Origin of the sequence: Pseudarthrobacter raffinosi (assembly GCF_023913835.1) — a bacterium.
Taxonomy (GTDB): domain Bacteria; phylum Actinomycetota; class Actinomycetes; order Actinomycetales; family Micrococcaceae; genus Arthrobacter; species Arthrobacter raffinosi.
The window spans coordinates 56,094-112,870 of the sequence record NZ_JAMXBG010000013.1 but is presented as its reverse complement, the minus strand read 5'-3'; the positions used below and the strand labels follow the sequence as shown (position 1 = coordinate 112,870).

The following is a 56,777-nucleotide window of genomic DNA, read 5'->3' as shown; positions in this document are numbered from 1 at the left end:
TCAGCGCCACCGCAGATCCGGAAAAGTCCAGCCATATGGTGTCCTTCGAGCGCAGCATCGCAGGCGGCGGTTGGACTGCTGTGGGCTCTGACGACTCATCACCGGTGTACTCGGCGACCGATGACCTGGCAGGCCTGGAACTCGCCGACGGCACCGTGGTCCGATACCGCGCCGCCATGACCGGTCCCGGCTTCAGCGTGGTCAGCGAACCGCGGACGGTGACGTTGGGTGAGGCACCGCAGCCGGACTCAGTGACTGTTGCGGGGTCGTTTAACGCCGGGATGGGCTGTCCAAAGGATTGGGACGAGGCCTGCCCAGCGGCCTTCATGACCTTGGACCCGGCGGATAACATCTGGCGGCTGACCGTGGACCTGCCAGCCGGGCAGTACGAATACAAGGCCGCGCTCAACGGCACGTGGGGTGTCAGCTACGGCGCGGACGGGCTCCTTAACGGGAGCAACATCGTCCTTGACCACCCCGGCGGAGCGGTCACTTTCCGCTACGACAACCGCACGCACGTCACCACTGCCGTCTACGCATCCCAGCAGCCGCAGGCGGTTTCAGCGGTGGGAAGCATGGGGTTGGAGCTCGGCTGCGAGGATGACTGGCTGCCGGCCTGCGACCAGGCCCAGCTGACGCTGGACCCGGCAACGCAGGTGTGGAAGCTGGCCGTCGCGGACCTCCCGGCCGGCGACTACGAGTTCAAGGCCGCACTGAACCGGGGCTGGGACGAGAACTACGGTGCCAACGGCGTACGCAACGGCGGCAACATCTCCTACACGCACGACGGCGGCGCGGTCACCTTCCGGTACGACCACGCCACCCACCTGCTCACGGCGGGTTAGGGCCCAGCGCTGTTTTTCGCCGCGCCGCCTAGCACCGCGATGCGGGGCACCGTCGGTCCGTTCCGGAGTTTCGGAGCACCGACCGGTGACCCCGCATTGCTGTGTGCCGGCTACTCCGGCACCAGCCCTGACGGGTACTCAGCCTCTGGGCCAGCGGTTCCCCCCATAGCGGCGACCAGCCGTTCACGCGCCCGCCCAAGGTGTTCGTCCAGCAGTTCGGCCGCGGCCTCGCCCTGGCCGCCCTCGATCAGCTCAAGGATCTTCTGGTGTTCGGCCAGTATCAGCTCCGTGTCCAGGAGGTGCAGTGACTGGACCCGGACCATGCACAGCCGCACCTCACCCACAAGCGAGCGGTACATCCGGCTGATGCGCTCATTTGCCACTGCGTCGATCAGGCTTGTATGGAAGCGCATGTCAGGTTCCACAACGTCCAGCGGCGTACCCGACTTCGATGCCGCGATATCGCGGTTGGCCTGGACGGCCTCCTGCGGTATCTCCCTGGTGCGCGCCAGCCGGCGTAGTACTTCGCTTTCCAGATAGGCGCGTGCCAGGTAGATGTCCCGCACGGATTCCGGTCCCAGGTCCACGACCCGTGCGGTCTTGTGCGTGCCCCGGTCCAGCAGCCCCTCCGCCACGAGCTTCTCAATCGAGGCTTTGGCGGTTGGGCGTGCCACTTCATAGGACGTGGCGATGTCTGTCTCAGTGAGCGCCTCGCCGGAACCCAGGTCACCAGAGAAAACGCGGCTCCGCAGATCCGCAGCGATCGCGTCGACGATTGAGACTGCAGCAATGCGGCCGGCCATGTGCGCTTCTCCTGTAAAGTCTTTTCCCATTTCCCCCAATCTTGCCAGACAAGTCAACACATGCACTTGACCAACATGTGTACTTGTTAGACAATCGTTGGGCGCCACAGTGTTGTGACGCCTAACACAATCTGGAGACACATGTTTCAGCAGATCCTCGACCCCATTTCCGGGTCCCTAGTGATTTCAGCCCTTTGCGCTGCGCTTCCCCTCGTCCTGCTTTTCGTTCTGCTGGGCGTTTTCAAAGTCAAGGCACCCAAAGCTGCCCTGGCCAGCCTCGCCCTGTCCCTCGTACTGGCCATCGTTGGCTGGCAGATGCCGGTCAACCAGGCCCTGAGCGCCACCGCGGCAGGCATCTTCTACGGCCTGTTCCCTATCCTGTGGATCCTTGTTAACGCGCTGTGGATCTACCGGCTCACCGTGGCCACTCCTTGGTTCGAAGTGCTGGGGCGCACCATCCGTTCGATCTCGAACGACCTCAGGATCCTGTCCATCCTGATCGCCTTCTGCTTCGGCGCCCTGCTGGAATCCCTGGCCGGATTCGGCGCGCCCGTGGCCATCTCTGCAGCCATGCTTATGGCTGCAGGAATGAAGCCCTTGAAGTCGGCCATTGTCTCGCTGCTTGCCAACACTGCCCCGGTTGCCTTCGGCGCGATGGCCGCGCCGATCATCGCCCTGAACGGTGTCACGGGCCTGCCGCTGAATGAGCTTTCCTCAATGGCCGGACGCCAGACGCCGTTCATCGCCCTGATCGTTCCGCTGCTGCTGGTGTTCATCGTGGACGGCCGTCGTGGCGTGAAACAGACCTGGCCCGTGGCCCTCGTCGCAGGCGTCGCGTTCGGTGCGGCGCAGTTTGTAACCTCCAACTACTTCGCCGTGGAACTCACTGATGTTGTGGCCGCCGTCGTAACAGTGGCCGCCGTGCTGCTGATGCTGAAGGTGTGGCAGCCGAAGGAAACCGTCGGGATGGGAGGCGCCGTCCAGGCTGCACTGGAACCAGCCGAGGCAGCCGCCGTCGCTGCACGCGCAGGTGCCGGTTCGGTGAGCGGAGCCAGCTCAAGACACTTTGCCGAACGGCCCGCCTCGGGCAGCGCGGTGCCAACTGACAGTGCGGTACCCACCGATAACTCGCGGCCCGAGCCGCGGAAGATCTGGATGGCGATCGCCCCTTACCTGATCATCATCGCGGTGTTCTCGGTGGCGCAGATTCCGTTCGTCAAGGCCTGGCTGAGCCAGGTTGGCAGCGTCACGTTCGCCTGGCCCGGCCTGGACATCACCGACTCGGCCGGCAAGCCTGTCGCGGCCACGAAGTTCAAGCTGGACCACCTCAAGGCGACCGGCACCCTGCTGCTGTTCTCCGGCCTGCTCACCATGCTGCTGTACAAGATCATCGCATCACAGGGCCTTCGCATCTACCGGGACACCCTGGTACAGCTGCGCTGGACCATCGTTACCGTCACGGCCGTGCTGGGCCTCTCCTTCGTGATGAACCTTTCCGGCCAGACCACTACGCTCGGCTTCGCGCTGGCCTCCGCGGGCGGTTTCTTCGCCGTCCTCTCACCATTGATTGGCTGGATTGGTGTGGCACTCACCGGCTCCGATACTTCCTCCAACTCGCTGTTCGGCCAGATGCAGGCCACCGCAGCGGAGCAGACCGGCCTTTCTCCGGTGCTGATGGCCGCCTCCAACTCCTCCGCAGGGGTGATGGGCAAGATGCTGTCGCTGCAGAACCTGGCGGTGGCCTCGGCCGCGGTGGGCCTTGACGGTGCAGAGGGCACCCTCTTCCGGAAGCTCCTCGGCTGGAGCCTCGGCCTGCTGGCGCTCATCACCGTGCTGATCTTCCTGCAGTCCACCCCCGTACTGGGCTGGATGGTCCCCTGATGGCACCCCTGGACATAGCTGGCCTACGCGCGGCGGTGAAGGATCCCACCCAGGTGAAGACCCGGGCCATCGACCTGCACGCGAACGCCCACGATGCCTCGCACTTCCTCCTGATCCCGCAGGCTGTGGTCACGGCGGGGAGCGCCGCCGAGGTGGGCGGGCTGCTGCGTGCGAGCGCTGCCCAGGGTGTGCCGCTGACGTTCCGCTCCGGCGGAACGAGCCTGAGCGGCCAAGCGGTTACCGACGGCGTGCTGGTGGACGTGCGCCGCAACTTCCGGGACATCGAAGTGCTTGACGACGGCGCGCGGGTCCGGGTACAGCCCGGCGTCACCGTACGGGCGCTCAACGCGAGGCTCGCCCGCTACGGCCGCAAGTTCGGCCCGGATCCGGCCAGCGAGGCGGCGTGCACCATCGGCGGCGTGGTGGCCAACAACTCCTCCGGCATGAATTGCGGGACCGTGGACAACACCTACCGGACGCTGGAGTCGTTGACCGTAGTGCTGCCTTCCGGCACCGTGATCGACACCGGGGCGGTCGACGCCGACCAAAAGCTCCGCGCCCTCGAACCGGAACTCTACGAAGGTTTAGCCCGGTTGGCGGAGCGCGTCCGGAACAACCCCGACTCCGTCGACCGGATCCGGCAGCAGTTTTCCATGAAGAACACTATGGGCTACGGCCTGAACTCCCTGCTGGACTTCAAGAGCCCGGTGGACATCATGGCCCACCTGATTGTCGGCAGCGAAGGCACCCTAGGTTTCGTGGCAGAGACGATTTTCCGCACCATCCCGCGGCTCCAGCACGCCGCCGCGGGCCTGCTGGTATTTCCGGACCTCGAGGCGGCCAACGCGGCCCTGCCTGCCCTCGTAGAAACAGGGGCCGCAACCATTGAGCTGATGGACGCGCTGTCACTGAAGGTGGGCCAGACGCTCAAGGGAACGCCCGCCGTCGTGCAGGACCTGGCGGTCCGGGACCATGCCGCCCTGCTCGTGGAATACTCCGCCGGCAGCGCCGGACATTTGGCGGAGCTCCAAGTCAACGGCGAGGGCATCCTCATGGGCCTGGGGCTCTCCACCCCCGCCCGGTTCACCGGTGACGCCCGGGAACGGGGCCAGCTCTGGCAGTTGCGCAAGGGCCTCTACGCCTCCGTCGCCGGTGCGCGCCCCCAGGGCACCACCGCGCTGCTGGAAGACATTGTGGTCCCCGTCCCGGTGCTGGGCCGCACCTGCCGGGAACTGATCCGGCTTTTCGACAAGTACAGCTACGGCAACAGCGTGATCTTCGGCCACGCCAAGGACGGCAACGTCCACTTCATGCTCACCGACGGTTTCGCCACCGCCGCAGAACTGGACCGTTACAGCGCCTTCACCGAAGACATGGTGGACCTGGTCCTGGCCGAGGGCGGATCGCTGAAGGCCGAGCACGGCACCGGGCGCGTGATGGCCCCGTACGTCCGCCGGCAATACGGCGATGAGCTCTACGACGTGATGCGCAGCATCAAGCGGCTTTTCGACCCTGCCGCGATGCTCAACCCGGGCGTCCTCATGGACGAGGACCCGCTGGCGCACCTGCGGCACATCAAGACGGCGCCTCCGGTCGCCGAGGAGGTGGACCGCTGTGTCTCCTGCGGCTACTGCGAGCCGGTGTGCCCCAGCAAGGACATCACCCTCACGCCGCGGCAGCGGATCGTCACGCTGCGCGCCATCGAATCCGCGCGGCTGGCCGGAGACACTGCGCTGGTCACGGAACTGGAAAAGGACTACGAGTACGAATCTGTGGACACCTGCGCCGTGGACGGAATGTGCCAGACCGCCTGCCCGGTGGACATCAACACCGGATCGCTGGTAAAGAAGCTGCGGAAGGCCGACGCCGGCCCGCTCGCCAACGGGGCGTGGAATGCCGCCGCCAAGCACTGGGAAGGCGTCACCCGGGGTGCTTCGCTGGCCCTGACTGTGGTGAACAAGCTCCCGGCCGCCGCCATCGCCCCGCCCAATAAGGCCGCGCGGGCAGTGCTTGGGGAAGACACAGTCCCGCTGTATTCGGCCGAACTGCCGGGCGGCGGTTCGGTGCGGAAGCGTCCGACGCCGGCGGGCGAAGTGGACGCTGTCTACTTCCCTGCGTGCGTGGGGACCATGTTCGGGCCCGCGGGTACGGCTCAGGACGGCCAAGGGCACGGCGTCCAGTACAGCTTTGAACAGCTTTGTGCCAGGGCAGGGATTACGCTCCTTGTCCCGGAAGGGATCGATGGCCTCTGCTGCGGCACGCCCTGGTCCTCCAAGGGTATGGCCGCAGGCCAAAAAACGATGCGGGAGAAGACCCTGGCAGCCCTCCGGGAGGCAACCAAGGACGGCGAACTGCCCATCGTCTGCGACGCGTCCTCCTGCACCGAGGGCCTGCGCCAGGCCGTCGAATCGGACACGCCGGCAGCAGGGCAGCGTCCACTGCGCATGGTGGACGCCGTGGACTTCGCCGCGGACCGGATCCTTCCTGGGCTGCCCGATCACGGGAAGCTGGAGTCCCTGGCCCTGCACCCCACCTGCTCCTCCACCCGGATGGGCCTCAACGATGCCCTCGGTGCCGTGGCCGGCGCCGTCGCCGACCGCGTGGAGGTGCCGGAAAACTGGGGCTGCTGCGCATTCGCCGGGGACCGTGGGATGCTGCACCCGGAGCTGACGGCATCAGCTACCGCGAAGCAGGCCGCGGAGGTAGCGGACATGGGCGCTGCGGCGCACGCGTCCTGCAACCGGACCTGCGAACTGGGTATGACGCGGGCAACCGGCGCGCAGTACCGCCACGTGCTGGAACTCCTGGAGGAGGTTACCCGCTGACCCACGGCTAAGCGGGTTACCGATCGAGGTCAGCTGCGGCATGGGTCAGCCGCGCAGCGCCTCCGAAACCGCGGCCAGCAGGGAGTTGAACCGGGCGTTGTTGGGGAGGTCGTCAATGAGCATCGCGCGGCCGTCCGGATCACCGAGCGGGACCTGCCAGTTCGGATACAGCGCCTCGGTGGTGCCGGGCTGGTTCTGCACGCGCCGTTCCCCCACCGCATCCACCAGGGCCACGCCGAGAAGGACCGACGGCGTCTGGGCCAGCAGGCGGTGCAGCGCCTCGATGGTGCGTTCCTCGCTGCCGGTGCTGCCGTAGCCACCCTCAGGCAGCAGGCCGCGTTCCCGCAGCAGCCCCATCATCTTTTCGAGCGTGGCCGTGTGCTCCGCCCGCTCTTCCGCCTCGGGGCGTGCCAGGAGGCCCAGCCTGCTGCGAAGAGCCACGTGGTCGCCCGCCAGGTAGCCGGCGGTGGGCGGCAGGTCGTGGGTGTTGACGCTGGCGAGGGCCTGCGTGCGGTACAGCTCCGGCGGCAGGGGTGAATCGCCGTCGTTCTCGAACCAGAGGATGGAGGTGCCCAGGATGCCGCGGGCAGCGAGGTAGTCGCGCACCCACGGCTCGAAGGTTCCCAGGTCCTCGCCGATCACCACGGCGCCGGCACGCTGGGCCTCCAGTGCCAGGATACCGATCAGTGCTTCGTGGTCGTACGTGACATAGGCGCCGTCGCGCGGGGAGTTGCCGGCCGGCACCCACCAAAGGCGGAACAGGCCCAGCACGTGGTCCACCCGAATGCCGCCGGCATGCCGGAGTACGGTGGAGAGCATGTTGCGGAACGGCGCGTAGCCGGCCTCCGCCAGGCGGGCTGGATGCCACGGCGGCTGGTTCCAGTCCTGGCCGAGCTGGTTGTACATGTCCGGCGGCGCCCCCACGCTGATCCCGGGCGCCAGGACACCGCGGAGGGTCCAGGCGTCGGCGCTGCTGAGGTCCACGCCCACGGCAAGATCGTGCACCACGCCCAGCCGCATCCCCGCCCGGCGCGCCGCCTGCTGCGCGTTCTCAAGCTGCTCATCACAGATCCACTGCAGCCAGCGGTGGAACCCGATCCGGTCCGCAAGCTTCCGGCGCAGTGACTCCGCTTCAGGGGATCCCAGCGCGCAGTCCGGGTCGGCCCACAGCGGATGGTCCGGTGCCAGGTCTTCCCGGATGGCGGACCACAGCGCAAAGTCATCCAGCCCGGAGCCGGAGATCCGGCAGAATTCGTCGAACGCTGCCTGCCGCGCCGGCGAGCGCCGGGCGTGATACAGGAGTTCCAGGGCCTGGAGCTTGGCGGCGTACACGGCGTTCCGGTCCAGCCGTTCCCCGTCCTTGTTCAGGACCTGGACCTGCTCCTGCAGGCTGTCCACCGCTGCGCGCTTACGCAGCTTCAGGTAGGCGATTTCCGGGATGGCCTCCACCCGGATGTACAGCGGGCTGAAGAAGCGCCGCGTGGACGGCGAGTAGGGCGAGGGCTGGACCGGCGGCACGGGTTCCGCGGCGTGCAGTGGGTTGACCAGCACGTAGTCCGCGCCACGGGCGCCGCTGAGTGTGGCCAGGTCCGCGAGGTCGGCGAAGTCGCCGATCCCCCAGGACCGCTTGGACCGCACGGAATAGAGCTGGGTTGCCAGGCCCCACCCCCGCCGCTCCACCAAGGAATCGGCGGTGGTAAGCCGCGCCGGAACCACCACCAGCGCGCCCTCGGCTGTGACGCCGTCGGACTCTGCCTGCAGTGTGTGCCAGCCCAACGGCAACCCCTCCGGCACGGCAAACGTGGCCCGGCCGGTGGCCACACCATCCACCTCCTGGGGCGGCACCCAGACGTCCTGCTGGACAGCTTCCACGGGCTCGCCCGTACCGGCCTCGAGCACAACTGTCAGACGCGCTGTCGAACCGTCCCGGACGTGGACGGGAACCAGTGCGGTTTGGCCCTGCTGGACCACGACGGCGGGCGGCAGCATCCGCCGCCACGGCGCCACTTCCGCCTCGGCCAAGGCAGTTTCGATCAGTTGGTTCGTGTGGGCGGGGACGCCCAGCGCCGCCAGAACCTTGGTCAGGGTCTCCGGGGCGACGCTGTGCGGCAGCCCGTCCCAGCCGTGGAACGAGGTGCCCACGCCGTGAACGTCGGCGAGGCGTTGGAGCAGGTGCCGGTCCACGGGCTCATGACCGGCGGCATCACCATAGCCCGGTGGAACCGGTGTGCCGAAAATTTGAGCGTGCTGCTGGTCTGGAGCCTTCATGGATGTCCGCCTCGTCTGGTGTGATGGGCCCGAACTTACATTGCTTGCTGACGCACGGGAGCAACACGCCCCCGCGCACGACTGTTGCAGCCAACGATAGTCCGGCGGCAGCCCTCAGGGCGCCGAATCCCGGACTATCAGGTCAAAGCCCGCCTCCGCGTGGACCCCGTCTGCCCTCGCTTCCAGCCCGTCAATCCGGTCGATCAGCAACCCGACGGACCGTTCCGCAATCTCATCCATGCCGGGCGACACGGTGGTGAGCGACGGCGAGGCGAACCGTGCCTCGTCGATGTCGTCAAAGCCCGCCACGGCAACGTCCTGGGGCACCTTCACGCCACGGACGAGCAGTTCGTGCATGGCGCCCAGGGCGAGGGCGTCGTTGAGCCCGAAGACGGCGTCGAACGGAATGCCGTGTTCCAGGAGGCCGGCGACGGCGGCTGCTCCCCCGTCGCGGCGCCATTCCCCGGGTGCCACCAGGGCCGGGTCAAACGGGACACCGGAGTCCTCCAGTGCGCTCCGATAACCGTTGAGTCGCAGGCCGGCCGAGCCCGCTGATTCGCCAGGATGGGCGCCGAGCACGGCAATACGACGGCGGCCTCCGGCCAGCAGGTGGGCGGTGAGGGCCTGGGCGGCGTCCTGGTTTCTCATGGTGACCAGATCCAGCCGGGGAACCTGAATGTGCTCGCCGAGCAGCACCACCGGCTTGCTGCCGCGGTGGGAGGCGACGGCATCGGCCCTCATGACGAGTGGCGTGAACAGGAGTCCGTCGGTCAGCTGCCGCAGCGGACCCTGCAGGGCACCGAGTTCGTTGGCTTCCAGGGCGCCGGACTTCCACCAGCACGCGGTAGCCGCGCCGCTCCGCCGCCGCCATCACCCTTGAGGCCAGCTCTGCGTAGTACGGCGCCGCGAGGTCGGACAGCACCAGGCCCAGCATGTGGGTCTTCCCGGAGCGCAGGCTGCGAGCTGTCAGGTTCGCCTCGTAGCCCAGTGCGGCAATGGCATCCTGGACCCGTTGCCTGGTGGCCGGCCGGATGAACTCGTAGTCGTTGAGCACGTTCGACACGGTCTTCAACGACACCCCGGCGACGCGCGCCACATCGTTCATGGTCACTGCCATGAGCGGTCAGCCTTTGGCAGCCTTGGCCGCCGCCTTTGCTGCCTGCTTGCTGGCCCGCACCTTGGCGAGCGATTCGGGACTCACGATGTCGGCAACCGAAAGGAAGGCATCCTCCTCGCCGTAGTGGCCGGCGGCCTCGCGCCAGCCGGGTGCGTTCAGCCCGCGCTGCTTCCCCAGGAGCGCAAGGAATATCTTTGCCTTCTGCTCCCCGAATCCTGGCAGTGCCTGCAGGCGGCGCAGCACCTCCGGGCCGTCCGGGTCGCCCTTGGTCCAGATCAGCGTCGCGTCGCCGTCCCAGTCATGCTGCACCGTCTCGGCGAGCGCCTGGACACGTCCCGCCATCGAGCCGGGGAACCGGTGCACCGCCGGCCGTTCCTTGAACACGTCGACGAAAGCCTGAGGTTCGTACGCGGCCACCGCGGCCGGGGCGATGGACCCGATCCGGGCCCGGATCTTCTCCGGCCCGGCAAAGGCGGATTCCATGGTTACCTGCTGGTCCAGCAGCATGCCTGTCAGCAGCGCAAACGCGTCATCGGTCAGCAGTTGGTCGGCGGCCGGGTCACCGGTGATATGCAGTTCCATGGCCCTCATCTTTCCACCTCCCGCGGCCTGCGTCATGACCTGGAGTTTTTGTCCATGTAATGGGACTTCGCCAGTCGTTTTGCGCATTACGTGGACAAAAACTCGGTATCCGGACACGAAGTTGCCGCCCGGTACCGGACCGTGAAAACACCGAGTTCGCGGGTCAGTTCCAGGTGTTCGACGAGGGCGCCGAAACTCCGTCGCCGGAGGGGTCCGACGCTGAACGCCGGCTCATGGTGATCGTGCCGGCGGAGGAGAACTCATCAGCGCGGAGTTGAATAGTTCTTCCGAAAAACCAAGTACTACCTAATTTGAAAAACAAGTACCGATTACGCGGTTGCCGGGGGCCCTGCCAGAACTAAGTTCGACTAATGAGTTAAGACTCGCAAACCGCACTGGTTTGGATGTCTCACTAGGGGGTTGTGGGAAGGATGAATACACGACTCGGCAGCCGCGTTTTCCCGCTCCAAGGGGTCCGGGAAATAAGCGGGGCCGGCGACGAGGAGGTCTTAGAGACCAAGGCCTCTCCCCCAGCCGTCGCCGGCCCTTTGTCCTCCACGCTTCACATTCATCAAACGCTTCCAATCAGTTCCTGGTGTGCCGGCGGGAGGCGAAGGTGAAGTATTCCCGATCCGAGGCTTCCCAGGCACACGCGTCGGCGGGCAGGAGGCCAGCGCCCGCTCATCCGGCCCAACACACCACCCAGCATGCAGCCCCGCATCCGGGGCCGGCGGCAATCCCGGACCGCAGGCCCATCCCGGCACCGGGCGATCGTCCTGGCGCGGAACCGGCAGCCAAGGCGTTCACCATCGGGATGGTCGGCGCCGACGGGCTTATCCCTGACTTGGTCACCGGCTCGAAGGACCTGTCTGACTCCCTGGAGATCCTGGCCCACCTGGGAGCCGCCACGCTGAGCCGGCTCGCCGGCGTTCCCATCGAATGCGCCCTGGTCATGAGCCGGGCCAAACGCTCCAGAACCACCGCTGGAACGGGCACGCGGACCGCGACGTTGGCCCGGTTGGAAAAGGAAGTCGGCGAAGGCCCCCTGACCGAAGCCCTCACCGGCACAGGGACCGCGGCCATGAACCACGTGGCCTCCGACTTCCGCTGGGGACGCTACCGGCCGCACTTGCAGGACGCCGGGTTCGACAGCGTCCTGGGCCTGCGGCTTTCCCTGGATGAGGGCACCGAGGCCGCCCTCGCCTTCTTCGCAGCCAGCCCCCAGGCGTTCCCGCTGCACGTCACCGCCGAGGCCCGCAGTTTCGCTGACCTCGCGTCCCGCGGCCTCAGGCTGGCCCTTGAGTTGGAGTCGGCCAGCACCAGGGCGTCGGACCTGCAGTCAGCTTTGGAAAGCCGGACGTCCATCGACATTGCCTGCGGCGTCATCATGGCGCAGAACAGGTGCTCCTACAACGACGCAATTGCCATCATCGCCAAGGCATCCAGCCACCGGAACATCAAGCTCCGCAAGGTGGCTGAGGGCATCCTGGCGAACCTGCCAGGCGGAGCACCGGACACGCATTTCGAGCATTAGGCTTCCTCAGGTCATCCACGTTGGCCACCGCCAATGCCCATGCCCGTGCCCGTGCCCGTGCTGGGGTGTACACGAAAGAAGACCAGAGACGAAGTGTCTCTGGTCTTCCGCGTGGGTGGGCCCTGTGGGGATCGAACCCACGACCCACGGATTAAAAGTCCGATGCTCTACCAACTGAGCTAAAGGCCCCAGCCGACGGTCAAACGACCGATCAGCCCAGTCCATTTCTGGACGTAAAATACTTTACCCCACACACGGGGCGGCTTTGGCACGCAGGTTGTCCGCCGCCGTCGTATGTTCCGAATTCCACACAGCGTCACCGGCGCTGGCAAGGTCCATCCTGGCTGCAAACAGTACTCGATTTCCCGCGCGGCACAGGAGTAGCGTGGGGGGCATGAGCGAACAAGCAGGACCCAGTCACTACGGCGGAGCCAACCGGCATCACAAGCCCAAGCCGTTCGCCCCCATCGACTTTGAGCCGTTCGCAGGCGGCCCCGATCCTGCGCGCGTCTCCGAGGCCGCCCACCTCGCCGCCCAGGCACTGGTGCGCCACGGACGCGACAGCGACGATCCCGTCATCACCGAACGCCTGGTCAAGCTGACCGACGAGCAGGGCCTGGAGGCCATCGCGGAGATGTGGGCGGAAAGCCCGGCGCGTTCGCTGCCCGGCGCCCTCTGGCGGCTGTACGCCCTGCGCGCCGCCACCGTCCAGGACCCCGAACGGATCTCCGTGTACTTCCGAGCAGGCAAGGACACCGCGCAGGTTTCCAACGTGGTGGCCGGCGCCGCTGAACCGCCGGGAGCCGAGGAAATGCGGACCATGGCTGACGCCATTCTCTCCGGAGCGTTCGACGGCGAGTTCGACGTCGCGCTGGAACGTTCCGCCGCGTTCTGCCGCGTGGTGGCGCTGGGCCAGGCGACGATCGCCGACGGTGCCGAGCTCGGCAACGAGGCCCACGCAAGCAAGCTCACGCGGAACTCGCACCAGCTCGTGAAGACGGCCGAGGACCTTGAACATGCGGCAAACGCCTGGCGGCTGGGCGAGCTCGACTGAACCACCGGCGCAGGTCTGTCAATGTTGACTTGGGCCAAGCAACGTAGAACACTGAAACTGGTGTCGAGCCGCGAAACCCCCGGGCTTCAACAATTAGCCGCCTAGAGCGGCCTACCGCCGAGAGGCGTATCCGGTTCGGCACCATTTTTCTGCCTGTTTACAGGCCGCGGGCACTGGGCCGGTAGAATCAACATCAGCTGCTGGCCTGCGTCAAGTCACAAGTGGGCGGCCCCCGACCCCTGTACATCCCCGGAGACCGGTATCCCAACGTGAAGCTGCGCCTTTTTCCCCAGGAGCCCGCAGGGCTGACCCTGCTGTCCCAGATGGCCCAGCAAATTGTGCACGCCAGCGCCACCATGGCAGAGATCCTTGGCGTCCCCGCGTCCGAGCACGCAAAACTCGTGGACGACATGCACAACCACGAGGCCACGTCCGCCGAGCTTCACTTCGCCCTGCTCACCCACATGCGCACCAGCTTCGTAAACCCGCTACCCCGCGAAGACATGTACGCACTGTCCCGCTACCTCAACGAGGCCATCGAGAAACTGGATGCCGCCGCCGAGCTGGTGGCCCTGTACAAGCTGGAGCGGTTGCCAAAACGGGCGGCGGACCAGGTGGATGTCATCAGCCGGCAGGCCGAACTCACGGTGGACGCCATGCGCCGGCTGAACAACCTCGATGACCTGGAGGACTACTGGATCGAGATCCTGCGGCTGGCCAAGCGCGCCGAACGGTCGCACCGGGTCTGGGTGGCGGACATGATCCACGAAATGAAGTGGGCGCAGTATTCCCGCCACCGCGACATCGCCAACCAGCTGGTGGAAGTCACCAAGGACATGCGGCGCATTGCCACCCAGGTGGGCAGCATCATCGTCAAGGAATCCTGAGGTGACCGCAGTCATCTTTGCTGCGGTGGTTGTGCTGGCCGCGGGATTTGCCTTCCTGAACGGCTTCAGGGACGCCTCCACGTCCGTTGCGCTGGCTGTCCGCACCCGGGCGCTCACGCCAAGCGTGGCCGTGCTGCTTGCGGCCTTCTTCAACTTCCTGGGCGCCCTGCTCAGCGCCAGCCTGGCGGTAACCATCAGCCAGACCTGGATCAGCCTTCCAGACGGCACCAACGGCCTTAGCATGCTGGTTGCAGGGCTCGCGAGCGCCTGCGTCTGGGGTGTCCTGCTGTGGTGGCGCGGCATCCCGGCGTCCTCCACCCATGCCCTGGTGGGAGGGCTGGGCGGCGCCGGTCTGGCCAGCCTGGCCGTGGGCGGCGCAGGTGTGGGCGCGGTGAACGAGTCGCTGCTGTTCCAGGTGGTCCTGCCGCTGCTCCTGTCGCCACTGGTTGCTTACAGCGGCGCGTTCCTGCTGGTTTTCCCAGTCACGTGGGCGGCACGCTACACCCAGCCCAACGTTGTCAACCAACGCTTCCGCCGCAGCCAGTCCATCGCCGCCGGCGCCGTGGCATTCGGGCACGGCCTGCAGGACGGCCAGCGGATCAGTGCCGTGCTGCTGCTGGCCCTGCTGGCGGCTGGATATTCCGACGGCGGCACTATCCCCATGTGGGTGGCGCTGCTCTCCGCGGTGATGATAACGGTGGGAACGCTTTTCGGCGGCTGGCGGATCTCTCAAACCATCGGCTACAAAATCACCCGGATTGACCCGTTGCGGGGCTCTGTGGCCCAGATCTTCAGCGCGGTGATCCTGTTCGTGGGCGCCATCGGACTGCACTGGCCCGTGTCCACCACCCACATCGTGACGTCCGCCGTGCTGGGCGCAGGCGAGAACCAGAACTTCTCCGTGACCAACCGGAAGCTGGTGATCCGCATTCTGGGGCTGTGGGTCCTGACCCCCGCGGCAACCGCTGCCGGGGCGTTCGTGCTGGCCTTGGCGATGTCACCTTTGGCGGGCTGAGCGCAAGCTTTAAACGCCGCATCGACTGTCCCCACCGGCTCCCTGGCCGAGCTTGCGAGGTTAGGGAGCCGGTGGGGCTTATCCGAAGCGGCCGGAGACGTAGTCCTCGGTGGCTTTCACGTTGGGGTTGTTGAAGATGGTCTGAGTGTTCCCGTATTCGATCAGCTTGCCCGGTTTGCCGGTACCGGCGATGTTGAAGAACGCCGTCTTTTCCGAAACGCGGGCGGCCTGCTGCATGTTGTGGGTCACGATCACCACGGTGTACTGGTCCTTGAGATCGTTGATAAGGTCCTCGATGGCCAGCGTGGAGATCGGGTCCAGCGCGGAGCACGGCTCGTCCATGAGGATCACCTGCGGTTCCACCGCAATGGCACGGGCGATGCAGAGGCGCTGCTGCTGGCCGCCTGACAGGCCGGATCCTGGCTTCTCCAGGCGGTCCTTGACCTCGTTCCAGAGGTTGGCGCTCTGGAGGGACCTCTCTACGAGGACGTCGGCCTCGCCCTTGGAGATCTTCTTGTTGTTCAGCTTTACGCCGGCCAGCACGTTGTCGCGGATGGACATCGTGGGGAACGGGTTGGGCCGCTGGAAGACCATGCCGATCTGCGAACGCACCGTCACGGGGTCCACGCCGGGGCCGTAGAGGTTGTCGCCGTCCATCAGGACTTCGCCTTCGACGCGGGCGCCGGGCAGAACCTCGTGCATGCGGTTCAGGGTGCGCAGGAACGTGGACTTGCCACAGCCTGAGGGACCGATGAAGGCCGTTACGGACTTGGCCTCGATGTTGATGCTGACATCCTCCACGGCCAGAAAATCGCCGTAGTACACGTTCAGGTCTTTGACGTCGATGCGCTTAGACATGGTGTTCCTTCACTTGCTGGGGTACGGATTGAAGTCTAGGGTTTGGCCGCGAGGACCGGAATGGCCTGCTGTAAAAATTTCACCGGCCGGTCTTGGGAGCAAAGGTCCTGGCGACCAGCCGGGCGCCAAGGTTCAGCACCATTACCAGGATGATCAGCACCAGGGCGGCGCCCCAGGCCCGCTGCGAGGACGGGTCCGGGTTCGCCGGCGAGGTGGGGTTCAGGATCTGGGTGTAGATGAACGTGGGTAGCGAGGCCATCCAGCCGCCGAACACGTTGGTGTTGATGCTGGTGGCAAACCCGGCGGTGACCAGGATGGGCGCAGTCTCACCGATAACGCGGGCGATCGCCAAGGTGACGCCGGACGCGATGCCGGAGATCGCCGTCGGGATAACCACCTTGAGGATGGTGCGCCACTTACGCACACCCAACGCGTAGGCCGCTTCGCGCAGTTCGTTGGGGACGATCTTGAGCATTTCCTCGCTGGAACGCACCACTACGGGAATCATCAGGACCGAAAGCGCGACGGCGGCGACGGCACCCGTTTTGGTGCCGGGCCCCACCACGGCGAAGAAGAACGCTGCGGCGAACAGGCCGGCCACGATGGACGGGATGCCCGTCATAACGTCCACAAAGAACGTGATGGCACGGGCCAAACGGCCGTCGTGGCCGTACTCCACCAGGTAAATGGCGCTCAACAGTCCGACGGGCACGGAGATCAAGGTGGCTACCAGCGTGATCTGGATGGTGCCCAACAGGGCGTGGTAGATGCCACCAATAACGGGGGCACCCTCTTCAACGGCCTTATTGTCGTAGACGCCCGTGACGCCGTTCATGGAGCTGGTGAGGAAGCCCGGGGCGATGAGGCCGGGGACTCCGTTGACCAGCACCGTCCAGATCACGGAGATCAGTGGGAGCAGCGCGATCAGGAACGAGCCCACCACTAGGCAGGTGGCCAGCTTGTCCTTGGCTTTGCGTGAGCCTTCCACCGCCGCACTCCAGCCCACCAGGCCGGCAGCGAAGAGGATGGCCGAGACGATGCCCCAGCCAAAGGCATTGAACCCGATCAGTGCCAGGATTGCCGCGCCCACGATGAGCGCGAGTCCCAGGACAACGTACGGCGCGTACTTGGGTAGCTGGCCTTTGGTGAGGGCTGAACGCTTACTGCGCACGGGGGTAAGAGTGGAGGACATTTAGTTGGCTCCCGAGAATTCTTTGTGCCGGGTGATGATCCAGCGGGCAATCATGTTCACGCCTAGGGTGATCACAAACAGGACCAGGCCTGCGGCGATGAGCGTGCTGACCTTCAGGCCGCTCGCTTCGGGAAAGTTCAGGGCGATCTCCGCGGCGATGGTCTGGTTGCCGGACGTGATCAGGCTGGCTGTCAGGGCACCGGAAGAGAGGACCAGGGCAACTGCCATGGTCTCGCCCAGCGCACGGCCCAGGCCCAGCATGACGGCGCTGATGATGCCCGGACGGGCGAACGGCAGGACCGACATTTTGATCATTTCCCAGCGCGTGGCGCCGAGGGCCAGGGCGGCTTCCTCATGTAGCTTGGGCGTCTGCAGGAAGATTTCGCGGCTCAGGGACGTGATGATCGGCAGGACCATCACCGAGAGCACAATGCCCGCGGTCAGGATGGTTTTGCCCGTGGCAGAGGCGGGACCCTGGAAGATGGGCAACCAGCCCATGTTCTCGGCCAGCCAGTTGTAGGCGGGGGAGATTTCCTTGGCAAGGAACGCCGCGCCCCAGGCACCGTAAATCACCGACGGGATGGCGGCCAGGAGGTCCACCACATAGCCAAGGCCGGACGCCAGTCCGCGCGGGGCGAAGTGAGAGATGAACAGGGCCACGCCGATGGCGATGGGTGTCGCGATCACCAGGGCAATGGTGGCCGCAATGAGGGTGCCAATAACGATCGGCCAGATGTAGGCGAAGAAGCCTTCGCCGCCCTGGATCTCGGCGGCCGGGGCGGTGAGCGCCGGAATGGCCTGGACAACAAGGAAGAGTGCCACGCCGAACAAGACGGCGAGGATGAGGCACCCGGCGGTCAGGGCGGCGCCGGAAAAGATCTTATCCCCGGCGCGGCCTGCGCCCTGGGAACTAGTCAGGGGGGTGGCGGTCATTCCAGACCCTTCGGTTGTGGGCGGTGCCTAAATCGAGCTTACAAGCCAAAGTTCCCCGCCCCGCCTTTCGGCGTGGCGGGGAACATGGTTCAGGGACAGGTACTAGGACTTGACCTTGATGGATTCGATGGCCTTGACGGCCTTCTCGGCCAGGGCCGAGGACAGCGGCGCGGACTTGGCAGAATCGGCGGCGGCCTGCTGGCCTTCCTTGGAAACTACATAGTTCTCGAAGGCCTTGACCAGGTCAACGGTCTCCTGCTTGTCATAGGTGGCGCAGACAACGTGGAAGGAGACCAGGACGATCGGGTATGCGCCTTCAATTGTGGTCTTGCGGTCCAGCTTGATGGACAGGTCGTTGGCGGTGCGGCCTTCAACGGGCTTGCCTGCATCAACAGCCTTTGCGGCTGCGTCAGCGGAGATCTTGGTGAAGGACTCGCCAACCTTGATCTGAGCAACGCCGAGCTTGCCGCTGACTGCGGAATCATCTGCGTAAGTCACTGCGCCGGGGGTATCGGTGACGGTCTTGACAACACCGGAGGTTCCCTTGGCGTTCTCGCCCTGCAGGCTTGCAGGCCAAACGCCGGAAGCCTTGTCGGTCCAAACATCCGCAGCAGCAGCCGCAAGGTACTCGGTGAAGTTGGTGGTGGTACCGGAATCGTCAGAGCGGTTCACGGGAGTGACCTTCAGGTCCGGGAGGGAGACTCCCGGGTTCAGGGCGGCGATCGCCGGATCGTTCCAGTTGGCGACCTGGCCACGGAAGATCTTGGCAACGGTAGCTGCGTCAAGCTTCAGCTCGGTGATGCCCGGGAGGTTGAAGGCAACCGCGATCGGGGAAATGTAGACCGGGATGTTGATGGCGCCGTCAGGGCCACAGACGGTCTTGGAGGATGCGAACTCTTCGTCCTTCAGGTAGGCATCCGAGCCGCCGAACTGGGCTGACCCGTCCACGAGCGCCTTGCGGCCAGCGCCGGAGCCATCCGGGGAGTACTGCACGGTGGCGCCGGGGTTGGCGGCGGCGAAGCTGGTCTTCCAGGCGTCCATCGCTGCGCCCTGCGCGGAAGAGCCGATGCCCGTCAGCGTGCCGGTGACCTTGGGGCCGGCGGAAGTCTGGTTGCCTGCAGGCGTGTTGCCCGTGGCGTTATCTGAACCGCAGGCGGTGAGCGCGAGTGCGCCGACTGCGATTACAGCGATAGCCGCGTGGCGGCCGAAACGGAGTGCCTTCACTAGATGTACCCCTTCCAGGGATATTCAGCGGCGGCAGGACCGGAGACGCCCTGCAGCGCGATGCGTACGTTTTGTACCTTCAACGAAGGTATGGGCCGCAGGTAACGGGATGGGCGGCCGCAGATGAACAGGAGATTAACGACGGCAGCATATTGGCTTACAACTGCAGCGTCACCATTGCGCAGGTCACACTTTCGGGCGTAGGTGCCGGGCCGGCAAATAGACTGGAGGGCATGGCCGCAGCAGCAGGATTCTCAGCAAGCAGGCGTTTCCTGCGCGGACGCATCCGGACCGGCCTGGTCCGGAGCCGGAATTCCCTGGTTCCCGCCGTCCAGATGACCGCGTGCGCGGTGGGGGCGTATGCCTTCGCCGAGTACGTCCTGGGGCACTCCGGACCCCTCTTTGCGGCCACATCGTCACTGATCGCGTTGGGCTTCTCGCGTGACCCGCGGCTGCGCCGGGTGATGGAGGTGGGCCTCGGCTGCACCATCGGGATCGCCGTCGGTGATCTGCTGCAGCACTGGCTGGGCAGCGGAATCTGGCAGGCCGCCGTCGTACTTCTGTTCTCCATCCTGCTGGCCCGTTTCCTGGACAGCGGCAACATCTTCACCACGCAGCTGGGCCTGCAATCCTTGCTTGTGGTGCTGTTGCCGGCGCCGGACGGCGGGCCTTTCACGCGCAGCCTGGACGCCGTGGTGGGTGGCCTTTTCGCCCTCCTGGTGACCATCCTGATTCCGAAGGATCCGCGCCGGGAGCCCCGCAAGGATGTCCGGAAGCTGCTCCACGAACTGGCCGAAGTGCTTCGGGAATGCGCCACCGCCCTGACCGAAAGCGACTCCACGCAGGCCTGGCACGCGCTGATCCGCGGCCGGAACTGCCAGCCGCTCGTGGACGCGATGCGCCATTCCCTGCGCGCTTCCGGTGAAGTGGCCACCCTCGCACCGGCCCACCGCCGGCACCGCGACGAGCTGGACCGGCTTGAGAATTCCCTTGACTTCATCGACCTTGCGCTCAGGAACAGCCGCGTCTTCGCACGCCGGCTGACCAGCGCCATCAACCACGCCGCGCTTTCAGACAACGCCACCGCGAACATCGCCGACGTGCTCCAGGAAACCGCGGCCGCGATTGATGAACTGTCGCTCGGCCTGGCGGAAACGCAGGACGGCGTGCGCCGCGCCCATCTTCGGACGGCCCGGCAGGACTTCAGCGAGATCGCGATGAGGCTGCACCCCAAATTGCTGGAGGTCGAGCGGCTTGAGGGTGAGACTGTGGTAATGCTGTTCCGGCCACTCATGGTGGACCTCCTGGAGGCCACCGGCATGGATGCGCGCGAGGCCCGGGACGTGCTGCCGGGGTTGTAGCGCTGTCGCCCAGATGGCACTTCGCGCCAGTCCCGAGGCCTGCCATCGGCATGTGCTGTCATCTCGCGGGTCTTGAGCGTTCCTGTGCGTTCCCCGGCATCACCAGTGGTGCCTGCCCTCCAAATAGGTCAACCCCCCGCGCTGCATGCTGCCCTCTCTCGGGCCAATACTGTCGGTGCCCGCCAGTAGGGTGGAACCCATGGCAACAAAGACTTCCCGGGCGTCCAAAGCGCCGGCTTATAAGTGCGCCGAATGCGGCTGGACCACGGTCAAGTGGGTGGGGCGCTGCGGCGAGTGCCAGGCGTGGGGCACGGTTGAGGAAACCGGCGCCGCCGTAGCGCGTACGACGGCGGCAACCACAGTTCTGGAGCCGGCTCGCCGGATTGCCGAGGTGGATGCCACTACGGCGGCTTTCCTGCCCACCGGCGTGGACGAGCTGGACCGCGTGCTGGGCGGCGGCCTGGTCCCGGGTGCGGTCATCCTGCTGGCCGGTGAACCTGGTGTGGGCAAGTCAACCCTCCTGCTGGATGTCGCGGCCAAGTTCGCCCGCACGGCGCAGGATGTCCTGTATGTCACGGGCGAGGAATCCGCGGCGCAGGTGAAGCTGCGAGCCGAACGGATCGACGCCGTCGCGGATTCCCTGTACCTGTCCGCCGAAACGGACCTGGGGCAGGCACTGGGGCAGGTGGAGAAGATCGAGCCGCGGCTGCTGATTGTGGACTCGGTCCAGACCCTCAGCAGCGCAGACGTGGATGGCAGCGCCGGCGGCGTCTCGCAGGTACGTGAGGTTGCGGCGTCCATCATCGCGGCGGCCAAGCGCCGGAACATGACCACGTTGCTGGTGGGGCACGTGACGAAGGACGGGTCCATCGCGGGGCCGCGGCTGCTCGAACACCTGGTGGATGTGGTGTGCCAGTTCGAAGGCGAGCGTCATTCCCGGCTCCGGATGCTGCGTGCGGTAAAGAACCGGTACGGGCCCACGGACGACGTCGGCTGTTTTGACCTGAATGAGAACGGCATCGAAGGTCTGACGGACCCCAGTGGGCTGTTCGTCAGCCGCACCAAGGAACCTGTTTCAGGCACCTGCATCACGGTGACCATGGAAGGGCGGCGGCCGCTGCTGGCCGAGGTGCAGTCGCTGCTTGCCGAGAGCGCCAACTCGCAGCCCCGCCGGGCCACCAGCGGCCTGGACAGTTCACGGGTGTCCATGCTCCTGGCGGTGCTGCAGCAGCGTGCCGGCTGCCTGCTGCACAAGGACGATTCCTACGTGGCTACCGTGGGCGGTGTGAAGCTCAGTGAACCGGCCACTGACCTCGCTGTTGCCCTTGCCGTCGCGTCCGCGAAGGCCCGCAAACCCCTGCCCATCCGGCTGATCGCTTTCGGCGAAGTAGGCCTGGCCGGCGAGGTCCGTCCCGTGCCCGGCATAAACCAGCGCATCCAGGAAGCACACCGTCTGGGCTTCACCCACGCAGTGGTCCCGGCCAGCCACAACGGACCCGGACCCGTGCCACCAGGCTTCTCCGTCCGGGAAGTGGAGCACCTTACGGAGGCGTTGAGCCTGCTGATCGGGTAGGGCAGCCAGGCTTTCACAACGACCTTCAGGCAGCCGGAGGTCATCACGGCTGTGTCTGGGGGACAGACTGATGCATCAAACGCAAGGAAATGGCTCGACGCCGGGCCAGGAACCGCCAAACGACGGTCTTCTCGCAGGGAGGATCGACGCGCTATTCGGGGGCCTTGGCGCCCGCGGGCGCGTGGTGTTGAGCCACCTGCCGCTGACGGTGACGGTGGTCCTCATCGTGGCGGCCGCTGCGTTGTTCAGCCCTGAAACCCTCGTGGATGAGCGTTTCAGGCTGGCGCTGCTGGGCCATTCGGTCATCTTCGTTGCGTGTGCGGCTATCCCATGGGGCAGGCTGCCGGCCGGCGTGTTGAGTGTGATTCCGGTCCTGGATTGCCTTGCCATTGGCTTTACGAGGGAAGCCGGCGGGCCAGGCTTCAATGTCTTGAGCCTGATGCTCGTCTTCCCCGTGATCTGGCTGTCCGTGGGCCGCCAGCGCAGCAGGGTGCTCCTCGCTGTTCTGGGGGTCGTGCTCAGTACCGTCGTCCCGGCCGCGGCCCTCGACTCCCCGCCCACCCAGGGGTCGATGATCCGGACCATCTTCCTGCCGTTGGTGATGGCTGCAATCGCCGTCTCCGCGCATATCGTCTCAGGAACACTCCACCGGCAGCGCAAAGCGCTGCTGCGGAAAGACCAGGCCCTGGCGGAAACGCTTGCTGAGAGTGTGGACCGCCAGCGGCTCCTGGACGCCGTGCTGGCGGCGGTGGGAGTGGGCGTCTGGGTGGTGGACAAGGACGGAAACAATGTCCTGATCAACCGGGCCATGCGCGATGATCCGACGTTGGCCCGACTGACCGAAGCGGAGAGCACTACCACCCTGCTGCTCAGCGACCGGGCGACGCCGGTGCCTTCCGGCGGGCTCCCCGCTGCCCGCGTTGCCCGGGGCGATATGTTCACGGACGAGCTGATCTGGGCAGGCGATGAAAAGGACCAGCGCGCCTTTTCCGTCAGCGCGCACGCCATTTGCTCCAGGGACGGAGCGCGCAGCGGCGGTGTCATAACGTTGGTGGACGTGACAGCCCTGATCACAGCGCTCGCCGCGAAGGACGACTTCGTTGGCACCGTCTCCCACGAGCTGCGAACGCCCCTGACGTCCATTCTCGGCTACCTCGAACTCGTTCTGGAGGAACCCGGGCATGAAGGGATCGAAGCCGAACTGCAGGTGGTACACCGGAACGCGACGCAGCTGTTGGGCCTGGTGAACGATCTGATTGCGGTGGCCTCTGAACATGTGGACCTTTCGCTGCAGGAGGCCGACCTCGCCCGGCTCCTCGCCGACGTCGTCGATTTCACGCTCCCCCAGGCCGCCAACAGGGGCCTTGAACTGGTCCTGGAGGTGGAGCCGTCGCTCACCGCCCGGATGGACATCCCGCGGATCCGCCAGGTGGTCAGCAACCTGCTCTCCAACGCGATCAAATACTCTCCCGACGGCGGCCGCATCACCGCCCGGGCGCACCGCACCGGCACGGACCTCGTCTGCTCGATCACCGATCCCGGCGTCGGCATGAGCCCGGAAGACCAGGAGCAGGCGTTCACCAAATTCTTCCGCTCCGCGCGGTCCCGCGAAACGGCCATCCCCGGGGCGGGCCTGGGGCTCCCCATCAGCAAGACCATCGTCGAGGGCCACGGCGGTTCCATGAGCCTGACCAGCGCTCCGGGCGCAGGGACCACGGCGACATTCGTCCTGCCGGCGTCCTGAACGACAGTTCTCAGGGCTGGAGCACTGCGCCTGCCGGTTGGAAGTTGAGGAGTACTTTTCCTGATGTGGCGGAGTTCCTGGCTGTTTCGAAGGCTTCCAGGCCTTGGCTGAGGGGGTATTCGTGGGTGATGACGGGGCCGATGTTCAGGGTGCCGTCGGCGAGGGCTGTGATGACGTCGTCGATTTCGTTGTTGAAGCGGAAGGATCCGCGCAGGTCCAGTTCCCGGGTGATGGCCAGGGAGATCAGGACCGGCTGGGGTCCGGTGGGCAGCAGCCCGACCATGACCACGGTACCGCCGCGCCCCGCGCCCTGAATGGCTGAGGCCAGGCCGTGGTGGCTGCCCGAGGACTCGATGACCACATCGGCCTGCACCGCGGCGATCGCGTCCGTATCCCCGGCCTGCAGGGTGTGATCCGCGCCGACGGCGGCGGCGATCTCCAGCGGTTTGGCATGGACGTCGACGGCGGTGATCCGAACCGCGCCGGCACGTCTGAGGACCGTGACGGCCAGGGCGCCGATCGGGCCGCAGCCGATCACCAGCACACTCTTGCCGGCCACGTCCCCGGCACGTCCGACGGCGTGCCAGGCCACCGACGCGGGTTCGATCAGCGCCGCGGTCCGCAGATCAAGACCGGCCGGGAGCGCCCGCAACATCCGGGACGGCAGGTTCACGTACCGGGCGAACGCCCCGTCGGTGTGCGGGAACCGTGCCGCGCTGCCCAGATACGTACAGCCCGGGGACAGGTTGGGCCGGTCCGCCGGCCACCGCACCTCCCCCGCACCCGGACCCGGGGTGGCCGGATGGACCGCAACCGGGGTGCCCGCGGCCGGGCCGGTCCCGTCCGCCGCGGCCCGGACCACGGTCCCGGAAATCTCATGCCCCAGCACCAGCGGCGCCCTCAGGACGGACTCCCCCGCCGCCCCGTGCAGCCAGTAATGCAGGTCCGACCCGCAGATCCCGCCATAGGCAACCTCCACCACGGCCTCGTCCGCGGCCGGTGCACCCAGCGGGACCTCCTCGATCCGCAGATCCCCCGCCGCATGCGCCACCACCGCCAAACCCGACACCGGCACCCCGGAACCAGGCAGGGCTGTTGCTTCGGTCCCCTGAGCCACTGCTGAAGCGCCCATCAGACCACCACCGTCATTCCGCCGTCGATAAAGATCGTCTGCCCGTTCACAAAATCCGATCCGTCCGAAGCCAGCCACACCGCCGGGCCGGCCAGGTCCTGGACCGTGCCCCACCGGTGCGCCGGGGTCCGGCCCAGGATCCAGGCATTGAACTGCTCATCATCCACCAGGTTCTGCGTCATCTCCGTGTGGATGTAGCCCGGGGCGATCCCGTTGATCTGCAGCCCGGAGCCCGCCCACTCCGCCGTCATCGCCCGGGTCAGGTTCCGCAGCCCGCCCTTGGCCGCCACATACGGGGCGATCGTGGGCCGGGCCAGATCCGTCTGCACCGAACAGATATTGATGATCTTGCCCCTGCCCCGCGGGATCATATGCCGTGCCGCCTCACGCCCCACCAGGAACGCGCCCGTCAGATCCGTCCTGATCACCCGCTCCCAATCCGCCACATCGAGCTCCAGCATCGGCACCCGGTGCTGGATCCCGGCATTGTTCACCAGGATCTGCAACGGACCCACCTGCTCCTCCACCCACGAAACACCCCGGGCAGCCTCGGCATCACTCGTGACATCAAACGCGACACCATGCACCCGCCCCGGCGCGAAGTCCGCGGCCATCGCCGCCTCCGCCGCCTTCAACCGCTCCGCATTAATCCCGTTCAGCACCACCGTCGCCCCGGCATCAGCCAACGCCCGCGCCAACGCGTTGCCAATCCCCCGGCTCGAACCCGTCACCAGGGCAACCCGCCCCGTCAAATCAAAAAGTGTATTCATAGTTGAGCAGCTCCTTCGCCGCGGTTTGTGCTGTTTGGCGCCGATCGCTGGGGCGCGGTGGTTGTTCCTGGCCGTCCACGTTGGGACGGCCGTTCTTTTCGCGCGAACGGACACTTGGGCCCTGCGGTGAGGGCCCCAACTGTCCGTTCGCGCTTCTCAGAGGGCCCCAACTGTCCGTTCGCGCTGCTCCCTAGAAGGGGCCGTTCTGCACGAGGTTGGCCGGAAGGCGGCCAGCTGCCAGCGCTTCCAGCTGCTGCGACAGGAGCTTGACCATCCGTGGTTCGAAGGCGGACGCGTTACCCCCAATATGGGGCGTGATCAGGGCGTTCGGCGAACGCCACAGCGGGTGGTCAGCCGGGAGCGGTTCCGGATCCACCACGTCGATGGCGCACTGCAGCCGGCCGGACGCTACTTCCTTGGTCAGCGCGGCCGTGTCCACCACGGCTCCCCTGCCCACGTTGACCACCAGCGCGCCGTCGGGCAATGCTGAGAGGACCTTCTCCCCGATCAGGTGGTGCGTCTGGTCACTCAGGGGCAGGACTGAAATAAGGATGTCGTGGCTGGCGGCGAGTTCTGCCAGTTCGGAGGAAGCGTGCACGTGCCCGTGGTCGTCGTCGCGCGCGGCGCTCCCCACCCGCGTGACTGTCACCTCGAACGGTTCCAGGCGCTTTGCTATCTCCTGCCCGATGCCGCCGACGCCGGCCAAAAGCACCCGGCGGTCTGCGAGGGACTGGCGGCGCTCGGGCCGCCAGGCAGCCTGCAGCTGATCCCTCACCGCCTGGTCAATCCCCCTCAGCTTGGCAAGGATGAGTCCCACCGCCAGTTCCGCTGTGGCCGCAGCGTGCACACCGGCGGCACTGGACACACCGGCCGCCGGACCGGCTGCTTCCCGGACACCGTCAAAACCCGTGGACTGGGTCTGGACGAACTTGAGCCCTGGCACGTTGGCCAGCGCCGGCAGCACCGCCCCGGCGTCGATGTAGGGCAGGATCACGGCATCGATCTCAGCCAGGGTTCCGCCCTGGGGATCGGACCGGAGGTCCCAGACGACGCCCCGGAGCCCGCCCGGAAGCGGCTCCAGATCGGCGAGCAGCTGCTGGTCGGGGAAACTGACCGTACGGATGTTGTGCATCAGGGGACCTATCGGTTTCTGCTGTTGGCGGTGCGGGGGCTGTTGCCCGTCACGGGCTGTGATCAGGGGCAGTCAGATCAGCGGCGGTCGAAGGTAAGTCCGCCGGGGACCTGGAAGGTGGGCATGAGTTCCAGCATGCCGACGTTCACGTGCTGGGGTGTTTCGACGGCATAATCCAGCGCATTGACGATGTCGTCAGTCGTGAGGGACTCATAACCCTCGTAGTAGGTCTTCCATGCTTCCTCCATGGCTTCGGGTGTGCCGCCCATGTTCCGGCCGAAGATTTCGGTCTCCACCCGGCCTGGGCAGATCTCCGTGACTCTGATGCGTTTGCCCACGGTATCGTTGCGCAGCTGCCGGGAGACCTGGTGCACTGCTGCCTTGGTGGCGTGATAAACGGTGTGGCCATAGAAGTTGTAGACGCCGGCGATGGAGCTGATGTTGACGATGTGGCCCTTGTCCCGCTCCACCATGCCGGGAAGCACCAGGCGGGTCAGCTGAAGAAGGGAGCGCAGGTTGACGTCCACCAGCTCGTCGATGTCGTTTTCGGTGGAGTCCAGGATGTTTCCGGGGCGGGAGACGCCGGCGCAGTTGACGAGCACGTCCACGTTCAGGCCCTCCACCGCTGCGGTCAGCGCCGCAGTGTCCGTGAGGTCAACGGTGTGCGGGATGGCTCCGGTGCGGTCCGCCAGTTCCTGCAGGCGTTCTTCATTGCGGGCGAAGGCATGTACTTGGAGTCCGCGCTTGGCCAGGCGTTCAGCGATGGCGGCGCCCATGCCGGTGGAGGCGCCGGTCACGAGGGCAGTTGAATAGTCTGAAAATGACATGGAAGTCTCCAATGAGTGGGGTTGGCAAAAGAATGGATGGCTTGGACGCGGGGGCCAAAGCCTCAGTCTCGGCGAGTGGTTCAGGCGTCCCGGAGCGGCTGGTGCGCCCGGTCTTTGACCGTGCTGACGGCGGCAAGGGTGCCAAGGGCGGTGATCACGGCGTAGAACGCCGGCATGTAGATGTTTCCGGTGGAGGAGATCAGCCAGGTCATCAGCAACGGCGCCGTGCCGCCGAAGAGAGCCGAGGAGACGTTATACCCGAGGCCGTAGGCCGAGTACCGCACCCGGGTGGGGAACAGTTCGACGATCAGGATGTGGATGACGGCGGTGTGGCCGGCGAAGACCACTGCCATGATGCAGGCACCCAGGATGGCCAGTGCCATCTCGCCGGTGGCGATGAGGGCGTAGGCCGGAATTCCGACGATGGCCATCGCGATTGCGGAGCCGGCGATGACTTTTTTGCGGCCGACCCGGTCGGAGAGGGCTCCCATGAACGGGATGGCGATGCAGATGACAACCAGGCTGCAGGCGGTGACGAGGAGTGCTTCGCCGATGGTGAAGTTGAGCTGCTTGCCCTTGAGGAACGTGGGCATGTAGGAGAAGAGGACGTAGTAGCCGGAGCCGTTCATCAGCGGGATGAAGAGGGCCAGCAGCATGGCACGGCGGTGTTCGGCGGAGGCGAAGGCTTCCTTCAGCGGGTTCTTGGACAGACCGCCTTCTTCCTTGAGCTTCTCAAAGTTGGGGGTATCGCTGATCGCCTTGCGGATGTACCAGCCGATGATGCCCATGGGGACGGCGACCAGGAACGGGATGCGCCAGGCGAAGGAACCAAACCCGCCGCCGTCGATCGCTGCCTGGGTGAGCCACGGGGACATGGAGTAGGCAACCATCGTGCCGGTGAGCAGGGCCGCGAAAGAGGCGATCTGGGCGTAGGAGGTAATGATGCCGCGCTTGCCTTCCGGCGCGTGCTCGGCGAGGAACGTCATGGCGCCGGCGGACTCGCCGCCGACGGAGAAGCCCTGCAGCATCCGGAGCAGCACAAGGAGCGCCGGGGCGGCGACGCCGATTGCCGAGTAGGCAGGCAGCAGGCCGATGCCGGCGGTTGCCACACTGATGAGCAGGATAACGAAGACCAGCAGTTTCTGCCTGCCGATGCGGTCACCCAGGTAACCGCAGACCACGGCACCCAAAGGGCGCACGAAGAAGGACACGGCATAGCCTGCGAAGACAAACAGCAGTGCGTTGTCCGGGTTGCCGGGGGCGAGGAACACCAAGGCAAGGGTTCCGGCCATAAAGGCGAAGATGCCGTTGTCGTAGAGTTCCACGAAGATGCCCACACAACCGGCGGTAACCACCTTCCGGGTTTGCCTGGCATCCAGGCGGTCGTTCTGCGGACCGGCCGCTCGCGTTGACGTTGACATCTTGATCCTTACTTTGTTTCTGGTGACTGAGGCGGGACGTAACGGTGGTCTCAGGTTCCGGACGCCGGCATGAGTTCCCGCCAGCTTGCCGGGGCTCCCACACCCAGTAAGCCAAAGACTGTATTTACTGACGTGCGCAGCGCCTCGAGTTCACGCATTGCGGCTCGGTGCCGCGCAGTGGCTTCGGCCACGGTGGTCTTGCGGAACCGGATGGTATGCCCGGGCCTGGCCTGGGCAAGGACATCCAGCGAGCGGCTGGTGACGACGCCGAGTACCGGGTATCCGGCCGTCACGCCCCGTCCCCGGTGAAGCACCAGGAGCTCGTCCCGGGACGGGACCTCGATGGCCCCGACTGGAACGCCCCTGGAAAGGACTTCCGCTGCTGACTGCCGTTCCGGAAGCGCCCCGCCGAGGCGGAGGCCGATGTGGTTGCTCCGACCGCTCACGGTGTAGCTGGTGTTGAACAGGAGATCGGCGGTGTCGCCGAATTCGGCGATGTCCGGTCCGTCGGTGACGTCAATGACCGGGCTGGCGCTGGTTCCCGGGCGGGTCAACCCCAGCCGGAACAGCGGAAGATCAAAGTACGGCTGCCTGATCGGCGGCACGGTTTTGCGGGCCCCCAGGACAGTGCCCTCCGCAAGTTTCAGGCCGAACCCGACGACGGTGTCCGGCGCGCAGCTGCCCAGCAGCGTCGGGGCGTCCAGGGCGCCGTGGACGGCGACGTAGACGCGCAGCCCGGTGTTCATGCCGTGCAATGCCACGGTTTCCCCGGCCAGGACCGACACCGGCTCCCACTGCGGACATTCACGCCCGCCCACGGTCAGTGTCAGTGGCGCACCCGTGACGGCGATGAGCAGGTCTGAGTCTGCCCGCATCCGGAAGTCCAGTGCTGTGACTTCGAGGAGCGGATCGTTGTCCGGGTTGCCGGCCAGGATGTTGGCAGCCCGTGCAGAAAACTGGTCCAAGGCCCCGTTCACAGGGAGGCCGTAGCGCGGCCCCTTGAACCGGCCGAGGTCTGTGACGACGGAGTGGCCGGCTTGCTGGATGGTCAGGGTCCCGCTCATGCGGATGCCTCCAGTTCAAGGCCGGCAAAGTGCTGAAATTCGGCGGCCGGTATTTCGTGGAACCGGAGCAGGTCGCCGGGCATGTACGGGACCAGGGGCTGCTTGTCCGGGTTCAGAACGGTCAGCGGCGTTTGGCCGATCACGCACCACCCGCCGGGAGCGGAGGCCGGTGCGATCACTGCCTGCCGGCCGGCGACGGAGACGGCGCCTGCGGGCACGGAAAGCCGGGGGTCCTTGAGCCGGGGTACGGGCAGGGGGAAGTCCGGGCCGTCCATCATGGGCGATCCGGCCGGGGCCCCCAGGCAACGGATGACGTAGGACTTGGCCGTGTGGAGGGCGATGATCGCGGCAACGGAGAGTCCCTCGTGGTCCGCGACCTTCTGGAGGTCGGGTCCGTACTCGCCGCCGTAGACTACGGGGACATCGAACTGCCGGGGCGTGCGGGCCGGGGTGCCGACGTAATCCAGCTGGCGCATGCCCAGGAGGACGAAGGCCCTGATCTGGCGGGCTGATGTGACGTAGGGGTCGAACTCCACCAGCACCGAATCGTAGGTGGGAACCGCGCCGTGTACACCGTCGACGTCGGCCGTCTCAAGCCATGTCGCCAGGGCGTGGACCGCGGCCCAGTTCCGCTCCCGGTCAGGGGAGGTGGCGACGACGCGGAGGGCGGCGTCGCCTGATTCGTGTACCTCGATAGGGGTTGCAGCGGTCATCTCAGGCGGCTTCCGTTTTGGCCGCGAGCACCTGGGGCAGCGGGGCAATGGTCACGCCGGCCGCGGTGAGCTCCTTGCGGATGATGCGGGCCAGGTCCACGGCGCCCGGGTTGTCCCCGTGCAGCAGGACGGTGTCCGCGACGACGGAAAGCTTTACGCCGGACGCCGATTCGATTATTCCTTCGCACACCATGCGGATGGTTCGGTCGACGATGGTTGCCGGGTCATGGATGACGGCGCCGGGCTGGCTGCGCGGCACCAGTGTTCCGTCGTCCTCGTACGCCCGGTCGGCGATGCCCACGATGGCCACGGGCAACCCGCGGTCGGTGGCGGCCTGGGCAAGCTCGCCGTCCTGGGCCAGGACGATCAGGTCTGCGCGGAAGCGGCTGGCGGCATCCGCGACCGCGGTGGCGTAATCCTGGCGGGTGGCGACGAGGTTGCCCAGCCGGCCGTGGGGGGCGATGTGGGCGACGCTGGTGCCGTGGTAGGCGGCGAAGGCGGACAGGGCTCCGAGCTGGTAGAGGACGTCGTTGCGGACTTCAGCCGCGGTGAGATCCATGGCGCGCCGTCCGAAGCCCCGCAGGTCCGGGAAGCTGGGGTGTGCACCGATGCTGACGCCGCGCCGGACGCATTCGGCAACGGTGCGGTCCATGATGTCCGGGTCGCCGGCGTGGAATCCGCAGGCGATGTTCGCGCTGGAGACGATTTCCAGAAGTGCGCTGTCGTCACCCAGGGAGTAGGCACCGAAGCCTTCACCGAGATCTGCCACAAGATCAACCGTGCGACCCATAGTGTGTGCCTTCCTTCGTGGTGTTCTGAGCTGTTGTGCCCGTGGGGGGCCGGAAAAACTTGAGGGGGAAGCGGCCGCCGCGTGGTGAGTCATCGCCATTGCTTATGGCTGTAAACCGCGGTTCCGGCCCTACCCAAAAGTCTGGCACCGTGCGCTGCCCCACACAAAGACGTAATCCATGTCACGGGATAGGCCACCGTTATGACCCCGGGGCCTATCCCGGGCGCCTAGCGCAGGGCTTTGCGCAGGCCCATAGCACGCTCTACGACTACGACGACGGCGAGGGAGATCAGGATGAGGATGACGGACAGTGCCGCCACGGCTGCGTCGGCAGAGTTCTCCACGTACCGCAGGACCTGCACGGGCAGCGTCGGCAGCCCTGATTCGGCCACAAACAGCGAGATGACTGCTTCGTCGAAGGAGACGATGAACGCTATGACGCCGCCGGCGATGACCCCTGGCTGGATGATCGGAAGGGTGATTCGCCGGAAGACGGTCCACGACCCTGCCCCGAGGATCCTTGCCGCCGCCTCGCAGGACGTGTCGGTGGTGGCCAGGCTCATCAGCGTTGTCCTGATCACGAACGGGATGGTGATGGCCACGTGGCCGATGATGATGCCGGTGTAGGTGTTGTTCAGGTTCAGCGGACCAAACAGCAGGACCATGCCCAGCGCCAGGACGATGCTGGGGATCAGCAGCGGCGAGAGGAAGAATGACTGCACCGCTGCCTTGGCTTTGAACTCAAACCTGTCCAGGGCCAATGCCACCGGAACTCCGAGCGCCAAAACGATGACCGTGACGATCACGGCGACAATGAGGCTGACCCGCATGCCGTTCATGAAGGTGCTTTCCTCCGGCAGCATCTCGTACCACTTGAACGTCAGGCCCTCCGGCGGAAAGGACAGGTACTGGTTGGAGGCAAACGAGACAACAAAGACGATCAGCAGCGGCGCCAGGAGGAACAAGTAGAGCAGGAATACCAGGATCCCGAACGCGGGCTTGGCCGGGTTGAACCGCGGCTTGAACAGGCGGGCCTCGGACATGGCTAGCCTCCGATCTTTTTGGTGAGGCGCTGGTAAACGGCGATGATCAGGCCGAACAGGACCAGCAGGATGACGGAGAGTGCTGCCGCAAACGGCCAGTTGAGCAGCCCGGTGGTCTGATCGTAGATTTCCGTGGCGAGCACCTGGACGCTGCCGCCGCCGAGGAGGCGCGGGGTGATGAACGTGCTGATCGACAACACAAAGACCAGCAGGAATGCCGTGAGGATGCCGGGCAGGCTCAACGGCAGAGTCACCCGGGTGAAAATCTGCAGCTTGCTGGCGCCCAACGATCCGGCGGCTTCTTCCAGCTGCGGGCTGAGGCGCCCGAAGCCCGAGATCATCGCGAGGATGGCATAGGGCATAAAGATCTCAACAAGACCGATGGTTACGCCGGTCATGTTGTTGGTCAGCTTGAGCGGCGTATCGATCAGGCCCATTCCGTCCAGCGTGGAGTTTACCAGGCCGTTCGTGCCCAGGATGACCATCCACCCGTAGGTCCGCACAACCGCCGAGGTCAGCAGGGGTGCGATGGCGACGGCGATGAGCAGCCCGCGGTATTTGCTGGTGCTCCGAGCGAGGAAGAGGGCCACCGGGTAGGACACCAGGACGCAGAGCAGTCCCACGGTGACACCCATCTGGAAGGTGTCCAGCGTGACCCGCCAGTAGTACGGATCGGTCAGCGGCTGGATATACGTGTCCAGCGTCAAGGTTTCCTCGATGACACCGTCCGGCGCACCCTTGTTGAAGGACATCCGGACCATGTAGGCCAGCGGGAAAACAAAGCTGACCACGAGTCCGAGAACGCCCGGTATCAGGAGGGCAAGGTAGGTCCGCCGGTTGCGGCGTCCTGTGGACTTTTCCAGCTCGCCTTCAGCCGCGCCGGCCCGGCGGGCGGCCGGGGCCTCGGTCTGGGTGACGGTCACGCTGCCGGCTCTTTCACTGGGGTGGGCAGCAGGTAGGCATCCTGCTCGTTCCACGAAAGATAGGCTGCATCGCCAGTACGGGGCAGGTCGCCGCTGGACGTGGGCATCTGGGACTGCAGGACGCGGTCGCCGGCCTTGACAGCTACGGAGAGGGCATCGCCGGTGTAGTTGACCCGTTCGATGACGCCCGCAATGGTTTCGGTCCCGGCCGGCTGGAGGGACACCCTGAGCCGGTGGGGGCGGATGACGAGTTCATGCGTGGATCCGGTCAGGCCGGGCGCGCCCACCGCACCGAACTGGCCGAGCCCGTCGATGGAGACCCTGTAGTGGGTTTCGCCCTTGGCCGCGGAACCCGTCTCGGAAAGGACCCGGGCGTTGAGGAAGTTCGCCTGGCCGATGAAGTTCGCCACGAACCGCGTCCGTGGCCGTTCGTAGACGTCGGTGGGCGACCCAAACTGTTCGATCAGGCCGCCGTTCATCACGGCGATGCGGTCGGCCATGTCCAGCGCCTCGTCCTGGTCGTGGGTCACGAACAGCGTAGTGGCCCGGGTCCGCTGCTGGATGGAGCGGATCTCGGTCCGCATGGTCTCGCGGAGCTTGGCGTCAAGGTTGGACAGGGGCTCGTCGAGGAGCAGGAGCGTGGGCTCCACTACGAGGGCGCGCGCCAGGGCGATGCGCTGCTGCTGCCCGCCGGACAGGTCCTTGACCTGCCGCTTGGACAGGTGGCCGAGCTGGACCATGTCCAGCGCCCCGGCCACCCGGCGTTTCTGCTCGGACTTTGAGGTCTGGCGCATCTGCAGCCCGAAGGCCACGTTCTGTTCCACATTCATGTGCGGAAAGAGGGCGTAGGACTGGAACACCATGCCCATGCCGCGCTTGTTCACAGGGGTGTGGGTGATTTCCTTGCCATCCACCACAATGGAGCCGGCGGTGGGGTCCATCAGGCCGGCCACCATCCGCAGGGTGGTGGTTTTGCCGCAGCCTGACGGGCCGAGGAGCGCCACCAGGTGCCCCTCCTCCACCTCCATGTTCAGGCGGTCGACGGCCGGGTCAAGACCGGCTGCGTATCTCTTGGTCAGATCCACGATCGACAGTTTTGATTCAGTCACGATTTCAGTTCTCCTGAAGCAGATGGGGGGAGGGGCGCCGTGGGGACGGCTACTTGGTGATGATCTGGCGCTTCCAGGTGTCAGTCCACTTGTCCCGGGCGGAGGACAGGAACTCAACATCGAGGGGGACGATGTTCAGGGAGCCGTCAGTGGGAACCACGCGGTCCTTGACGTCCGCCGGCAGGTCGGCGTTGGTCACGGACGGGGCGTAGAAGAGAGCCTTGGCGAAGGCGGTCTGCGCTTCGGCGGAGAGCGCATAGTCAACGAATGTCTGGGCGGCGGCCTTGTTGGGCGCATCCTTGACGACGTTGACGGTGTTGATCTGGTAGACGGTGCCCTCCTTGGGGAACGTCACGCCCATCTTCTTGTTGCTCTGGTCGCTGTAGAACTGGCCGCGGGCGTTCTGTCCCAGCCCCAGGACCGTCTGGCCGGTGATCACGTTCTGGTATTCGTCGGGGTTGGGGGCGAACGTCTGGACGCCCGGCGCCATCTCCTTAAGGCGGGCAACCGCCTTGTCGATGCTCTTGGTGTAGTCCTCGCCCTCCATCTTGGACGTGATCGCAGTCAGGGACAGACCCAGCAGCGACGGCGGAGCATTGACGTTGATCTTGCCTGCGTAGGCCGGGTCCCAGAGCACATCCCAGCTCTCAGGCGCCTTGGGGAAAGTTGCCGTGTCATAGAGCAAACCAACCGCATCCAGCATGACTACCGGACCGAATCCGCCCTTGTTCTTGAACTGCTCGGGTACGTTCGCCAGGTTGGGAACCGCAGCGGGGTCGATCTTGTCGAAGAGACCCTGCGTGTTGCCCGTGGTGGATACGGAGTTGTCCATGATGGCCACGTCAGTGGCCGGATTGTTCTTCTGGCCCTGGAGTGCGCTCAGCATTTCGGCGGAGGAGCGCTTGGAGGAGTAGTTGATCTTGATGTCCGGGTATTTGGCCTTGAAAGGTTCGATAACGGCAGCCGTGTACTGGTCCTGCCAGACACCGGAGTAGGCAATCAGGTTCAGCTCGCCCGACGTGGCGCTGGAGTTTCCGCCGCTGCTGGACCCTGCGCTGCCCCCGCAGCCGGTCAGCACCAGGGCTGCGGCTGTCGCGGCAGCGGCTAATGCGATTTTGCCTTTAGTGATAACTCTCATTTGAGTCTCTTCCTTAGTCAGGTGGGAATCCGTCGGATTCTGGAGGATGCTTCTAAAAGGTATGGAGCGTATATTTCGTGGACGTAAAAGAAAGCGACGCTTTCTGTAAACGGAGTGATTATGCAAAAGCCATATAGGGGCATCATCGCCGCTTATGGATGGAGGGGTATAATCTGTTTGTCACAGAAATTGTGTTCTGAAGATCAACCTAGTGTCCGAGATGTGGATCACACAAAGACCTATTGCGTATCCCTCCATAAAATCCGGATATGACCCGTCGGGGCTTCAGGGCGCCGCAGACGAAAGAAACGCCGGTATGGACACTCGAAAACTCGCCTACTTCGTGAAGATTGTTGACTCAGGGAGCATCACGAAGGCTGCCGCAGCCCTGCACGTGGCCCAGCCTGCCCTGAGCCAGCAGGTCTCCGCACTGGAAACCGAGCTGAAGCAGCGGTTGCTCATCCGCAGTAAGCAGGGCGTGCAGCCCACAGCCGCCGGCCACACGCTCTACCGGCACGCTCAGACCATCCTTCGGCTGGTCGAACAGGCACGCCAGGATGTGGCGAGTTCGGGGGCCGCCCCTGCCGGCCGCGTGTCAATAGCGATCGCACCGTACAGCATGGCTTCGAGCCTGACGCCGCGCATTATCAGTGAAGTAGCGCGGCGCTACCCGGACATCGTGCTCCACCTGACGGAGATCTACGGCGGTGTGCTGAGCGAGGCCATCAAGAACGGCAGGCTGGACATGGCCCTGATCTACGAGCCTGGGCCCATCCGCGGCGTGCAGTTCACCACCATGATCGTGGAGGATCTTCACCTGGTGGTGAACGGCAAGAACACGGCGGCAGCCAAGTCGGGCGAGATCACCCTTGAGGAGGCAGCGGAATTCGGCCTGTTCCTTCCCGAGCAGAACCACACCCTGCGCCAGATTGTCGAGACCGGCATGCGGGACAAGGGACTCAGCCTTCGCTTGGTGGGCGAGGTGGAATCCGTGCCTTCCCTGACCCGGCTCCTGCGGGCGGACATGGGCGCCACCATCTTGCCGAAGTCAGCAGCCGACGCACTTTTCCACGAGGAAGACTTCCGGGTCCTGCGGATTTTTGATCCAGGGCTGCAGTGCAAAATAGCACTCTGCACGCCGGATCACGAACCACTGTCAGAGGCGGCATCGGCCGTCCTGATGGTGTTGAAGGAAATGCTCCAGGAGATGCTGAGCGCTAAATACACAAGGTAGCTTTGGATCCAAAGCTTTTCCTTATCAGGGCATGTGGATTTGGTCTTAGTAAACTCGCTTCCGCGAAACTAATCTTGAAATATGAAATGTCGGATGAACCGGTAATCATTTCTTCAGTGGAATTAGTTGATTGGGAGCACATCGTGAAAAAGATCAGCAGTGCGCACCGGGTCCCTTCGAGCGGGAGCCGCTTGGCGGCGAGAACCGGATCCCACTGCCCCGCGAACGGGTTCTGGCTTCCCGAAGGACAGCCCGGTCAGTCCGTGTTTGTGTTTGAAGGCAGCATCATGCCCAGGGGCGCGTCAGGGGCGACGCTCTGGCTCCTGGACGAAACCGCCACCGGCCCGGCCGCTTATCCCCTGCCCGGACCGCAGCTTGCCGTTTCCAGGGCCCACTCGCTGGTTGGCTGAACTCGTTGGTCGGCAGAAATAAGCAGGATCGACACCATGCGTAACCGGACACCTCTGGCGTCGACGACCGTGAAGGCAGGGTAAGCCTGGCCAGCCGCGGAAAATGTCAGACCCCCGCTGGATGATTTAGACATGGGAAACCCAGCAGTGGCGAAGGCATTCAAGGACATCAATGCCGCCATTGCTGTGCTTACTGCCGTTGTGGCTGAATCAGGCTCCGATGCGTTTTATAGGGCGATCCGCGGCATGGGTTGGCCGAAGATTGCCTGGACGTTCTGGCCGGGGCGGCGGCGTCGGATGCGCGTATGGCTGCCCTGAAAGCCCAGGCCGCCGCGAAATTCGCTAAAACGGCGGAATCTGTAGCGCCTCCCGGCGCCTCACCGGGGGAAGGTTCGGCGCAAGAGGCCGCGGTGACCGCGGAGATCGCATGCGTCCTGGCCATCGGCGACAGGGCTGCGAGGGCGTTGCTGAACCAGTCCCAGCTGCTGACGACCGCTTTGCCGCTGACGCTGTCCGCCCTGCAGGAGGGCACCATTTCGTGGCAGCACGCGCGGGCCATGGTGGATGAAGCCGCAACCCTTGACCCGGCCGGTGCCGCGTCGCTGGAGGCCCACTTTCTGGACCCGGATGCGCCGAACGCGGCCGGTGGCTGTCCCGCAGGGGAAATGCCGGCGTTCCGGTTCCGTCACAGGGCCCGCACCTGGCGGGAACGCCACCATACGGAGAGTATCGAGAAGCGGCACGCAAAGGGTGTCCTGGATCGTCGGGTCGAGTACGCCCCGGATCAGGACGGGATGGCATGGCTCTCGGCCTACCTCCCCGCGGACCAGGCGGCCGGGATCTGGAACCGGACCACCGCCGTCGCCCGTGGTTTGCAGGGCCCGGACGAGCCCCTGACCCTCACACAGCTACGGGCCGACATCTTCGCCGCCGCCCTCCTCGGCGGCGGGAACCCCGCAGAACATGATCCCGGGCAGGTTCCGCCGCCCCGGGCCCTCGTGATGGTGACGGTCCCGGTGTTTTCCCTGCTCGGCGCCACCGAGGAACCGGCGATGCTTGACGGCTACGGCCCGATCCCGGCCTCGATGGCCCGGGACCTCGTGGCGAACGGGGCCGATTCGTTCTACCGGGTCCTGGTTGACCCGCGGGACGGGGCACCCCTGGAGATCGGCCGCGCCAACTACCGTCTCACCAAGGCCATGCGGAACTGGCTCCGGCTGCGCGACGGCAAGTGCCCCTTCCCTGGCTGCAGTAACCATTCCCTGGACAACGAGGCGGACCACATCCTCGCCTGGGACAAGGGCGGAACCACCGGCGTATCGAATTTGGGTCAACCCTGCCCTAAACATCACCGCATGAGACACACGAGCGCCTGGGAACCCACACCAGCCACAAAGAACGAACCACCCGGCTGGATCTCGCCCACTGGCCGGCACTACAAGAGTGAACACCAGGACTGGGAACCACCACACTGGCCAAAAGGACTGAAACCGGAGCTGACATCAAACGGGCGCGCGCCCTACTCCGCCCCGTGTGATGCCCCCGGCTGCCAGCCGGACATTGTGCACCTCGGGATATCCCTCGGTGAGGGCCGATTGGAACGGTTCCTCCACGCCCGCGCCTGAGCGCCTGACTGGCTGCCCGACACACAGACAAGACGGACAGACAGACAGCACCACGCAGAATCCACCCGGCGGTCGACTCTGCGGCGGCACTGTCAGGTCTGCGGCGGCACTGCCAGGCGCGGAGGAGCCGTTGCTAGGCCTCTTCGACCAGCAGGCCCTTGGCCTTGAGTACCTCGGTGAGGTTGCACAGCTCGATGGTGGTGCCGCCGGCCTTGTACAGGCCGATAAGTTCGCGCTCGGCGTCGTCCCGTTCCTGGGAGAGCCGGATGACATCTTCCACTTCGTCCTTGCGCACCACAACCACGCCGTCGGCGTCGCCGCGCAGGATGTCACCGGGGTAGATGATCTCGTCGCCAAAAACCACAGGGTGGTTGATGGGGCCGATGGTTTCCTTGACCGTTCCCTTGATGCTGACGCTGCCGGAGAACACCGGCAGACCCAGTTCGATCAGGTCCTGGGTGTCCCGGACCCCTGAGTCGGTCACCATGGCGGCAAGACCCTTGGCCTTCATGGCGTTGCCCAGGACGTCGCCAAACGTCCCGGCCTCTTCGAACTCGCCCGCGGCAACCAGGACAACGTCGCCCGGCTCCGCATAATGGATGGCAACCTGCAGCATCAGGTTGTCGCGGGGTGCGCAGCGGACCGTTGTGGCGGGTCCACAGAAGGACATGCTGCGGTCAATCGGCTTGATCTTCGAACTGAGCGCACCCTTCCTGCCCTGGGCTTCGTGGATGGTCGCAGAGGAGAACTTGGACAGCCTGAGGACGGCGTCCGCCGTCGGCCTGTCAACGTTTGTCTTGACGTGGATCATGTTGTGTCCTTCGGTTTGGGGATTGATCAGCTGAGGGCCTGGACTGCTTTGTCGATGGCGGCGGCAGCCTCTTCGATGACGGCCAGGCTGGTTGCATACGAGATCCGGAAGTAGGGCCCGAGCCCATAGGCGGAGCCCGGAATGGCAGCGACGGATGCGTGGTCGAGGAGGTAGAGCACAAAGTCCTGGTCATCTCGGATGACGCTGCCGTCCGGCGTCGTCTTCCCAAGTACCCCGCCGCAGTTCACGTACGCGTAGAAGGCCCCCTCCGGCGTCGAGCATGACAGCCCGGAGATCGCGTTCAAGCCTGCGACGGCGGCGTCCCGGCGGCTGCGGTACACCTCGCCGCTGGTGCGGATGAAGGACTGGTCTCCCGTGAGGGCGGCCGCGGCCGCCGCCTGGCTGACCGACGACGGGCACGAGGAAATCTGTGACTGCAGCTTGTTGATGGCCCCGATCAGGCCGGCCGGACCCGCGCCGTAGCCGAGCCTCCAGCCCGTCATCGCGTACGCCTTGGAGACGCCGTTGATTACCAGGACGCGGTCCTTCAGTTCGGGAGCCGCTTCCACGAGGCCTGTCAGCTTGCCTGCACCGAAGTAGATCTGGTCATAAATTTCGTCGGTCAGGACAAAGACGTGGGGAAAGCCGGCCAGGACGTCCGTGAGCGCGCGCAGTTCGGTGCGTGAGTAGACGGCCCCTGTGGGGTTGGAGGGTGTGTTCAGGATCAGCCACTTGGTCCGGTCGGTGATGGCAGCGCGCAGGGCGTCGGGGGTGAGCTTGAACCCCGAGTCCTCGCCGCAGGGGACGATCACGGGCCGGCCGTCGTTGGCCAGGACCATGTCCGGATAGGAGACCCAGTAGGGGGCGGGAATGATGACCTCGTCGCCGTCGTCCAGGGAGGCCATAAACGCGGTGAAGATGACCTGCTTGGCCCCGCCGCCGATGGTTATTTCGTTGGCGGAGTAGTGCAGGCCGGTGTTCAGCTCCAGGGTCTGCAGGATGGCCTTCTGCAGTGCGGGCGTCCCGGTCACGGAGGTGTATTTGGTTTCGCCGTCGGCGATTGCCTGCACGGCGGCGGCCTTGATGTGTTCCGGCGTATCGAAGTCCGGCTCCCCCACGGTGAGGTCAAGAATGCTGCGGCCCTCTGCTTTGAGCTCCCGGACGCGGGCGGCAGCGGCCACGCTTGGAGACGATTTGATGCGTGAAACACGCGATGCAGGCACGAATTCAGACATGTTCTCTTCCAATGGTTCATCAGTGAGGGGACTTGTGTCATTCGAGCCTATGGACTGCAGGCGGCTGTGGATAAGACGTATTCTGCGTGGACAGATAAGGAAGCCTTATGGCCCCGACCCCACACGATTCACTTATTGCCGCACCGGATTTAGGTATTTCCCGGGAGCCGCGGACACGCCTAGCGTTGTGCGTACTGTTCAAGGGAGAGGAACCGATGGCCCGCCATCAACCAGCAACGGCAAGGGACGGCGGGGCACTCCGGAGCCCGGTGCGATCCCCAGCCCGGGGAGGCTACCGCTATCGAGGCGAGCAACGCCGGCAAGCGGCGGATCAGCAACGGGCAGAGCTCAGCCGGCTGCTCACGGACAAGCAGGGCGCCATCCGCTTCCGGTCGAGCCGGATCCGGGCTCTCGGGGCAAGCCTCAACCAATTTGTGGCGCAGGCCATCCGGGACGGTACTCCCGTCGCGGACCTGGCCCGGATCACCCACCTGTCCGCCCTGGCGGTGCGGCGGACCGGCCGCGCCTTCGACGACCTGCAGCCGATAGGACTCGCGGCGGCCGAGCACCTCAGTGCGATCACACGATTGCTGCGGGAACTGACCGCCTTGGAGGACTCGAAGGCAGCAGTCGAAATGGAGCGCCTGCACCTGCTTGCCGAGGCCAGCAGGCAGCAGATTCTGGACGAATTCGAGCTGGCATCCCTGACGGGGCTCAGGCCTGAACAGATCAAGAAAATGACCCGCGGTGTCGCGGCGCAGCCCCGAAGGAATTTCGCGGACCACCGCGCAACCGGCTGACCGGCTAGCTGGCGGTGATCACAAGGGCAACGCTGTGTCCGCCGAAGCCAAAAGCGTTCACCAGGCCGGCGGGGGCCGAGCCGGGCGCCAGCGTGTGGGCATTTTCAGTGACGATGTTCAGGTTCACTTCGGGGTCCAGCGCTTCGACGTTCGCGGTTCCGGGGAGCTGTCCGGTCTGCAGGGCCTGGACCACCACAACCGCCGCGAGCGCACCGGCGCCGCCCAGGAGGTGGCCGGTGTGGCCTTTGGTGGAGGTCACGGGCACGTCGGCACCGAAAATGGCGTTGATGGCCTGGGCTTCAAGCCGGTCCCCTACCGGGGTGGAGGTGGCGTGCGCATGGACGAAGCCGATCTCCGAAGCCTGCATTCCGGCCGACTCCAGGGCCTTCTGCATGACCCGCCGCTGCATGGCCGGGTCCGCGGCCACGATGTCGTTGGCGTCGGAGGTTACCGCCCCGCCGGCCACTGCGCCGAGGATGGCGGCGCCGCGCGCCAGGGCGTGGGCTTCACTCTCAAGCACCACAATGCCGGCGCCTTCCGCGAGGACAAAGCCGTCGCGGCCGCCGTCGAACGGGCGCGACGCGAGATGGGGTTCGCCGTTGCGCGTGGAGAGTGCCCGGATCTGGGAGAAACCGGTGATCACCAGGTCGTTCACGGAGGCGTCCACGCCGCCGGCAATCACGACGTCGGCCGCGCCGGAGCGGATCATTTCGGCGCCTTGGACAATTGCTTCCGCGCCGGACGCGCAGGCGCTGACCGGGGTCCGGGCTCCGCCGCGGGCGCCGAGGTCAATGGAGACCCAGGCCGCGGGGCCGTTGACCATAAGCCGGGTGAGGGTGTGCGGCGAGACCCGGCGCGGGCCGCCGCTGGCGAGCGCACGGTCCTGTTCTAGGGTGGAGCCCAGGCCGCCATAGGCGGAGCCGATCACCACGGCGAACCGTTCGGGGTCGACGTCGGGCGCCCCGGCCTGCTGCCAGGCTTCCCGGGCAGCCACCAGCGCCAGTTGCCCGCACCGGTCCATGCGCTTCAGCTCGCGCGTGGTGAGGTGCTCCGAGAGATCCGCGGTGACCTGTCCGGCGATGCGCACGGGCAGTTGTTCCGCCCAGTCCTCGTCCAGTGCGGCGATGCCGGACTGTCCCGCCAGCAGGCCGGTCCAGGTTTCCGCCACGGAGGAGCCGAGCGGGTTGATGGTGCCGGCGCCGGTGATCAGCGCGCGGGGTTGGTCTGCAGGCATTGGTCGCTACTTTGCTGGGTTGTGGGTGCCGATGGGCACGAGGGTCAGATCGGGGTGGTTCTTCTCGATCCGGCGCAGGGCCCAGACGTCGTTGAACAAGGCGAGGTATTCGCCGTCGGACCTCAACAGCACCTCGGCGCCGGGCACGTTGGCCAGCGCGGGCATGGCGTCCGCCGTCGAAATCCTGGCGATGGAGTACGGCAGGCGTTCGAGCCGCATGGGGGCGCTGAAGTCATGCGCCATGCGGTCCTCCACCACCTCGAACTGCATGGGGCCGACGGCGGCAAGCACCGGCGCCTGGTCGCCGCGGACGTCGGAGCGGAGCACCTGGATGACGCCCTCGTGCTCGAGCTGCTCGATGCCGCGGCGGAACTGCTTGAACTTGCTGGGGTCCTTGGACCGGGCCACCTGGAAGTGTTCCGGGGCGAACAGCGGGATGGCCGGGTACTCCACGGCGCCTTCGAGGAAGAGGCTGTCGCCCACGCGAAGTGTGGAGGCGTTGACCAGGCCCACGACGTCGCCGGGGTAGGCCTCGTCGATGACCTCGCGTTCGCGGCCGAACACCTGCTGGGCGTACTTGGTGGCGAAGGACTTTCCGGTGCGGGTCTGCGTGACCACCATGCCGCGCTCAAAGATGCCGGAGCAGACGCGGATGAAGGCGACGTGGTCGCGGTGGGCCTTGTTCATGCCGGCTTGGACCTTGAAGACAAAGCCGGAGAAGGATGATTCAACCGGGCGCGGGCTGCCCTCAACGTCGGGCCGGGGTGCGGCGTGCGGCGCGAAATCGACCAGGGCGTCGAGCAGTTCCTTCACGCCGAAGTTCAGGGCGGCGGAGCTGAACAGGATGGGGGTGGCGGTGCCCGCATGGAAGGCTTCGACGTCGAATTCGAGGTTGGACTCGATGACCAGGCCGGCCTCGTCCACGGCGTCGGTCCAGTTGCTGCCCTGCGTCTCGGCGGCCTCTTCGGGCGTGAAGTACTCGGTCAGCGCGATGTTGGCGCCGGAATTGTTGCGCTGGAAGCGGGCGAAGCGGTCCTGGCGGAGGTCCCAGACACCGCGGAAGTCACCGGAGATGCCCACGGCCCAGGTCAGCGGCATGGGCTGCAGGCCGGTGCGCTCGGTGAGCTCGTCCATCAGCGCCAGCGCGTCCAGGCCGGGCCGGTCCCACTTGTTGATCACGGTGATGATGGGCAGGTTGCGCTGCTTGCAGACCTCAAACAGCTTCATGGTCTGCGTTTCCAGGCCCTTGGCGGCGTCCACGAGCATCACTGCGCAGTCGACGGCGGCCAGGACGCGGTAGGTGTCCTCGGAGAAGTCCGCGTGGCCGGGGGTGTCCAGCAGGTTGATGACGGTGTCCCGGTAGGAGAACTGCAGGGCGGCGGAGCTGATGGAGATGCCGCGGTCCTTCTCCATCTGCATCCAGTCCGAGACCGTTTCCTTGCGGTTGGCCTTCCCGCTGGAGGCCCCGGCGGTGCCGATCACCTTCGCGTGCAGCGCCAGTGCCTCGGTGAGGGTGGACTTGCCGGCGTCGGGGTGCGAAATGACAGCAAAGGTCCGACGCCGGGCCGCCTGTTTGTGAATCTCGTTGACCCGGGCGGGGCTAAGGACATCTTGGGACACGGTGCTACTTTCGCTGCGGTGGGGTTACCCCAAGGCGCTCGGCAGGCCTCAAGGGGAAGCATGGCTCTGTGACAGCCAAGTTCCAAGTTTATCGCAGCGGCGGGCCCGCACCGAAGGTGGCAGCCTATCGCCCCGGAAACCAGCACTTCAGACTGCGGACAAGCGCAGAAAACGAGAAGCCATAACAATGGATAAGTGAATAAGCATTGGTAAACTCGATCCATGTCCACGTTTGAGGAGAGGTCGTCCTGGCCACCGCTTGGCTATGAGGAACGGCCCTGGCACAGCGTCCAGGACGAGTATGGCTCACGAACGCAGAAGCGTTTGGCCGCGGGTCCGTACTTGGCGGCGGTGCCCGCATTCATCGCCGACCAGTCGATCTCGCTCGATAGCGAGCTGCACGCGCTGACTGAAGAGGCCGCGAGCGAGCTGGCCCGCTTCGATGCGGAAGTAGGTCAAATCGCGGCACCATTCGCGTCCATTCTCCTGCGCACCGAGAGCGCCTCCAGCTCGGAAATCGAGAACCTCACGAGCGGCGCACGGCAGATCGCCTTGGCGGAGCTCGGTGAGCACGCCTCGAAGAATGCGCAGCTCATCGTCGGCAACGTCCGAGCCATGCAAGCAGCTCTTTCGCTGTCCGAGTCCATCGACGGCCACGCCATCCTGGAAATGCATCGCGCACTGCTCGAGCAAAGCAATCCCGAAATCGTCGGCCATTGGCGTGACCAGCAGGTCTGGATCGGTGGCGGGGGCCTCGGACCGCACACCGCACAGTTTGTCCCTCCCCATCAGGATCGGGTCCCCGCGCTCATGGACGACCTCTGCACCTTCGCCAATCGCGCCGACCTTCCCGTGCTCGTTCACACCGCGATCGCTCACGCCCAATTCGAGACAATCCACCCGTTCCCCGATGGCAACGGAAGGGTCGGTCGCGCTCTCATCCAGTCGATGCTGCGCGGCGGACAGCTCACTCGAAACGTTGCCGTTCCTGTCTCCGCAGGTTTGCTCCACAACACCAGCCATTACTTTGATTCCCTGAGTGCGTACCGGTCCGGAGACATCGCCCCGGTTGTTCGTTCACTCGCCGAGGCATCCTTCGCGGCGGTGCACAACGGCCGTATCCTCATCAACGACCTGGAAATCGTGCAAGTCGAATGGCGAGGGCGCATCAGCGCAAGACGAGACTCGGCAGCCCACCGGCTCGTAGACGTTCTCCTTCGCCAACCCGTGATTGGCGCAGCCGCAGCCGCAGCTCAGCTTGGCATATCGGCTGTCAACGCTCAGGTCGCCATCGACCGCCTCGTTGACGCCAACATTCTGACCCAAATCACAGACGGAAGACGAAACCGAATTTGGCTTGCGAAGGACGTCGTTCAGATCCTTGACGATTTCGCCGCCCGAGCAAAGCGGCGCCGATAGTCTGACGGTGAACGGACACACTCAGAGCGGACCGAGCGCTGCCCGATTTGGCGTCCAGCTCCTGCCCGCAACGGAACCCTCTACGGGACATCGATGAAGATATGGCTAGCGAGTGGTCCTATTGAGTGGCCACGAGCTCTATTTCGAAGCCGTCTGAATTCTCGAGGTAGGCGGCGTAATGCCCGCTGCCTCCTGCATGTGGATACTTCTCCCGGAACAACTGCGTCCAGCCGTACTCAGCACCGTCGTTAGCCAGCGTGTCCACACGTAGCCGGCTAGCCACTATGAATGCCAGATGATTCAAACCAGGCGCTGTTCGTTGATGATGCAGGCCACTCAAGTCCGGCGATTCTTCTAGAACTATGTAAGTAGGGCCTTTCAGCCAACTGATTCCCTGGGGCCAAGTCTGGTAGGTCGCGTACCCCAAGGCAGACAAGATCCAGCCCCACTCAATCGTGGCCCTAGTAAGATCCGGCACCCACAGTTCGATATGGTGCAAGGCACCTTCTGACTCGTCATTCACTGTGCGAGTCTTTCACGCTGATTTGTCTGAGGCTCTCAGTTTATGGGGCGCACCATTCAATCGCGGGCGCCCATGTCGGAGTCCCGCTTGGGGAGCCTTCGCCGGGACAGGATGTAGCGGCGTTCCAGCCGGCCCGCCGAGTTGCGGACCTTGGTCTCGGACGTCGGAATCCAACCGGCACTTTCGTAGGAGGAGATTGCTCTCTTGTTGTCGGCGATAACCCAGAGCTCCATAGGAGTCTGTGCCTCAACCGAGTGGTGTCGGAGGTGGTCAAGGAGTTGCCGCGCATGACCCTTGCCCCAAGCTTCCGGGTCAACTGCGAGGTAGAGCACTTCCAAGACATCCACATGAGGGACGACGATCGAGAACGCCATCGCGCGATCGCCTATGCGCATCATCAGTAGTAACGCCCCGTCCAAGGCAAGCGCCGATTTAATACCCGGCAGCTTGTCGTCGAGCGGTGGAATGACGGGGAGCTGATCCCGCAGAGCGGTAGCACGAGCCCAGATTCCGGCCGCGTCCCGGGTGGGGCACTTCCCTGCTCCGCACGAACGTCTGGAAGTCGTGATGAGTTCATCCGTCGATCGTGCGGCCCAGGGCGAACTCGCGTCGTTCCGGATCCTCCAACGCCAGCCGTCACAGCGAGAGCGGCCGATAACGGCGCAGTTACGCCGGTTCTTCGGGGGACGCAGCGGCAACAAGGTCCGATACGCGCGTCTGCTCGTCGACGCATTGCCGGCCGGACATGCGCCTCCGCCGCTCGACCGCCTCGTTTCATCATTCTGATGTGACCACCCCGTCCGGCGGGCTGTTTCGGTGAAACGCCACAAAATGCTTATCAGACAGCCGCCGTCGTACGCGTTCCCGAGGCACTTCGCGGCACCCACTAAAGGGGCACTTTGGGGCTTGTCCGTGCGGTTGTTGCCGCTTCTTACCTCTATCATTGAGCTTGCGGGAAACTGAGTACTTTTGATCCTGCCGGCTGAGTGTAAAAAACCGGCGTACCTGCGGGCGGTAGTCTGCACCTTTGAAGGGAACACCTATGGCTCGGAGCCCCGAAGAATCGCTCAAGGCGACTCTGGGCAGAGTGGCTCCAGGCACGCCGTTGCGCGATGGGCTGGAACGCATCCTCCGGGGGCGGACCGGTGCGCTGATTGTGCTGGGCTCGGACCGGACCATCGATTCCATCTGCTCCGGCGGTTTCGACATCGGCATCGACTTCTCCCCCACAAGGCTCCGTGAACTGGCCAAGATGGACGGCGCCATCATCTGCGACAAGGACGCCGGCAACATTCTGCGCGCCGCGGTCCAGCTGGTCCCGGACTCAAGCATCGAAACCCAGGAATCCGGCACCCGGCACCGCACGGCGGAGCGTGTGGCCATCCAGACCGGCGTTCCCGTGATTTCCGTCAGCCAGTCCATGCAGATCATCGCCCTGTACGTGAACGGGCTCCGGCACGTGCTGGAGGGATCCGAAAAAGTCCTGGCCCGCGCCAACCAGGCCCTCGCCACGCTGGAACGGTACCGTTCGCGGCTGGACCAGGTGACCAGTTCCCTGTCCGCCCTGGAGATCGAGGCCATGGTGACCGTCCGCGACGTCGCGGTCACCCTGCAGCGCCAGGAAATGGTCCGCCGGATCTCCGAGGAAATCTCGCAGTACGTCCTGGAACTTGGCGAGGACGGGCGCCTGCTTTCCCTCCAGCTCGATGAGCTGACAGTGGGCCGCGGTCCCGGCAGCGACGTCATCATCCGCGACTACGCCGGACCGGACGCGTCCGCGGAGGACATCGAACGGGCCGTCAGCGCGCTGGTGAACCTCGGCCCCACGGAGCTGATCGACCTGGGCAAGATCTCCGGGATCGTGGGTTTTGCCGGCGGCGAGGCCAACCTCGACGCCGTGGTTCAGCCCCGCGGTTACCGGCTGCTGTCCGGCCTCAAGGCAGTCCCCAAGGCTGTTGCCGACCGCCTGGTGGACCACTTCGGCGGCCTGCAGTTCCTGATGGCGGCCACCATCGACGACCTCATGACCGTTGACGGCATCGGCGACCAGCGCGCCCGGACCGTCCGCGAAGGCCTGAGCCGCATGGCCGAAGCCAGCCTGCTGGACCGCTTCCTCTAGATTCCCCGCCGGCGTGGGCCCAAGGTAGGGCGGATCAGCTGAGCTGGAACACGGCCTTGGGGCTGGCCCTCGAGCCGAGCTTGGCCGTGAAGATGTAGTACGCCCCGCCGGCCCCTGGTCTGGCCTCGATGGGGCTGCAGCCTTCCAGCGTGCGGTTCCGGCTCCACGGGAAGTTCGCCGTATCGCTGGCGCCCGGGGCAATCGTCTTTACGAGGTCTTGGCTTTTGGCCTGGCAGTCCTTGGACGAGAAGATCCTGTCCGCGCCGCTGGTCACCAGGAACTCCATCTGGGACGTTCCGATGTTCACCTCGCACGGCATGGTTCCGCCGTTGGTCACCTTCAGGGTAAGCAGCGGGTTCTCCTCGGGGCCATAGGCGGCTTTGTCGGTCGAAGCGGAAACCGTCACCAGGTTTTGGTTGCAGGAAGGCGTGGGTGTGGGAGTGGGTTCGCTGCCCGCAGTTTCCGACGGCGATGCGCCGGGGGCGGGGGCCGTTTCAGTGGCGCCGTCGGTCGAGGATGCCTGCTCGGTGCCGCTGAAGGCGCCGGCCACCGCAAAGCCACCGAACGTGAGCGCCACCGCCATCAGCAGGGCGGTTCCCACAAAAAGCCGACGACGGCGGTAGACAGCTGCGCTCGGCTGCCGGGTAGCTCCGGACCCGCCCCGGGAACCGGATGCGGATGCCGTCTTGCGCGGTGATGAATTGCCTTGCCTGCCCATCCTTCTAGGCTAGAGAACCCACCGGATTCTGCCGTCCCACCACGCCGGTCCCCCGGCCAACGCTAGGTCACAGTTTGTCCGCGGCATCTTCGCGCGGGCGCCCGGGAATCCACTACAGTGTTGGGATCGACGCTACAACCCTTTCCCCATCCATGCCCGCGGACGGCGCCCCCGCTACGGCCCCGTTCGGCACCGATGACCTCCGCCCCGGCCAGCTCGCGGCGCTGCACGGCAGGATCACCGGCTGGTTCGCTGAGACGGCGAGGGACTTGCCCTGGCGCGAACGCCACTGCTCACCGTGGGGAGTCCTGGTCAGCGAGATCATGCTGCAGCAGACCCCAGTGGTGCGGGTGCTTCCTGTCTGGCGGGAATGGCTCAAGCGCTGGCCCACCCCCGCCGCCCTCGCCGGCGAGCCTGCAGGGGAAGCCGTCCGCTCCTGGGGCAGGCTCGGCTACCCCCGCCGGGCACTCCGCCTGCACGCAGCCGCCGCTGCCATCGTCCGCGACCACGGCGGCAAGGTCCCCGGCAACTACACGGAGCTGCTGGCCCTGCCCGGGGTGGGCAGCTACACGGCCGCGGCCGTTGCCGCCTTTGCCTTCGGACTCCGGGAGACTGTGGTGGACACGAACATCCGGCGTGTGCACGCGCGCCTGGTATCCGGCGTCGCGCTCCCCTCGCCATCGCTGAACGCTGCGGAGATGCGGCTCGCGGCGGAACTGCTGCCGGACGACGTCGGGACCTCCGTGCACTGGAATGCTGCGGTAATGGAACTGGGGGCGCTGGTCTGCACGGCGCGGGCGCCCAAGTGCGCGGACTGCCCGGTGCGGGACTCCTGTGCGTGGCTGGCAGCCGGCGAGCCGCCGCCGTCGTACGCTCCCAAAGGTCAGGCGTGGCACGGAACTGACCGGCAGGTCCGGGGTGCCGTGATGGCTGTGCTCCGGCGTGCGGACGCACCCGTGCCGGCGGAAATGTTCCAGCGGGAGCCTGCTGACCTGGGCTTCGCCGCGGACGGAATCGGCGTGCCCCTGTCCGCACTGCACCGCCTGAACTCCGCGCCGGAACAGCTCGAACGTGCCATTGCCGGCCTCCTTGGCGACGGGCTGGCCGAGCTACACCAGGGCGGTTACCGGCTGCCAGCCTGAGGCCCCTTTAGGGTGGCCCGCGCCCGGATGGCATACTTTCTGGTGACTCAAACCGGGGGAAATTCATGAGAATCGTGTTGTACGTCATCTGGGCACTGTTTGTTGCGGGCGTTATTTTTGCGCTGGTCCGTTCGCTGCGGAAGACCAAGCGGCAGGAAAAACTGATCGCCGGCTGGCCAAAGGTCCAGGCGACCGTCACCGGCAACGTCGCGGGCTGGACACATGGCGGAGGCGGCTCAACGCGGAGCCGGCGCTTCTACCCCACGTACCAGTTCGCCGACCCCAACGGGACCCTGTATGCCGGCGAATCCGAGGTCTCGTACGCCAACCGGCAGGCACCGGGATCGCCCCTGGCAGTGGCCTACAACCCGGCGAATCCCAACCAGTCTTTCCAGGTGGCGTCCGAATCGAAAATCGTGATCGGGTGCCTGATGCCGGTCTTCGTATTTTTCGCCCTGCTGCTGTTCTGGGTCGCCGGCGCCTTCCCGGTGGGCTGAACCGTGGAGTCCCTGAAACTGCTGTTCATCGTGCTGCCCGGGCTTTTCCTTGCCGCAGGCCTGATCCTGATGGGGCTGTCCCTGGCCGCGTCCTTCCGCCGGAAACGTTCCATGGCGGGGTGGCAGGAGGCTTCGGCCACCGTCACGGGAAACCTGCACGGCACGGACGGACCCGCGAGCAACGGCCGGAACCGGTTTGCGCCGTCGTACGAATTCGCGGACGCCGGGGGCAAACGCTGGCTGGGGCAGGCCGATATCTACAGCCAGGACCAGGCGATCATCGGCACCCACATACCCGTGGTCTACAACCCGGCAAATCCCGCCGAATCCACCCTGCCGGTCTTCGCTGTTGCCAAAGGCCGGCTGGCCACAGGTCTCATTATGGTGATCTTTGGGGCCACAGCCATAACAATGTTTGCATCACTTTCCTGGTAGCAATGCGGGCTTCCGGCTCCGGATTTACGCTGAAGTATGGGCAAGCCCGGGGTACTTCTGGCACTGATGACGACGGCGGTTCTCACCTCCGGCTGCCACTACTACTACCCCGTGCCGGAGCCGTGCCCTGCCATCGCCCAGGCCACTGCCGTCTCCGTTACCGTGGCGCGGGAGTACGTGGCGCACGTGGGATCGTTGCGCCTGAAGGCCTGCCAGGACGGCGTCTGCAAGGAAGCCCCCGTCGAGCTGTTTCACGGAACGGCATCCATCGACCAAGGCTGCACACCGGACGGCGTCTGCTCTGCCACGGCTTCCCCGGACGGGACCATGATCGGGATGCTGATGCTGGAGTCCCTCACGGAGGCCCCGATGGCGCTGACCGCCACGGGTACTTCTGCTGGCGGATCCGCCCTCCCTGTGCGCACCTTGGATTTCCGGCCCCGCGGGGCCCACCCCTACGGGGAGCATTGCGGGAGGTTTGTCACGGCTTCGGTGATTCTCGACGCCGAGGGACTGCGACAAGCCGTTTGACCGCCCTCGCTGGCGACAAATAAGCCCCGTCAAACCCCGCCCTTGACTTCCACTCAGGACACTTCTACGGTCTGTATTACCAGCATCGGCAACGTTGGATTTAGAACAGGTTCCCCGCCGGGAAGGGGTAAGGATGCCACTTTCAGATCGGGAGCGGAAACAGCTCGAGGAGCTGGAATCGGGCCTGGCGGCAGACGATCCGAGGCTCGCCGAGGAACTCTCGACCGGCTCCGTGGGCCTCAGGTTTGGGCGCCGTATCTACCTCGGTGCCATCGCATGCCTGATCGGGCTGGTGTTGCTTATTGTCGGGGTCAGCACGCAGATCATCGTGGTCGGCGTCGGCGGTTTCCTGCTGATGGGAGCCGGCACGTACCTGCTCGTGGACAAGCGGTCCTTTAGTCTGGGCCGCAGCCGCCAGGTAAAATAGGCAACTCAGGCCACGGCCTACGGCTCGCCGAAGCCTGCCTGCACCAGGCCGCCGACGTAGTTCAGGGCACGCTCGGCGTCGGGCCCCCAAGCCTCGATATGGAGCAAGGATCCCTTGCCTGCCGCCAGGGTCATCAGGGATGTCATTGACGCGCCATCCACGCCGTTGACCGTGACCTCGGCGTTGAGGGACGCCAGACCGCCCGCGATCTTGGCGGCCGGACGGGCGTGCATGCCGGCCTCATTCACCAGTTCGAAGTCGCCGGTGAAGTCCGGCCCTGAACCGGTGACGGACCCTTCAGCCACGGTGCTTTCGGCGAGCACCCGCGAAGCAGCCGCCACCTCCGGTCCCAATCCGTAGACCGCTTCGGCGGCACGTTTGACTGCCTTCACGTCGGCGCCGCCCTGTGCGGCCACGGCGGCAGCCACGAGGCCTTCCACCAAGGGCGCGTCCGCCAGGAGCACGCCGGCTGGCTCCTCCACGAGCTCCAGGGCCGATTCCGCCGTCATCACTGCAGATCCCAGGTCCGTCAGGACCACCACGCCATCGCCGCCGGCCGCCTGGTCCAGGGCAGACATGACTTTCTCCAGGCTCGTTCCGATCCTGCCGTCGGCGGTGCCCCCGGCGGCGAGGATGACGACGTCGGGCGCCATCTGGGCGGCGAGCTCCACGGCGCCGTCGGCAATTTTCTCGCTATGGGACACCACCACCAGGCGCACCGTCACGCTGCGGCCCCAACGGCGGCCCGCAGAATGAGGGCGCTGGAGGCGGCGCCCGGATCGCGGTGCCCCGCGCTCCGCTCCCCCAGATAACTGGCGCGGCCCTTGCGGGCGACCAGGGGCTCGGTGGCCACGGCGCCAGCCTCAGCCGCCTCAGCGGCTGCGACCAGCACTCCAAGGACGGTGCCTGCGCCGTCCGCCGCAGCGGCCTGCGCTGCCTCCGCGGCGGGGGTCCAGGCATCCACCATGGTCTTGTCGCCGGACTCAGCCTTGCCCCTGGCCACGATCCCATCGCGGGCAGCCACAAGCGCGTCGGCGAGCCGCCCCGGATCAATCTCGGCGGCATCGCCCAAAGCAGTGGAAGCGCGCAGGAACGCGGTTCCGTACAAGGGACCTGCGGCGCCGCCCACCTTGGACATAAGGGTCATGGCAGTCAGCTTCAGGGCCGCGCCGGGCGTCTCAGGCTGCGCTTCAGCCAGTTTCTCCAGCACCGCCTGGAACCCGCGGTCCATGTTCTCGCCGTGGTCCGAGTCCCCGATCGCACGGTCAAGTTCGATGAGCCACACCCGGTTTTCCGCCATGGCCTGGGCGCAGAGAGTCAGCCATCTGACGGCCCATTTCACGTCCAGCACCACGGTTACACGCCCCAACGCAGGGCTGCGGTGTGCACCGGAGCGTCCCACAGGTGCGTCAGTTCATCGTCGAGCCGGAGCACCGAGATGGAGCAGCCCTGCATTTCCAGGGACGTGATGTAGTTCCCTACCAGCGAGCGTTCGACGGCGGCTCCACGTTCTGCGATCACCTGGGCAGCGCGGCGGTAAACAATGTACAGCTCGCTCAGCGGGGTCCCGCCCATGCCATTGACAAACAGCAGGACTTTCTCTCCCCCGGTGATGCCCAGGTCGCTGAGGACCGGGTCCAGCAGGCGGTCCGTGATGCCGTCAGCGTTCTCCATCGGGATTTTGTGCCGGCCGGGCTCGCCATGGATGCCGATGCCGATCTCGATCTCATCATCCGCCAGGTCGAAACTGGGCGTTCCCGCATGCGGTACTGTGCACGCGGACAGCGCAACCCCCATGGTGCGGACGTTGCTGTTGACGCGGTCACCGATCGCGGCCACGGCATCGAGGCTGTCACCACGTTCAGCCGCGGCGCCGGCGATTTTCTCGACCAGAACGGTGCCGCCCACTCCGCGGCGGCCTGCCGTATACAGGGAGTCCTCCACCGCGACGTCGTCATTGACCAGGACCGTGCGGATGTCCACGCCTTCGGCCTGCGCCAGCTCCGCTGCGGTCTCAAAGTTCAGGACGTCGCCGGTGTAGTTCTTCACGATATGGACGACGCCGGCACCCGAGTTAACGGCGAGCGTCGCCGGAAGAATCTGGTCCGGCGTCGGCGAGGTGAACACCGCCCCCGGCACGGCGGCGTCGAGCATTCCCAGCCCGACAAACCCGGCGTGGAGCGGCTCGTGGCCGCTTCCCCCGCCGGAAACTAGTCCGACCTTCCCTGCCACCGGCGCGTCTTTGCGCGTGACGTACTTCGGATCGGCAGTGACGGTGACCAGTCCAGCGTGGGCCAGACCGAATCCCTCGACGGATTCGTCAACCACGGAACGGGGATCATTGATGAGCTTTTTCATGGCAGAACTCCTGGGGTGTGGGTGCGTCCTGGAGGATGCACTTTGACCCTACTACCGGCGCCTGAAGTCCGGTAGCCTGCGACGATGCGGCGGAAGCGGTAAGGGACAGCCCCCCAATGGCTGTCCCTTACGGCAGGCCCCACACTGCAACCCTGTCAGTTTATCCATCAATTCGACATAAAGCTATTTATGTCACAGGGTGACTTCTTGCCGCTATCGTCGGCGGCAGGGTGATTGGGGGTGTCTAGAGGGTCTTGATCATGCGGGTGTTGCCCAGGGTGTTGGGCTTGACCCGCGCCAGGTCCAGGAACTCGGCAACGCCTTCGTCATGGGAACGCAGCAGCTCGGAGTAGACCACCGGGTCCACGGCCGTCTGGTCGGCCATGACCTCGAAGCCATGGCGTTTGAAAAAATCCACCTCGAACGTGAGGCAGAAGACTCGGGCCACGCCCAGTTCACGGGCCTCGGCCAGCAGGCTTTCCACCAGCACGTGACCTACACCCTTGCCGCGCCACGCGTCCGATGCGGCCAGCGTGCGGACTTCGGCGAGATCCTCCCACATAACGTGCAGGGCGCCGCAGCCGATGACTTCGCCGTCGTCGGCTTCTGCGATCCGGAACTCCTGGAGGCTTTCGTAATAGGCAACGGTCTCTTTCGCCATGAGAATCCGCTGCTCAGCCAACGGCGCCACAAGGCGCTTGATGGCGGCCACGTCACTGGTACGTGCAGAACGGATATGGAAGGAGTCAGTCACAGGGTCCATCCTACGATGGCAGCCCGGCGTCCTCGGCGCTCCCGGAGGACGCAGTCAGCCTTGTTTGGCGGCCCAGTCGGCGACGCGCTGGGTGCTTTCCTCTTCGGAGAGGTCCTCCACGCGAGTCATGACGGACCAGCGCACACCGTAGGGGTCCCGGATGCTGGCGAATCTGTCTCCCGAGACAAATGTGGACAGCGGATCCCGAACGGTAGCCCCCATCCGCTCGGCCCGCGCAATAAGAGCGTCCGCGTCGGCGCAGTAGAAGCCGATCGAGTAGCAATCATCGTCGCCGTTCGGCGCCGGAACGAGGTGGTAGTCCGGGTTGGGCTCTCCAATCTGGAGTCGCCCCTGACCGAAGTCAAGTTCGGCGTGGACGACGATTCCGCCGATCTCGGTGACATTTACTGTGCGCGCGCCGAAGACGTCCTGGTAGAAGGTGATCGCCTCCTTGGCAGAAGGGATCGCAAGGAACGGCGTGAGGCTCGTGAAGCCGTGCGGGATGCCGGATTTCGTGTGCTTGCCATCGGCGGCGTTGGTCAGTTCGGGGCTTGTAGTATCAGTCATAGATCTCACGGTACGCACAGGCCGGCTCAGCGGCTTGGAGAATTGCGACAGCCTGGATAAGGAGTGTCCCCCCATGGTGGGTTCGTACAAGGGAATCCTCTACCCGGCCCGGCTCCCCACATTTCACCGTGTGCCGGCGTCTGAGTCCGTCACGAACCTGGTGCAGTGGTTTTGGATCCCCGAGTGGGACATTGAGCCAGGGCACACGTCCCGCCAGCACGTGATCGCGTTCCCGACGTCCAATCTTGTGGTCCAAAAGGATCTCGTTGAGTTCGCAGGCCCAACAACCCGTCGATCGCATCGCGATCTCACGGGCCGGGGCTGGGCGGTTGGGGCCCTCCTGCGTCCCGCGCTGGTTCCACGTTTCACGGATGACCCGGGGAGCCTGCGGGATTCCCAGCTGCCACTACCGCTCGCGGATCTGCATGCCTCGGTGTCGGAGGCGATGAGGGGAACCGATCCAGGGGAACGTCGACAACGCGCGGTGGAGGCTTTCACCGGCTGGCTAGTAGCGCAGAGTCCAGAGGTGTCCGAGGAAGGCATCCTTGCCAACGCGATGA

General features: G+C 65.5%; 51 protein-coding genes, 1 tRNA gene and 3 pseudogenes (2 of these 55 cut by a window edge). 22 read left to right on the top strand and 33 right to left on the bottom strand.

The features are described from left to right. Positions 1-845 (top strand): annotated as a pseudogene (locus NG697_RS13880) (pullulanase X25 domain-containing protein) (its annotated part extends 1,519 nt beyond the left edge of the window); the annotation flags it as partial. A gap of 110 nt (positions 846-955) precedes the next feature. Here NG697_RS13880 and NG697_RS13875 read toward each other — a convergent pair. Next, positions 956-1,648 (bottom strand): GntR family transcriptional regulator, encoded by a 693-nt coding sequence (locus NG697_RS13875; RefSeq protein WP_252612033.1) that lies wholly within the window; start codon positions 1,646-1,648, stop codon positions 956-958. A 141-nt stretch (positions 1,649-1,789) separates the two neighbouring features. Between NG697_RS13875 and NG697_RS13870 the strand changes: the two genes are divergently transcribed. Both NG697_RS13870 and NG697_RS13865 read left to right on the top strand, forming a co-directional pair. Then, complete coding sequence (locus NG697_RS13870; RefSeq protein ID WP_252612035.1) at positions 1,790-3,529, top strand: L-lactate permease; 1,740 nt, start codon at positions 1,790-1,792, stop codon at positions 3,527-3,529. Beyond that, on the top strand, positions 3,529-6,354 hold the full coding sequence (locus tag NG697_RS13865; RefSeq protein WP_252612037.1) for an FAD-binding and (Fe-S)-binding domain-containing protein: 2,826 nt from the start codon (positions 3,529-3,531) through the stop codon (positions 6,352-6,354). Before NG697_RS13870 ends, NG697_RS13865 begins: the two co-directional genes overlap by 1 nt. A gap of 45 nt (positions 6,355-6,399) precedes the next feature. Here NG697_RS13865 and malQ read toward each other — a convergent pair whose 3' ends face one another. From malQ to NG697_RS13850, 3 genes and pseudogenes are all read right to left on the bottom strand, one after another. Beyond that, positions 6,400-8,622: a 4-alpha-glucanotransferase gene (gene malQ / locus NG697_RS13860; protein ID WP_252614497.1), complete on the bottom strand. Its 2,223-nt coding sequence runs from the start codon at positions 8,620-8,622 to the stop codon at positions 6,400-6,402. A gap of 114 nt (positions 8,623-8,736) precedes the next feature. Beyond that, positions 8,737-9,739 (bottom strand): annotated as a pseudogene (locus tag NG697_RS13855) (LacI family DNA-binding transcriptional regulator). Positions 9,740-9,745: 6 nt separating this feature from the next. Continuing rightward, positions 9,746-10,330: an HhH-GPD-type base excision DNA repair protein gene (locus NG697_RS13850; protein WP_252612048.1), complete on the bottom strand. Its 585-nt coding sequence runs from the start codon at positions 10,328-10,330 to the stop codon at positions 9,746-9,748. Positions 10,331-10,937: 607 nt separating this feature from the next. Between NG697_RS13850 and NG697_RS13845 the strand changes: the two genes are divergently transcribed. Next, complete coding sequence (locus NG697_RS13845; RefSeq protein WP_252614496.1) at positions 10,938-11,855, top strand: ANTAR domain-containing protein; 918 nt, start codon at positions 10,938-10,940, stop codon at positions 11,853-11,855. A 116-nt stretch (positions 11,856-11,971) separates the two neighbouring features. Here the strand turns inward: NG697_RS13845 and NG697_RS13840 are convergent. After that, positions 11,972-12,044: transfer RNA gene (locus tag NG697_RS13840), tRNA-Lys, on the bottom strand. 205 nt (positions 12,045-12,249) lie between these two features. Between NG697_RS13840 and NG697_RS13835 the strand changes: the two genes are divergently transcribed. From NG697_RS13835 to NG697_RS13825, 3 genes are all read left to right on the top strand, one after another. Then, positions 12,250-12,909: a hypothetical protein gene (locus NG697_RS13835; RefSeq protein ID WP_056347859.1), complete on the top strand. Its 660-nt coding sequence runs from the start codon at positions 12,250-12,252 to the stop codon at positions 12,907-12,909. Positions 12,910-13,178: 269 nt separating this feature from the next. Beyond that, positions 13,179-13,796, top strand: a complete 618-nt coding sequence (locus NG697_RS13830) for a DUF47 domain-containing protein (protein WP_252602466.1) — start codon at positions 13,179-13,181, stop codon at positions 13,794-13,796. A gap of 1 nt (position 13,797) precedes the next feature. After that, entirely contained in the window at positions 13,798-14,811 is a 1,014-nt protein-coding gene (locus NG697_RS13825) for an inorganic phosphate transporter (protein ID WP_252602467.1), read from the top strand. 78 nt (positions 14,812-14,889) lie between these two features. Here the strand turns inward: NG697_RS13825 and pstB are convergent, their stop codons facing one another. The 4 genes from pstB to pstS all read right to left on the bottom strand — a co-directional run bounded on the left by pstB (position 14,890) and on the right by pstS (position 19,018). After that, entirely contained in the window at positions 14,890-15,669 is a 780-nt protein-coding gene (pstB, locus tag NG697_RS13820; RefSeq protein WP_058930354.1) for a phosphate ABC transporter ATP-binding protein PstB, read from the bottom strand. Between the two features lie 79 nt (positions 15,670-15,748). After that, positions 15,749-16,861, bottom strand: a complete 1,113-nt coding sequence (gene pstA / locus NG697_RS13815; protein ID WP_252614495.1) for a phosphate ABC transporter permease PstA — start codon at positions 16,859-16,861, stop codon at positions 15,749-15,751. Further along, positions 16,862-17,794 carry a phosphate ABC transporter permease subunit PstC gene (pstC, locus tag NG697_RS13810; RefSeq protein WP_104063028.1) on the bottom strand — a complete coding sequence of 311 codons (933 nt, stop codon included), beginning with the start codon at positions 17,792-17,794 and terminating at the stop codon, positions 16,862-16,864. A 102-nt stretch (positions 17,795-17,896) separates the two neighbouring features. Further along, positions 17,897-19,018, bottom strand: coding sequence for a phosphate ABC transporter substrate-binding protein PstS (pstS, locus tag NG697_RS13805; RefSeq protein WP_252612042.1), 1,122 nt, complete (start codon positions 19,016-19,018; stop codon positions 17,897-17,899). Positions 19,019-19,251: 233 nt separating this feature from the next. On the opposite strand from pstS, the gene NG697_RS13800 reads away from it, so the two are divergent. The 3 genes from NG697_RS13800 to NG697_RS13790 all read left to right on the top strand — a co-directional run bounded on the left by NG697_RS13800 (position 19,252) and on the right by NG697_RS13790 (position 23,696). Continuing rightward, a complete protein-coding gene (locus NG697_RS13800) occupies positions 19,252-20,379 on the top strand; it encodes an FUSC family protein (RefSeq protein WP_104063030.1) in 1,128 nt (375 codons plus the stop codon). A gap of 199 nt (positions 20,380-20,578) precedes the next feature. Continuing rightward, positions 20,579-21,952, top strand: a complete 1,374-nt coding sequence (radA, locus tag NG697_RS13795; protein ID WP_056347843.1) for a DNA repair protein RadA — start codon at positions 20,579-20,581, stop codon at positions 21,950-21,952. A gap of 70 nt (positions 21,953-22,022) precedes the next feature. After that, positions 22,023-23,696: a sensor histidine kinase gene (locus NG697_RS13790; RefSeq protein WP_252614494.1), complete on the top strand. Its 1,674-nt coding sequence runs from the start codon at positions 22,023-22,025 to the stop codon at positions 23,694-23,696. Positions 23,697-23,706: 10 nt separating this feature from the next. Here the strand turns inward: NG697_RS13790 and NG697_RS13785 are convergent, their stop codons facing one another. The 12 genes from NG697_RS13785 to NG697_RS13730 all read right to left on the bottom strand — a co-directional run bounded on the left by NG697_RS13785 (position 23,707) and on the right by NG697_RS13730 (position 35,758). Then, positions 23,707-24,828, bottom strand: coding sequence for an L-idonate 5-dehydrogenase (locus NG697_RS13785; protein WP_252614493.1), 1,122 nt, complete (start codon positions 24,826-24,828; stop codon positions 23,707-23,709). Continuing rightward, a complete protein-coding gene (locus NG697_RS13780) occupies positions 24,828-25,598 on the bottom strand; it encodes an SDR family oxidoreductase (RefSeq protein ID WP_252614492.1) in 771 nt (256 codons plus the stop codon). The genes NG697_RS13785 and NG697_RS13780 overlap by 1 nt, the downstream gene beginning before the upstream one ends. Before the next feature lie 190 nt (positions 25,599-25,788). Then, positions 25,789-26,730, bottom strand: a complete 942-nt coding sequence (locus tag NG697_RS13775) for a 2-hydroxyacid dehydrogenase (protein ID WP_252602481.1) — start codon at positions 26,728-26,730, stop codon at positions 25,789-25,791. Between the two features lie 77 nt (positions 26,731-26,807). Continuing rightward, positions 26,808-27,557: an SDR family oxidoreductase gene (locus tag NG697_RS13770; protein ID WP_252602483.1), complete on the bottom strand. Its 750-nt coding sequence runs from the start codon at positions 27,555-27,557 to the stop codon at positions 26,808-26,810. An 80-nt stretch (positions 27,558-27,637) separates the two neighbouring features. Further along, the gene (locus tag NG697_RS13765) at positions 27,638-28,978 is read right to left on the bottom strand and encodes an MFS transporter (protein ID WP_252614491.1); all 1,341 of its coding nucleotides are present in this window, start codon (positions 28,976-28,978) and stop codon (positions 27,638-27,640) included. A 50-nt stretch (positions 28,979-29,028) separates the two neighbouring features. Next, positions 29,029-30,042 (bottom strand): 5-oxoprolinase subunit C family protein, encoded by a 1,014-nt coding sequence (locus NG697_RS13760; protein WP_252602487.1) that lies wholly within the window; start codon positions 30,040-30,042, stop codon positions 29,029-29,031. Next, positions 30,039-30,755 carry a 5-oxoprolinase subunit B family protein gene (locus tag NG697_RS13755; RefSeq protein WP_252602489.1) on the bottom strand — a complete coding sequence of 239 codons (717 nt, stop codon included), beginning with the start codon at positions 30,753-30,755 and terminating at the stop codon, positions 30,039-30,041. Before NG697_RS13755 ends, NG697_RS13760 begins: the two co-directional genes overlap by 4 nt. Position 30,756: 1 nt before the next feature. Next, positions 30,757-31,545, bottom strand: a complete 789-nt coding sequence (locus tag NG697_RS13750; protein WP_252602490.1) for a LamB/YcsF family protein — start codon at positions 31,543-31,545, stop codon at positions 30,757-30,759. Between the two features lie 227 nt (positions 31,546-31,772). Next, entirely contained in the window at positions 31,773-32,588 is an 816-nt protein-coding gene (locus tag NG697_RS13745) for an ABC transporter permease (protein ID WP_252602492.1), read from the bottom strand. Positions 32,589-32,590: 2 nt separating this feature from the next. Next, positions 32,591-33,511: an ABC transporter permease gene (locus NG697_RS13740; RefSeq protein WP_252602493.1), complete on the bottom strand. Its 921-nt coding sequence runs from the start codon at positions 33,509-33,511 to the stop codon at positions 32,591-32,593. After that, a complete protein-coding gene (locus tag NG697_RS13735) occupies positions 33,508-34,620 on the bottom strand; it encodes an ABC transporter ATP-binding protein (protein ID WP_252602494.1) in 1,113 nt (370 codons plus the stop codon). The genes NG697_RS13740 and NG697_RS13735 overlap by 4 nt, the downstream gene beginning before the upstream one ends. 49 nt (positions 34,621-34,669) lie before the next feature. Further along, positions 34,670-35,758: an ABC transporter substrate-binding protein gene (locus tag NG697_RS13730; protein ID WP_252602495.1), complete on the bottom strand. Its 1,089-nt coding sequence runs from the start codon at positions 35,756-35,758 to the stop codon at positions 34,670-34,672. A gap of 316 nt (positions 35,759-36,074) precedes the next feature. Here NG697_RS13730 and nac point away from each other — a divergent pair, with 316 nt between their 5' ends. The 3 genes and pseudogenes from nac (at position 36,075) to NG697_RS13715 (ending at position 39,027) form a co-directional block, all read left to right on the top strand. Further along, the gene (gene nac, locus NG697_RS13725; RefSeq protein ID WP_252612173.1) at positions 36,075-36,992 is read left to right on the top strand and encodes a nitrogen assimilation transcriptional regulator NAC; all 918 of its coding nucleotides are present in this window, start codon (positions 36,075-36,077) and stop codon (positions 36,990-36,992) included. Positions 36,993-37,135: 143 nt separating this feature from the next. Further along, the gene (locus tag NG697_RS13720; protein ID WP_252614490.1) at positions 37,136-37,402 is read left to right on the top strand and encodes a hypothetical protein; all 267 of its coding nucleotides are present in this window, start codon (positions 37,136-37,138) and stop codon (positions 37,400-37,402) included. A gap of 132 nt (positions 37,403-37,534) precedes the next feature. Then, positions 37,535-39,027 (top strand): annotated as a pseudogene (locus NG697_RS13715) (HNH endonuclease signature motif containing protein). 133 nt (positions 39,028-39,160) lie between these two features. On the opposite strand, the gene NG697_RS13710 reads toward NG697_RS13715, so the two are convergent. Both NG697_RS13710 and NG697_RS13705 read right to left on the bottom strand, forming a co-directional pair. Then, on the bottom strand, positions 39,161-39,838 hold the full coding sequence (locus NG697_RS13710) for a 4-carboxy-4-hydroxy-2-oxoadipate aldolase/oxaloacetate decarboxylase (RefSeq protein ID WP_252601669.1): 678 nt from the start codon (positions 39,836-39,838) through the stop codon (positions 39,161-39,163). 26 nt (positions 39,839-39,864) lie between these two features. Beyond that, positions 39,865-41,073, bottom strand: coding sequence for an aspartate transaminase (locus NG697_RS13705; RefSeq protein ID WP_252610963.1), 1,209 nt, complete (start codon positions 41,071-41,073; stop codon positions 39,865-39,867). A gap of 269 nt (positions 41,074-41,342) precedes the next feature. Between NG697_RS13705 and NG697_RS13700 the strand changes: the two genes are divergently transcribed. Then, positions 41,343-41,873 (top strand): hypothetical protein, encoded by a 531-nt coding sequence (locus tag NG697_RS13700; protein ID WP_252614489.1) that lies wholly within the window; start codon positions 41,343-41,345, stop codon positions 41,871-41,873. A 4-nt stretch (positions 41,874-41,877) separates the two neighbouring features. On the opposite strand, the gene NG697_RS13695 is transcribed toward NG697_RS13700, so the two are convergent. Then, entirely contained in the window at positions 41,878-43,107 is a 1,230-nt protein-coding gene (locus tag NG697_RS13695) for a beta-ketoacyl-[acyl-carrier-protein] synthase family protein (RefSeq protein WP_252601674.1), read from the bottom strand. Between the two features lie 6 nt (positions 43,108-43,113). Then, complete coding sequence (locus NG697_RS13690; RefSeq protein ID WP_252601675.1) at positions 43,114-44,727, bottom strand: peptide chain release factor 3; 1,614 nt, start codon at positions 44,725-44,727, stop codon at positions 43,114-43,116. 222 nt (positions 44,728-44,949) lie between these two features. On the opposite strand from NG697_RS13690, the gene NG697_RS13685 reads away from it, so the two are divergent. Then, a complete protein-coding gene (locus NG697_RS13685; protein WP_252614488.1) occupies positions 44,950-46,146 on the top strand; it encodes a Fic family protein in 1,197 nt (398 codons plus the stop codon). A 118-nt stretch (positions 46,147-46,264) separates the two neighbouring features. Here the strand turns inward: NG697_RS13685 and NG697_RS13680 are convergent, their stop codons facing one another. Together NG697_RS13680 and NG697_RS13675 are read right to left on the bottom strand one after the other, a co-directional pair. Beyond that, positions 46,265-46,669, bottom strand: a complete 405-nt coding sequence (locus NG697_RS13680) for a VOC family protein (protein ID WP_252610954.1) — start codon at positions 46,667-46,669, stop codon at positions 46,265-46,267. Positions 46,670-46,725: 56 nt separating this feature from the next. Then, the gene (locus NG697_RS13675) at positions 46,726-47,064 is read right to left on the bottom strand and encodes a GNAT family N-acetyltransferase (RefSeq protein WP_374209929.1); all 339 of its coding nucleotides are present in this window, start codon (positions 47,062-47,064) and stop codon (positions 46,726-46,728) included. Positions 47,065-47,711: 647 nt separating this feature from the next. On the opposite strand from NG697_RS13675, the gene disA reads away from it, so the two are divergent. After that, complete coding sequence (gene disA, locus NG697_RS13670) at positions 47,712-48,788, top strand: DNA integrity scanning diadenylate cyclase DisA (RefSeq protein ID WP_104060140.1); 1,077 nt, start codon at positions 47,712-47,714, stop codon at positions 48,786-48,788. A 34-nt stretch (positions 48,789-48,822) separates the two neighbouring features. Here disA and NG697_RS13665 read toward each other — a convergent pair whose 3' ends face one another. Beyond that, positions 48,823-49,506, bottom strand: coding sequence for a hypothetical protein (locus NG697_RS13665; protein ID WP_252601685.1), 684 nt, complete (start codon positions 49,504-49,506; stop codon positions 48,823-48,825). Positions 49,507-49,658: 152 nt separating this feature from the next. Here NG697_RS13665 and NG697_RS13660 point away from each other — a divergent pair, with 152 nt between their 5' ends. From NG697_RS13660 to NG697_RS13640, 5 genes are all read left to right on the top strand, one after another. Next, positions 49,659-50,648, top strand: coding sequence for an iron-sulfur binding domain-containing protein (locus NG697_RS13660; protein ID WP_252614486.1), 990 nt, complete (start codon positions 49,659-49,661; stop codon positions 50,646-50,648). A gap of 65 nt (positions 50,649-50,713) precedes the next feature. Next, the gene (locus NG697_RS13655; RefSeq protein WP_252614485.1) at positions 50,714-51,145 is read left to right on the top strand and encodes a DUF3592 domain-containing protein; all 432 of its coding nucleotides are present in this window, start codon (positions 50,714-50,716) and stop codon (positions 51,143-51,145) included. A gap of 3 nt (positions 51,146-51,148) precedes the next feature. Continuing rightward, a complete protein-coding gene (locus NG697_RS13650; protein WP_252614484.1) occupies positions 51,149-51,580 on the top strand; it encodes a DUF3592 domain-containing protein in 432 nt (143 codons plus the stop codon). 36 nt (positions 51,581-51,616) lie between these two features. Continuing rightward, a complete protein-coding gene (locus tag NG697_RS13645) occupies positions 51,617-52,111 on the top strand; it encodes a hypothetical protein (RefSeq protein WP_252614483.1) in 495 nt (164 codons plus the stop codon). Positions 52,112-52,244: 133 nt separating this feature from the next. Then, the gene (locus NG697_RS13640) at positions 52,245-52,538 is read left to right on the top strand and encodes a DUF3040 domain-containing protein (RefSeq protein ID WP_252614482.1); all 294 of its coding nucleotides are present in this window, start codon (positions 52,245-52,247) and stop codon (positions 52,536-52,538) included. A 17-nt stretch (positions 52,539-52,555) separates the two neighbouring features. On the opposite strand, the gene dhaM is transcribed toward NG697_RS13640, so the two are convergent. From dhaM to NG697_RS13615, 5 genes are all read right to left on the bottom strand, one after another. Further along, positions 52,556-53,263 carry a dihydroxyacetone kinase phosphoryl donor subunit DhaM gene (gene dhaM / locus NG697_RS13635; RefSeq protein WP_252601703.1) on the bottom strand — a complete coding sequence of 236 codons (708 nt, stop codon included), beginning with the start codon at positions 53,261-53,263 and terminating at the stop codon, positions 52,556-52,558. After that, positions 53,260-53,892 (bottom strand): dihydroxyacetone kinase subunit DhaL, encoded by a 633-nt coding sequence (gene dhaL, locus NG697_RS13630; protein WP_058930378.1) that lies wholly within the window; start codon positions 53,890-53,892, stop codon positions 53,260-53,262. The genes dhaM and dhaL overlap by 4 nt, the downstream gene beginning before the upstream one ends. 2 nt (positions 53,893-53,894) lie before the next feature. Beyond that, on the bottom strand, positions 53,895-54,896 hold the full coding sequence (dhaK, locus tag NG697_RS13625; protein ID WP_252601706.1) for a dihydroxyacetone kinase subunit DhaK: 1,002 nt from the start codon (positions 54,894-54,896) through the stop codon (positions 53,895-53,897). 244 nt (positions 54,897-55,140) lie between these two features. Next, entirely contained in the window at positions 55,141-55,659 is a 519-nt protein-coding gene (locus NG697_RS13620; protein WP_256471136.1) for an amino-acid N-acetyltransferase, read from the bottom strand. 45 nt (positions 55,660-55,704) lie between these two features. Further along, positions 55,705-56,217, bottom strand: coding sequence for a VOC family protein (locus NG697_RS13615; RefSeq protein WP_252601712.1), 513 nt, complete (start codon positions 56,215-56,217; stop codon positions 55,705-55,707). Between the two features lie 73 nt (positions 56,218-56,290). Here NG697_RS13615 and NG697_RS13610 point away from each other — a divergent pair, with 73 nt between their 5' ends. Continuing rightward, a protein-coding gene (locus tag NG697_RS13610; RefSeq protein WP_252601714.1) for a helix-turn-helix transcriptional regulator crosses the window boundary here: on the top strand, positions 56,291-56,777 show its 5' portion. The gene runs 329 nt beyond the window's last position; only the first 487 of its 816 coding nucleotides appear in the window; the start codon lies at positions 56,291-56,293; its stop codon lies beyond the right edge, outside the window.

What these genes read in the sequence shown, in the direction of transcription:
- NG697_RS13785 (WP_252614493.1), bottom strand. Translation starts at nt 24,828, where the DNA reads ATGGGCGCTTCAGCAGTGGCTCAGGGGACCGAAGCAACAGCCCTGCCT.
- NG697_RS13730 (WP_252602495.1), bottom strand. Translation starts at nt 35,758, where the DNA reads ATGAGAGTTATCACTAAAGGCAAAATCGCATTAGCCGCTGCCGCGACA.
- NG697_RS13760 (WP_252602487.1), bottom strand. Translation starts at nt 30,042, where the DNA reads ATGAGCGGGACCCTGACCATCCAGCAAGCCGGCCACTCCGTCGTCACA.
- NG697_RS13710 (WP_252601669.1), bottom strand. Translation starts at nt 39,838, where the DNA reads ATGATCCACGTCAAGACAAACGTTGACAGGCCGACGGCGGACGCCGTC.
- NG697_RS13765 (WP_252614491.1), bottom strand. Translation starts at nt 28,978, where the DNA reads ATGTCAACGTCAACGCGAGCGGCCGGTCCGCAGAACGACCGCCTGGAT.
- NG697_RS13705 (WP_252610963.1), bottom strand. Translation starts at nt 41,073, where the DNA reads ATGTCTGAATTCGTGCCTGCATCGCGTGTTTCACGCATCAAATCGTCT.
- NG697_RS13665 (WP_252601685.1), bottom strand. Translation starts at nt 49,506, where the DNA reads ATGGGCAGGCAAGGCAATTCATCACCGCGCAAGACGGCATCCGCATCC.
- NG697_RS13675 (WP_374209929.1), bottom strand. Translation starts at nt 47,064, where the DNA reads ATGCGCATAGGCGATCGCGCGATGGCGTTCTCGATCGTCGTCCCTCAT.
- radA (WP_056347843.1), top strand. Translation starts at nt 20,579, where the DNA reads ATGGCAACAAAGACTTCCCGGGCGTCCAAAGCGCCGGCTTATAAGTGC.
- NG697_RS13835 (WP_056347859.1), top strand. Translation starts at nt 12,250, where the DNA reads ATGAGCGAACAAGCAGGACCCAGTCACTACGGCGGAGCCAACCGGCAT.
- NG697_RS13850 (WP_252612048.1), bottom strand. Translation starts at nt 10,330, where the DNA reads ATGAGGGCCATGGAACTGCATATCACCGGTGACCCGGCCGCCGACCAA.
- NG697_RS13615 (WP_252601712.1), bottom strand. Translation starts at nt 56,217, where the DNA reads ATGACTGATACTACAAGCCCCGAACTGACCAACGCCGCCGATGGCAAG.
- NG697_RS13865 (WP_252612037.1), top strand. Translation starts at nt 3,529, where the DNA reads ATGGCACCCCTGGACATAGCTGGCCTACGCGCGGCGGTGAAGGATCCC.
- NG697_RS13770 (WP_252602483.1), bottom strand. Translation starts at nt 27,557, where the DNA reads ATGTCATTTTCAGACTATTCAACTGCCCTCGTGACCGGCGCCTCCACC.
- NG697_RS13870 (WP_252612035.1), top strand. Translation starts at nt 1,790, where the DNA reads ATGTTTCAGCAGATCCTCGACCCCATTTCCGGGTCCCTAGTGATTTCA.
- NG697_RS13750 (WP_252602490.1), bottom strand. Translation starts at nt 31,545, where the DNA reads ATGGGTCGCACGGTTGATCTTGTGGCAGATCTCGGTGAAGGCTTCGGT.
- nac (WP_252612173.1), top strand. Translation starts at nt 36,075, where the DNA reads ATGGACACTCGAAAACTCGCCTACTTCGTGAAGATTGTTGACTCAGGG.
- NG697_RS13790 (WP_252614494.1), top strand. Translation starts at nt 22,023, where the DNA reads ATGCATCAAACGCAAGGAAATGGCTCGACGCCGGGCCAGGAACCGCCA.
- NG697_RS13655 (WP_252614485.1), top strand. Translation starts at nt 50,714, where the DNA reads ATGAGAATCGTGTTGTACGTCATCTGGGCACTGTTTGTTGCGGGCGTT.
- NG697_RS13775 (WP_252602481.1), bottom strand. Translation starts at nt 26,730, where the DNA reads ATGCACAACATCCGTACGGTCAGTTTCCCCGACCAGCAGCTGCTCGCC.
- pstC (WP_104063028.1), bottom strand. Translation starts at nt 17,794, where the DNA reads ATGACCGCCACCCCCCTGACTAGTTCCCAGGGCGCAGGCCGCGCCGGG.
- NG697_RS13780 (WP_252614492.1), bottom strand. Translation starts at nt 25,598, where the DNA reads ATGAATACACTTTTTGATTTGACGGGGCGGGTTGCCCTGGTGACGGGT.
- NG697_RS13695 (WP_252601674.1), bottom strand. Translation starts at nt 43,107, where the DNA reads ATGCCTGCAGACCAACCCCGCGCGCTGATCACCGGCGCCGGCACCATC.
- dhaK (WP_252601706.1), bottom strand. Translation starts at nt 54,896, where the DNA reads ATGAAAAAGCTCATCAATGATCCCCGTTCCGTGGTTGACGAATCCGTC.
- NG697_RS13800 (WP_104063030.1), top strand. Translation starts at nt 19,252, where the DNA reads ATGGCCGCAGCAGCAGGATTCTCAGCAAGCAGGCGTTTCCTGCGCGGA.
- malQ (WP_252614497.1), bottom strand. Translation starts at nt 8,622, where the DNA reads ATGAAGGCTCCAGACCAGCAGCACGCTCAAATTTTCGGCACACCGGTT.
- pstB (WP_058930354.1), bottom strand. Translation starts at nt 15,669, where the DNA reads ATGTCTAAGCGCATCGACGTCAAAGACCTGAACGTGTACTACGGCGAT.
- disA (WP_104060140.1), top strand. Translation starts at nt 47,712, where the DNA reads ATGGCTCGGAGCCCCGAAGAATCGCTCAAGGCGACTCTGGGCAGAGTG.
- NG697_RS13685 (WP_252614488.1), top strand. Translation starts at nt 44,950, where the DNA reads ATGTCCACGTTTGAGGAGAGGTCGTCCTGGCCACCGCTTGGCTATGAG.
- NG697_RS13875 (WP_252612033.1), bottom strand. Translation starts at nt 1,648, where the DNA reads ATGGCCGGCCGCATTGCTGCAGTCTCAATCGTCGACGCGATCGCTGCG.
- NG697_RS13755 (WP_252602489.1), bottom strand. Translation starts at nt 30,755, where the DNA reads ATGACCGCTGCAACCCCTATCGAGGTACACGAATCAGGCGACGCCGCC.
- NG697_RS13660 (WP_252614486.1), top strand. Translation starts at nt 49,659, where the DNA reads ATGCCCGCGGACGGCGCCCCCGCTACGGCCCCGTTCGGCACCGATGAC.
- pstA (WP_252614495.1), bottom strand. Translation starts at nt 16,861, where the DNA reads ATGTCCTCCACTCTTACCCCCGTGCGCAGTAAGCGTTCAGCCCTCACC.
- NG697_RS13745 (WP_252602492.1), bottom strand. Translation starts at nt 32,588, where the DNA reads ATGTCCGAGGCCCGCCTGTTCAAGCCGCGGTTCAACCCGGCCAAGCCC.
- NG697_RS13640 (WP_252614482.1), top strand. Translation starts at nt 52,245, where the DNA reads ATGCCACTTTCAGATCGGGAGCGGAAACAGCTCGAGGAGCTGGAATCG.
- NG697_RS13645 (WP_252614483.1), top strand. Translation starts at nt 51,617, where the DNA reads ATGGGCAAGCCCGGGGTACTTCTGGCACTGATGACGACGGCGGTTCTC.
- NG697_RS13620 (WP_256471136.1), bottom strand. Translation starts at nt 55,659, where the DNA reads ATGGACCCTGTGACTGACTCCTTCCATATCCGTTCTGCACGTACCAGT.